The following is a 56121-nucleotide window of genomic DNA, read 5'->3' as shown; positions in this document are numbered from 1 at the left end:
TGCCGAAGAACGCGCAGAAGCGGCTCGACGAGTCGATGGCTCCCGCCCAGCGGTGCGTGAATCGGAGACCCTCCAACTGTGGGAAGGTCGTGAAGAAGTGGGAGGCGAGCTTGCGGTGGCTCTCGATGCGGTCCTCGTACTCCGCACGCACCTTGCCGCCGAAGTGGTAGATCGCGTCGTAGCCGCCGAACAGGATGCGGTTGTCCCCGGTGAGCCGGTAGTAGTGGAACTGGTTGGCGCTGTCGGCCAGACCCTGACGATTCGACCATCCGATGGATGCCAGCTGCGCGGTCGAGAGCGGCTCGGTCATCAGCACGTAGTCGTACACCGGAACGGTCATCAGCCGGTTGCGCTTGAGGAGCGAGGGGAAGACGTTGGTGCCGAGGGCGACGGCGTCCGCGACCACACGGCCGTCCGGAGTGACCAGGGTGATCGGACCGGACCCGTCGCCCTCGATCGCGCGGACGATGCTGTGCTCGTGGATCTCGACGCCGAGGTCGGCGGCCACGCGTGCCAGCTCGACGCCGAGCTTGGCGGGGTGCACCATGGCGCAGCCGTCGCGATCCCAGTCTCCGGCGAGGAAGGTCTCCGAGTGCACCTCGGCCTGCACGGCTTCGCGGTCGAGGAAGCCGGGCTCTTCGCGATACCAGTCCACCTGGTGCGGCTCGACGGCGACCGCCAGCTGACCCGTGCGCTCGAACTCCGCATCCATGCCGTACCGCTCGACCGTCTCACCGATCCCATCGAGGTTCGCGTGGCCCAGCTCCTCGAGCCGATCGATCTCCTCCGGCCATCGGTTGACGCCGTTCTCATGGCCGTGGGTGAGGCTCGACTCGCAGAATCCGCCGTTGCGCCCGGAGGCGGCCCAGACGATGCGCGAGGCTTCGAGCAGGACGACACGACGTTCGGGGTCGCGTTCCTTGGCGCGCACCGCGGTCCACAGTCCGGCGTACCCTCCGCCGACGATGGCGAGGTTGGCACGGACAGTGCCGTTCAACGGCGGGTGCGTCGGCCGCTCGACGTCGTCGAGCCAGAACACCCGCAGGGCGGTGTCCCGGAGCGAGGCGTCGATGACGCTCGCTGAAGGTCGCTGGCGTTCGAAGACGGTGGTGCCCATCGTTCTCTCCGTTCCTCGGAGGCTCGCGTCAGCGCGTGCCCCAGTTGTAGAGGTCCTTGTACAGGCCGGCGTAGAGCAGGCTCTCGGTGTGCGTGATGCCGGGGATCGTGCGGATGCGGGTGGCGATGAGTTCGATGAGGTGCTCGTCGTTCTCGCACACCGCCTCGACGAGGATGTCGAAGGTGCCGAGCGTCACGACCACGTAGGCCAGCTCAGGGATCGTTGTGAGCTCCTGCGCGATCTCGCGCGGGTTGCCGGAGACTCGGATGCCGATCATCGACATGCGGTGGAAGCCGAGCTGCATCGGATCGGTGACCGCCACGATCTGGATGATGCCCGCCTCGGTCATCCGCTGCACACGCTGACGAGCGGCGGCTTCGCTCAGCCCGACCTCCCGCGCGATCTCGGCGTAGGGGCGGCGGCCGTCCTCCTGCAGCAGTTCGACGATGCGCTTCGAGATGTCATCAAGGGCAGGCTGGGACGGCTTCGTGCTCATGTGTCGATATTGTCAGTCGATGTGTGATCCCGCAACTGATTCAGTCGAGTCTACGGGAGGTATCTTCAGATTCCGCAGGGATGTCGATACCATGACCCCATGTCGACTCATCTTCTGAAGGATTCAGCGCCGTTGCAGAACTTCATCGGCGGACAGTACGTGCCCGCACACGGCGCCGGTCGGATGCCGCTTCTGGATCCTGTCACGGAAGACGCGTACGGCGAGCTCCCGGTGTCGGACGTCACCGACGTCGATGCCGCCTACGCAGCTGCGGCTGCGGCCTTCCCGATCTGGCGCGACACCACGCCAGGGGAGCGGCAGCTGGCGCTCTTCCGCATCGCCGACGAGATGGAGTCGCGCGCAGACGAGTTCGCCGACCTCGAGTCGCAGGACACCGGCAAGCCGCGCGCGAGCCTGGTCTCGGACGAGATCATGCAGTCGATCGACCAGCTGCGCTTCTTCGCGGGTGCCGCCCGCAGCCTCGAGGGCAGGGCCGCGGGGGAGTACCTCGCCGGACACACCTCGTTCGTGCGTCGCGAGCCGGTCGGTGTGATCGGCCAGGTGACCCCGTGGAACTACCCGCTGAACATGGCGGTGTGGAAGACCGCGCCCGCGCTCGCCGCCGGCAACACGGTCGTGCTGAAGCCCGCCGAGTCGACACCGCTCACGACGCTGCTTCTCGCCGAGATCGTCGCGCTGCACACGCCGGTGGGCACCCTCAACGTGGTGCTCGGCGACCGCGACACCGGTGTCGCCCTGGTGGACCACCCCACGCCGCAGATGGTCGCGATCACGGGTTCGGTGCGGGCGGGCATGGCCGTCGCACGCTCGGCGGCGAACGACGTCAAGCGGGTGCATCTCGAACTCGGCGGCAAGGCTCCGGCGATCGTGTTCGCCGACGCCTCGATCGAGAAGGCCGTCGAGGGCATCACCACCGGCGCCTTCTTCAACGGCGGACAGGACTGCACCGCCGCCACCAGGGTGCTGGTGCACGCCTCACTCCACGATGAACTGGTCGCCGCGCTGGTCGCGAGGGCGCAGACGCACGCCCGCACCGGGGGGCCGCGCGAGGAGGGTGTGCTCTACGGGCCGCTGAGCAGCGCGGCCCAGCTCGCACAGGTGCAGGGCTTCATCGACCGCCTCCCCGCGCACGCGACGATCGAGACCGGTGGACGCCGCCAGGGAGATCGCGGCTACTTCTGGGAGCCCACCATCATCTCCGGTGTGCATCAGGACGACGAGGTCGTGCAGGGTGAGATCTTCGGACCCGTTCTCACGGTGCAGTCGTTCACCGAGGACGCCGAGGCCCTGGGGATGGCCAACGACGTGCCCTATGCGCTCGCCGCCTCGGTGTGGACGACCGATCATGCTCGAGCGATGCGCTTCTCGCGCGACCTCGACTTCGGGTGCGTATGGATCAACACGCACATCCCGTTCGTGTCGGACATGCCCCACGGCGGATTCAAGCACTCCGGCTACGGCAAGGACCTCTCGCAGTACGGCTTCGACGACTACACGCGCATCAAGCACGTGATGAGTGCGCTCGACTGAAGGGGCCGGCGAGGGGCCCCGGGCGCTCAGGGGGCGAGCTGCTTCACGCGACGGTGCTCACGCAGGGTGAGCTGGGGGCGCTCCTCGATCTTGACCGCGCCGTCCTCGTCCCAGCCGTGGCGTGCGTAGAACGCATCCGCGCGATCGTTCCCATCGAGCACCCACAGGTACGCGCGTGCGTACCCGGCCTCGGCGATCCGCTGCTCCGCCGCCTCGAGCAGGGCGTGGCCCGCACCCGTCGACCAGGCGGCGGGGTCTGCGTAGATGCCGTAGACCTCGCCGTCGGCGAGCCCGTCGGGGTCGCGGCCGGAGCCCAGCGATGCCCAGCCGACCAGGCGGTCGCCCCGCACGGCGACGAGGGTGCCGAGGCCCGTGGGCAGCGGCTCCGCGATGATGCGCCGCCAACTCTCGGCTCGCTCCTCGACGGACAGTCCGTCGAGGACGGACTGATCGATGAGTCCACGGTAGGCCGCCTGCCAGGAGCGGACGTGCACGCCGGCGATGCTGTCGGCATCTTCGGCGCGGGCGTCGCGGATCACCAGCGGAGTCATCCATCCAGCCTAGGGGGATCGCCGTGGCCGGAGGGGGGTGGACGCTGCGGGTCAGCTCACGTTCTTCTTGAGCCAGGGCAGGGGATCCACGGCGACGGTGTTGATGTGGACCTCGAAGTGCAGGCACGACCCGAAGACGTAGCCGGTCGATCCGACGTCTCCGATGTACTGGCCTTCGTCGACGCAGTCGCCGACCTCGACAGCCCGGCTTCCGTAGGTCATATGCGAGTAGACGGTGCTCACGGCCTGTCCGTCGACGATGCTCTCGATCTGGATCGTCACGCCGTAGCCCTGGTAGCTCTCCGTCGATCGGGAGACGCAGCCCTTCATGGCGGCGTTGATCGGAGTGCCGACCGGCGCGGCGAAGTCCTGTCCGAGGTGCGATCGACCCGGTCGTGAGGCGCCGAACCCGTCGGTGAAGGAATATGTTCCGTCGGCCATCGGCATCACGATGCGTCCGGCGAGGGGGATGTCCAGCGCGCTTCCCAGCGGCATGCCTGCGGCGATCGCGGCGGCCGCGGCACGGGAGCGCGTCTCCTTGATCTCCTCGGGCGTCGTCGCCGAGAAGTTGCCGCGCGGGGCGATCTCCGCCCGGATCTCGTTCTTCGATGTGTAGGACTGGGACATTCCGTCGGCAAGAGTCGAGACGGGGGCGCTGGCAGCAGCCGCGGGGCCGCTGGTGGGGTTCAATGCAGGAAGCGCGGCTCCGGTGATCAGGACCCCGATCGCCAGGGTGGCGCCGAGCGCCTTGGACTTCGCCCACGTGCGCTTCTCGCGGCGGACCCGGGTCTGAGGAGTCGACGCCGCGCGAGGAGCCATGTGTCGGGGGCGCAGGCGAGGATCCCAGGAACGGGGGCCCTGTGTTGCCTGGGGCTGGGGGTCCGTGGTCTGGGGCTGTGTTGCCTGGGACTGCGTTGTCTGGGGTGCCGCGGTCTGGGGTGCCGCGGTCTGGGGTGCCGTCGTCTGGGGCTGCGTTGCGCGCGGTGCCGTCGCTGGGGTCGGCTTCGTCTGAGACCGTGCCTGAGTCTGCGTCGCCTGCGAGTGGAGGGCTGTCTCGTCCTGGGTCGAGTCCGCGGCTGCGGTCGCTGTGTGAGCTGCCGCGGCTCTGCGGCGTGCGCGCGAGGACCTGAGTGACGGGGCGACAGGCGCGACGTCTGCGTCGAGCGCGAGGTCGGCTGCGGGTGCGGGGTCTGCTTCGGGTGCGGGGCGGGCTTCGGGTGCGAGGCGGGCTTCGGGCACGAGGGCTTCGGCGGACGAAGAGGTCGCGTCGGCGAGGGGGAGCGTGTCGGCGGCGTTCGACGGAAGGGGGGAGTGCGCGTCTGCGGTCGCCTGGCGTCGACGATGACGACGGAGAAGCGGTCGAGTCGGATCGGGGACTTCTGTCGGAGCTTCCGAGGCTTCGTGAGCGCGCTCGGGGGGCAGGGAATTCGTGACGGGATCCTTCCGGGAGGCAGATGTACGCGGCGGTCGATCCCCCCGGATGCCACCGTTACCGATCTGTAATTTAATTCGTGAACTCGCGAGCGTCAAATCGAGATCGGACACGTCGGCATCGATGTGGCCTTCGCCGTGCTCTGTCGTCCATCGATATCCGCGGAGAGCGTGACGCCAGGGGGTGTGTCGATTCTGCATCCGGTGCGGAGTGCTCGGGGTGCCCTGGCTTCTCGGTGCGCGGCAGCTGTGGAGTACTCCCAGTCCACCGGCTTCGTGGAGTGTTGGAGGCCTCTATCTGTGTTCTGGAATACTGCTCTGAACTGGGCTTATCCCGGGATGAATGTCGGTGGCCCCGAGTTGACTTCGGGTATGAACACTCCTGTGGATGCGCTCATCCAAGTCGTCGCCGACCTGGATGCGGTGCTGCGTTCCGAGGCGGTGGTGGGTTTGAGTGACGCATCGAAGATGGAGCTGCTGCGAATGGCGGGCGAAGCGCAGCGGCGCGTGGAGGCCGTGGTGGTGGAGGTTGTCGCATCGGTGGAGTCACGCCCAGCGGGTTCGGGCGACCTCGCGTTCTGCGGCCTCTTCGGGTGCCGAACGGTCGGCGAGCTTCTGCAGCGGGTGCTGCGGGTGGATGCGACGGGTGCCACCCGGGTCGTGAAGGCCGCGAGGGCGGTGCGGCGGGAGGTCGATCTGACGTCGGGCGGCTGGCTGCCGTCACGGTGGCCGGCATTGCGCGCGTCCCTCCTCGACGGGACGGTGGGGGTCGACGGGGTTCTCGCGGCGATCGGTCCGATCGAACGGGCCGGCGCCAGGGTGGGGACGGCGGACAGGTTGCGGGCCGATGCGGAGTTGGCGGCGTATGCGCGCGGGCTTCCGGTTGCCGAGCAGCGCGCGGATGACCACGGCGGTGCGGAGTCGGGGGTCGACGACGACACCGCTCCTCCGGCGACTCCGGAAGACCTGCGGGTGCTGGCGCAGGTGATGATGCAGTATCTCGATCCGGATGGTGCCGAGCCTGCGGACGAGATCGCCATGCGGGCGCGGGGGATCGTCCTCGGTCGGGCCAAGGACGGGGTGATCCCGATCCGGGGTGGGCTGCTCCCCGAGGTCGCAGGACAGCTGCGACGCCTCTTCGACGCGTACCTGAACCCGAAGGTCGACGGCCCGCCGCAACCTGGTGTCGCTTTCCGGCCCTCCGACACGGCGCGCACCTCTTCGCCGGAGGTCGAGGGGGCGGATGATGGCTTCCTGCCATCCGAGGACCCGGTGCGGACGATCGACCCCCGGACGCGCGCGCAGAAGCAGCACGACACGCTCGCCGCCGTGCTCTCCATCGCTGCACGTCACGATGACACGCCCCGCCTGGGAGGTGCCGCACCGACGCTGGTCGTCACCGTCACCGCCGAGGACTACGCCACCGGTTCCGGATGGGCTCGCATCGAAGGGATCGACACCCCCGTGTCCACCGGAGTCGCCGCGCACACCGCGTGCGGGGGCGGCGTGCAGCGGGTCCTGTTCGACCCGGCTGGGCGCATCATCGGAATCCACGCCTCCGACCGCATCTTCAACGCCCATCAACGTCGGGCGATCACTCTCCGCGACCGTGAATGCCTCATCCCCGGCTGCCATGTGCCCGCGGCCTGGTGCGAGATCCATCACGTGGACGAGCACGCCCGCGGTGGAGCGACTCATACCGACAACGGCGTCGCGCTGTGCTGGCACCACCACCGAACCCTCCCCACCAGTGGATGGGAGATCCGGATGCGACATGGCACCCCTTCCGTCCGCGGCCCTGCCTGGTGGGATCCGAGCCGGCGATGGCGAACACCACGACCGACCAGCGCTGCTCGTTCCGGACCGACGGTTCGACGCAAGGAGCTGCTGCGGACATGAAACCCGGTGGCAGCGGAACCTTTGGTGATGGTGGCAGTGGAGGTGGAGGTGGAGGTGGAGGTGGAGGTGGAGGTGGTGGAGGAGGAGATGTGCCTGTGCCTGTGCCTGTGCCTGTGCCTGTGCCTGTGCCTCTGCCGGCGCCGGTGCCTGGTTCTGCGCGCATGCGGTCCGACGGAATCGGTCCGGGGTGTCGACTGGTGCGACACGATGTGGCATGCTTGCGGGCACTGCGCCCGGCACAGCCAGTGGTGCACGACGCGACGAAGAGAGGCGACCCCGCAACCCCTATGTCCAGACCACTCGCGGGACCGCAGGGCCTGCTCCGCACGCTCAACGGCCGCGCGATCCTCGAAGCTCTCGCGCGCAGCGGTCCGCAGACCCGTTCGGACCTGATGTCGACCACCGGACTCTCACGGACGGCGGTGACCCAGGTGCTGCGGATGCTCGAGAATGCCGGTGCCGTCGCCCCCGCGGGCATCGACCGTGACACGAGGGGTCCTGCTGCAGGACGCGTCGCCCTGCACCCCCGGCTCGGTTTCGCCGCGGCGGTGCACGTCGATCATCACGCCGCCCACGTCGTGCTGGTCGACGCGACCGGCACTGTGCAGGCGGAGGAACACGGGCCCTTCGCCGAAACGGATGACCGCGTGGCCCACATCGTCGGGCTCGTGGAACGCTGCCGGCGCTCGGTGAATGCGGCGAAAGCGGCCGTGCACCTGGCGGTGGTCGGAGTCCCCGGCATCGTCACGGCGGACGGAGGCATCCGAGACGACTTCGGCCCCGACGGCGGCCTCTTCCGCTCGGCTCTTTCCACGGCCCTGGACTGCCCCGTCCGCGTCGAGAACGACGTCAACCTCGCAGCCCTCGCCGAGCTCACGGGCGGTGAAGGCGGCACGCTCGCGAGCTTCGCGCTGCTGCTGCTCGACGACGGGCTCGGTGCAGGCATCGTCATCGACGGGGAACTCCACCGCGGGTTCTCCGGCGTCGCAGGCGAAGTCATGTACTTGCCGCAGACGCCCATCCCGATCGGTGCGCCCCTCGCCGGCGACGCGGTGGTCGGAGACCTGGCTCTCGGCGTCGGACGAGACCCCGATGCGTCGCTCGACGACCATCTGGAAGCAGCCGAGCGCGGAGACGAGGCGGCTGTCCAGATCGTGTCAGAGCTCGCCCGCCGCATCGTCCTCGTCGCGGGCACCGTGGGGCTGGTGCTCGACCCCGAGGCGTTCATCCTCAGCGGCAAGGCCGCACACCCGGCCCTCGTCGCCGCGATCGAGCGCATCGCCGCCGAGTACGAGGCGCAGCTTCCGCTCCGGTTCCTGGTCTCGTCGTTCGGCACCGAGGCTCCGCTCATCGGTGCGGTCGACCAAGCCGCGGCAGCGCTCCGCAGCGACCTCTTCAGCCGCATCCTCACGCCCGCACCCAAGGGTGGCCGCTGAACGACCACCCTGACTCGACCGCCGAAGCCCACTCACCGGCACCACGCCACGCCTCCGAGCAACGCCGCTCGACCACCGACAGGATCATCCGATGACCGCACCCTCCGAACTCGCCGACCGCCTCGGACTCGCGCCCGGCACGCGGGCCATCATCCTCAATGCGGATGACTTCGGCATGTGCCATGCCGCGAACACCGCCATCGTCGACCTGCTCACGTCCTCGCGCATCGACTCGAGCACCGTGATGGTCCCGTGCTCCTGGTCGCCCGAAGCGCTCGCCTTCGCCGCCTCCCGTCCGGATCTCGACGTCGGTGTGCATCTCGTGCTCACGAGCGAATGGGCGCGCTACCGGTGGCGTCCGCTCACCGGCTCGGACACGAGCCTCGTCGACGCTGCGGGTTTCTTCCCGACCGATGTGCTCTCCGTCGAGCAGAACGCCTCAGACGAGGATGTCGCCGCCGAACTCTCCGCTCAACTGCAGACCGCGCTCGATGCCGGCGTGGATGTGACGCACCTCGACAACCACATGGGGTCGGTCTACGGGCTCGTGACGGGACGGGACTTCCTGCAGCCGGTCTTCGAACTCGCCGCACGGCACGGCCTGCCCTTCCGGCTGCCCCGCAGCATGGACGGCGTGGGCGAGAACCCCGCCCTGCAGGCTCAGCTCGATCGCGCCGCAGCGGCCGCCGACGCGTCCGGCGTCGAGATCATCGATCGCCTCTGGTCGCATCCGTTCGAACTCCTGCGCGAAGGCGCACCCGACGAGGAGACGTATGAGGAGGTGCGAGCCGGTTTCATCGCGCTGCTGCGGGCGGTGCCGGCCGGAGTCACCGAGATCTACCTGCATCCGATGGTCGACGACGACGAGCTCCGCGCGGCCGTCGACTTCAGCGCGAGGAAGCGCGGCTATGAGCTGCGTCTGCTGAGCGACCCGGTCGTGCTGCAGGCCATCGAGGATGAGGCGCTCGTGCGCATCGGCTGGCGCGACCTGCGAGACCTCCAGAGGGGCAGCGCCCGGTGACCTCTCTGCGCGAACGCGTACGGGACCGACGACTGGATGCGGCGCCCACCAGAGTGCAGACGATCGCCTTCGGCGCATCCGGCTTCCCGACGCAACTGATGGCGCAGACCTTCTCGGCCTTCGTCGTCTACTTCTACGTCTCGCACCTCGCGGTCCCGGCGACGGGCGTGGCGATCGCCATGATCGCCCACGGGGTGCTGAACGCCGTGCTGAACCCCGTCGTCGGCACGATCTCCGACCGGCTGCGCACGCCCTGGGGTCGGCGCATCCCGTGGATCGGCCTGGGCATCGTGCCACTCGTCGTCGCCTTCGCGCTGGTCTGGATGCCGCCGGAGCTCCCGGTCACCGGCCTCATCGTCTGGTTCCTCGTCGTCGTGGCCGTCTACGACGTGGCCTTCGTGGTGGTCGTGCTGAACATCTCGGCGCTGTTCCCTGAGATCTTCCGCACCACCGAGGAGCGGGCCCGCGGCAACGTGCCGCGACAGATCTTCGCGATCCTCGGCATGGTGCTCGGCACGGCCGGCGCTCCCGCCCTGTACGGCGCCATCGGCTGGCCGGGAATGGCCATGGTGCTCGGGGCCGTCTGTCTCGTGCTGCTCGTGTGGTCGTTCCTCGGAGGCATGATCGAGCGCCGGACGCCGCAGACATCAGCGGAGTCGTCATCGCCCGACAACCCGGCGGAGGCCATGCGCTGGCGTGATCAGCTGACCTACACCTTCCGTAACCGTGCCTTCGTCCCGTACGTCCTCGGCTCGCTGTTCGTGCAGACGTCGATCGCCGTGATCCTCGCCGCCGTCCCCTTCTACGTACGCTACTCGCTGCACGCGCCGGAGGGAGAGGGCAGTCTGCTGCTCGGGGCGATCTTCGTGACAGCGATCCCCTCGATCGTGTTGTGGAGCGCGGTCGTCCGCCGCACCTCGCCGCGCACGGCCATGCTGTGGAGCGTCGCGGTGTTCGGGACGGCCGTTCTCGGCTATCTCGCCCCCTCGACCGTGCTCGGCGCTGCGCTGGTCGGCGTGGCCGTCGGTGTGGGTGTCGGGGGTCTGCTGCAGCTGCTCGAGGTCATGCTCGCGCAGATCATCGACGATGACGCGACCCGCACCGGGCACCGTCGAGAAGGCGCCTACTTCGGGGTGAACGGATTCGTGGTCCGTGGCTCGGTCGTGCTGCAGGCGATCGTCGCCGCAGTGGTGCTGAACGCTGCCGGGTTCGATGCCACTCTCGGCGACGCACAGCCGGACAGTGTCGACGGAGGCATCCGGCTGATGCTCGCGGTGATCCCGCTCGGGTTCACGGCCGTCGCCTGGCTGTGCTTCTGGGCATACCCGATCCGCGCCCGCGACGTCTGATCGTCAGGGGCGAGCTGCCTGTCGGGCCTCCCAGCCCGTGCGCACCATCTCCTCCACCGAGTACCGCATGGTCCAGTCGAGGTCGCGTGCGGCGAGCTCGCCCGTCGCCACGATGCGGTCGGGGTCTCCGGGGCGCCGGGGGCCGACTTCGGGCGTGAAGTCGATTCCGGTCACGCGGGCGACGGCATCCATGATCTGCTTCACGCTGAGGCCGTCGCCGGAGCCGAGGTTGTATGCCGCTTCGAGGGGCTGGCCGGACGTGAGGCGCTGGGCCGCCGCGACGTGGGCGGCCGCGATGTCGCCGACGTGCACGTAGTCGCGTACGTTCGTCCCGTCTTCCGTGTCGTAGTCGTCGCCGTTGATGCGCGGGGTCTTCCCCGCGATCAGCGCCTCGAACACGATGGGGAACAGGTTGTGCGGGCTGACGTCGTAGACCGTCGGATCGGCGGATCCCACCACGTTGAAGTACCGCAGCGAGGTGTGCCGCAGCGGGCGCTCCGAGTCCGCCGTCGCGATCGCCTGGTCGCGCAGCAGCCACTCGCCGATGAGCTTGGATTCCCCGTAGGGGCTGGCAGGCTTCTTGGCGGTGTCCTCGACGACGAGGGCGACGTCTGGGGTGCCGTACACCGCGGCGGACGAGGAGAAAACGATGTTCGCGACACCGGCGGACTCCATGGCCTCGAGGATCACGCGTGTGCCGTCGACGTTCTGCGCATAGGTGTGCAGGGGGCGCTGCACCGAGACGCCGGCGTACTTGAAGCCGGCGACGTGGATCACCCCTTCGGCGTCATGCTCGCGCAGCGTGCTCTCGACGAGCTCGCGGTCGAGGATGCTGCCCTGCACGAACTCCACGCCTTCGGGCACGAAAGACGGGACACCGCTGGAGAGGTCGTCGAGCACGACAGGCGTGAGCCCCGCGTTCGCAAGCGCACGCACGACGTGGGAGCCGATGTAGCCGGCCCCGCCGGTCACGATCCAGGACATTGCTTCCTCTCCTGCCGCGGATTCGTCGCGGCCCGATGGATCATTCTGTCATGCGTCGCGCCGAGGACCGGCTGAGGGGAGGACCGCGAACAGCAGGGGTTCCACGAACCCGTGCGCCGCGAAGGAATCCCTCACGGCCTCCGAAACCGAGGCGACATCGGACGCTTCGACCAGAGCGATCGCCGCACCGCCGAAACCGCCGCCCGTCATCCGCGCCCCCAGGGCGCCGGCGGCCAGGGCGGTGTCGACGGCCGTGTCGAGCTCGGGGGTCGAGATCTCGAAGTCGTCCCGCATCGATGCGTGCGAGGCGACCAGGAAGTCGCCGATCGCTCGCACGCCCTGCTCGCGCAGCACCCGCACCGTGTCGAGCACCCGCTGGTTCTCGGTCACGATGTGGCGCACGCGGCGGAAGGTCACGTCGTCCATCAGACCCTGCGCCCGCGGCAGGTCGTCCACCGTGACGTCGCGCAGTGCCGGCACACCCAGGAGCGAGGCGCCGAGCTCGCAGGAAGCGCGCCTCTCGCGATAGCCGCCGGTGGAGTGGGCGTGCTTCACGCGCGTGTCGATCACGAGGATCGCGAGGCCCGTCTCGGCGACGGCGAGTGGGACGAGTTCGGCGTCCAACGAGCGGCAGTCGAGGAAGATCGCGGTGTCGGGCCGACCGAGCATCGACGCCATCTGGTCCATGATGCCGGTCGGCGCGCCCACCGCTTCGTTCTCGGCACGGCGCCCGATGCGGGCGAGGTGCGTGCCGTCGAAGCCGGTGTTCCACAGGTCGTTCAGCGCGGAAGCCGTCGCGCCCTCGATCGCGGCGGACGAGGAGAGTCCCGCCCCGACGGGCACGTCGGACGCGATGGTGAGGTCGAATCCTCCGAAGGGCCCGCTCTCCGTCGCGGCCTGTCGCATCGCCCAGGCGACTCCGAGGGGGTACGCGGCCCATTCGGGGACGGCAGGGTGGGCGCCCGCGGGGGTGGGGAAGAGCCGATCCAGATCGTCCAGGTCGACCTCGACCGGCTCCTCGGCGAAGGTGGAGGCGACTCGGACCCGGTCGTCGTCGCGCAGGCCGACGGCGGCCACCGTGCGCTGCGGGATGGCGAACGGCAGCACGAACCCGTCGTTGTAGTCGGTGTGCTCGCCGATGAGGTTCACGCGTCCGGGTGCCGACCAGAATCCGTCCGGCTCGCGGCCGGTGAGGCGCGCGAACAGGGATCCGGCGTCATCGTGTGCGGCGTCGTCGTGTGCGGCGTCGTCGTGTGCGGCGGTCATGCGGAGGCTCCCGGATCGGTCTGGTCGTCTGCTGTGCGCTCGATGGCCTCGCGGAGTCGCGCGGCTCCGACCTCCGGCGGCACCTCTGCCGCCCACGCCCACATCGCGGCCTCCGAGCCGGCGAGGAACTTCAGCTTGTCGGCGGCACGGCGCGGGCTCGTCAGCTGCAGGTGCAGGCGCACGGTGTCGCGGCCCACGTGCACCGGTGCCTGATGCCAGGCGGCGATGTACGGGGTGGGGGAGTCGTAGAGGGCGTCGACGCCGCGCAGCAGACGCAGGTACAGGGGTGCGAGTTCGTCCCGCTCGGCCGCCGAGGTCTCGGCGAAATCCGCCACGTGACGGTGCGGCATCAGGTGCACCTCGAGCGGCCAGCGCGCGGCGAACGGCACGAACGCCGTCCAGTGCTCGCCCCGGAACACGACGCGCTCGGACGCCTGCTCGGAATCCAGGATGCGCTGGAAGAGGTCGGGCGCCGTGCGGTCGATCGACTCCAGCACGCGAGCGGTGCGCGGGGTCACGTACGGGTAGGCGTAGATCTGGCCGTGCGGGTGGGGCAGCGTCACGCCGATCGCCTCGCCGCGGTTCTCGAACGGGAAGATCTGCTCGATGCCGGGCAGCCGGGAGAGCGCGGCCGTGCGGTCGGCCCACGCCTCGATCACGGTGCGCGCGCGGGTGACCGACTGCGTGCCGAAGGAGCCTGCGTGCTCGGGGCTGAAGCAGACGACCTCGCAGCGTCCGACCGAGGTGCGCGTGCGACCGAGGCCCAGGGTGACGAGGTCGTCGAGACCGCGGGGAGCATTCGCAGCCTGCGGTGCGGTGCCCACCGCCTCGGCGAGAGCAGGACCGAATGCGGGGGAGCGGTTCTCGAACACCGCGACGTCGTAGCGGGACGGCACCTCCGACGGATTGCTCGGCGTCTGCGGGGCCAGGGGGTCGGCATCCGAACCCGGCATCATCACGCGGTTCTGCCGGTTCGCGGCCACCGTGATCCAGTCGCCGGTGAGCACGTCGAGGCGCATGGTCGCGGTGTCGGGTCGAGGGTCGAGGGTGCGGGCATCCACGGAGCGCTCCGGTCCGAGTGTCGTCCCCGGGTCGTCGTAGTAGATCAGATCGCGGCCGTCGGCGAGGGTGGTGGCGCGTTTGACGACGCCGGCGCCGAGGGTCTCGGTGCGCGTCTCCGGAAGCTCGGGCGTGTTCACGTAAACATGGTAGGCGCAGCCCCGTGATAACGTCAACACGAGCGAGTCGCGCATCCACCGTGCGCGGGACGGAGGCGGCGGGTGCGAGCACGCGGGAGTGGCGGAGAAGGCGTCGACGTGCCCGGTTCCGACCGCGGGCGTTCGTCCTCCCGCCGGGTGTCGATGGCCATGGTCGCCGAGCGTGCCGGTGTCTCGGGTCAGACGGTCTCCCGTGTCGTCAACGGCAGCCCCCGCGTGGACCCCGATACCAGAGCGCGTGTCGAGACCGCGATGGTCGAGCTCGGATACCGCCCGCACCGCGCGGCCCGCGCCCTGCGCACCGGGCGTTCGCAGACCATCGGACTCGTCGTCACCACGCTCTCGACGGTCGGCAACTCCCGCATGCTCCAGGCGACGGCGGAGGCGGCGGCGGAGCGCGGATACGCCCTCACGCTGGTGACTGCCGCCCGGGGCATCGGTGAGGCGTTCGACCGGCTCGCCGAGCAAGAGGTGGACGGCGCGATCGTCCTGAACGAGGCGTCGGCCCTGGTCTCCGACACCGAGCGCCCGAGCGGGCTCAGGCTCGTGGTCGTCGACGCCCCGACCGAGGCCGGCTTCGCCTCGGTGCACAGCGATCATGCCGGTGGCGCAGCGGCGGCCACGGAACGGCTCCTGGAGCTCGGGCACTCCACGGTCCATCACCTCGCCGGTCCCGCCGACTCCTTCGCCGCCATGGAGCGGGAACGGGGCTGGCGCGAGACCCTCGCCGCTGCCGGCATCGATGCTCCGCCCGTCGTCCGGGGTGACTGGAGCGCCGATTCGGGCCACCGGGCGGCAGCTGCACTGACGGCGGCCACCGCGGTCTTCTCCGCCAACGACCAGATGGCGCTGGGCTTGCTGCGCGCGCTCTCCGACGCGGGGCGCCGGGTGCCGGAGGATGTCAGCGTGATCGGCTTCGACGACGTGCCGGATGCGGCGAACTACCGCCCTCCACTGACCACCATCCGGCAGGACTTCACGGCCCTCGCCCAGTGCGCGGTCTCGTCGTTGATCGACGCCATCGAAGGGGTGTCGAAGGCTCGCGCCGCCTCGGTCGTCGGAACCGAGCTCGTCGAGCGCGCCAGCACGACATCGCGCTGACCGTCACACCCTCCTGATGCGCCTGTTGCAGTTCGCCTCGATGTCGTGCCATGATGCCGGAAAGCGTTTTCCCATCTGGTGGCCGACCAGCAGGTCCGACCACCGGGGAAGCGCACCGACGGCCTCCTGCGACAGAAACGGAACACCATGGCACAGGCGAACACCCGCGAGATCGGGATCATCATGAACGGCGTCTCCGGGCGCATGGGCTACCGGCAGCATCTGGTGCGCTCGATCCTCGCGATCCGCGAGGAGGGCGGCATCGAACTCGCCGACGGCTCCCGCATCACGGTGAAGCCGATCCTGGTCGGACGCAACGAGGCCAAGCTGGCCGAGCTGGCGGCGAAGCACGGCATCGACGACTACACGACCGATCTCGACGCGGCGCTCGCCGACCCGCAGTGGGAGATCTACGCCGACTTCCTCGTGACCAAGGCCCGCGCCTCCGCGATCCGCAAGGCCATCGCCGCAGGGAAGGCGATCTACACGGAGAAGCCCACTGCGGAGTCGCTCGAGGAGGCACTCGAGCTCGCGCGCCTGGCGGACGAGGCGGGCGTCAAGACCGGCGTCGTGCACGACAAGCTGTATCTCCCCGGTCTGCAGAAGCTCAAGCGCCTGATCGACTCCGGATTCTTCGGCCGCATCCTCTCCGTCCGCGGCGAGTTCGGGTACTGGGTGTTCGAGGGCGACTGGCAGCCCGCGCAGCGTCCGAGCTGGAACTACCGCACCGAGGACGGCGGCGGCATCATCACCGACATGTTCCCGCACTGGAACTACGTGCTGGAGAACCTCTTCGGAGAGGTCAAGAGCGTGTACGCGCAGGCCGCCGTGCACATCGCCGACCGCTGGGACGAGAAGGGCGAGCACTACACCGCCACTGCGGAGGACGCTGCGTACGGGATCTTCGAGATCGAGGGCGGCGTGATCGCCGAGATCAACTCCTCCTGGACCGTGCGCGTGAACCGCGACGAGCTCGTCGAGTTCCAGGTCGACGGCACCCACGGATCCGCCGTGGTCGGACTGTTCGGCGCGAAGATCCAGCCGCGCAACGCCACCCCGAAGCCCGTGTGGAACCCCGACCTCGAGGACACGCGCGACTACGACGCCGACTGGCAGGACGTGCCGACCAACGACGTCTTCCTCAACGGTTTCCGCCAGCAGTGGCAGGAGTATCTGGTCTCCTACGTCGAGGGCACCGAATACCCGTTCGACTTGCTCGCCGGTGCACGGGGTGTGCAGTTCGCCGAGGCGGGACTGACCTCCAGCGCCGAGGGTCGCAAGATCGCCCTGTCGCCGCTGACCCTGGGCTGAGGCGCGCATGAGCACTCTGCGCCTCCTCCGCCCCAGCGGTGAGACGTTCGCCGCCGCCCTCAATGACTCGGGCGCATACGCCCGCCCGACGACGCCGCTGCAGAGTCGTGTCGCCTACGCCGCTGCACACGTCGTGCCGAAGGTGCATGCCGACAACACCCCGGGACAGCCCGCCGACATCGACTGGGATTCCACCCTCGCCTTCCGCCGCAACGTGTACTCCTGGGGTCTCGGCGTCGCCGACGCGATGGACACGGCGCAACGGAACATGGGTCTCGATGCCGCAGCCACCCGTGAGCTGATCGCCCGCAGCGCTCAGGTCGCGCGCGAGGAGGGCGGTTCGGTCGTCGTCGGCGTCAACACCGACCACATCGCCGAGACGCACATCCCCCTCGAACAGGTGATCACGGCCTACACCGAGCAGCTGCACTTCACCGAGGAGGAGGGCGCCGGACCCGTGCTGATGGCCTCGCGCCACCTCGCCCGTGTCGCCGCCGACGCCGCCGATTACCGTCGCGTGTATCGGGAGGTGCTCTCGCGCGCGACGACCCCCGTGGTGCTGCACTGGCTGGGTACGGCTTTCGACCCCGAGCTCGCCGGCTACTTCGGTGCGGAGGATTGGCAGACGGCGTCCGAGGTGCTGCTGCAGATCATCGCCGAGAGCCCTGGCAAGGTCGCGGGTGTCAAGATGAGCCTGCTGAACGCCGACTCCGAGATCGCGGTGCGCTCGCGCCTCCCCGAGGGGGTCAGGATGTTCACCGGCGATGACTTCAACTACGTGGACCTGATCGGCGGCGCTGCGGACCGTGCCCACTCCGACGCGCTGCTGGGAGCCTTCGCCGCGATCACCCCTGTCGCGTCCGCGGCGATCCAGGCGTTGGATGCGGGTGACGCTGCGGAGTACCGGCGGGTCCTCGGTCCGACCGAGGCACTGAGCAGGCAGGTGTTCGCGGCGCCCACCTTCTACTACAAGACGGGTGTGGCGTTCCTCTCCTGGTTGAACGGGCACCAGCCCGCGTTCCAGATGGTCGGCGGGCTGCATTCCGCGCGCAACCTGCCGCATCTGAGCCGCATCGTCGAGCTCGCGAACGACTCGCTCGCGCTCGAACAGCCCGACCTCGCCCGCGAGCGGTGGCACAGCATGTTGCGTGTGAACGGAGTGGACGCATGACCCGCGAAGCGCAGACTCCGGATCCGCGACTGTCGATCAATCAGGCGACCATCAAGCACGCCGACCTCGCGACGGCGCTGCGGGTCACGGCCGCCGCCGGCGTACGGTCGATCGGACTCTGGCGTGAGCCCGTGAACGACGTCGGGCTCGACGTCGCGGCGCGGATGCTCCGAGACTCGGGGCTCCGGTTCTCGACGCACTGCCGAGGCGGATTCTTCACGCTGCCGGACGGCCCGGAGAGGCGCGCGGCGCTCGACGACAACCGCCGTGCGATCGAGGAGACGGCGACGCTCGCGGCCGCGGGAGCCGCGGGATCCACCGCTGTGCTGGTGCTCGTCGCCGGGGGGCTGCCCGCGGGATCGCGCGACCTGATCGGAGCGCGCGAGCGCGTGCGCGATGCCATCGGCGTGCTGGCCCCCGAGGCGAAGGCGGCGGGTGTGACGCTCGCGATCGAGCCGCTGCACCCGATGTACGCCTCCGATCGCGCCGTCGTCTCGACGCTCGGTCAGGCGCTCGACATCGCGGGCGACTTCGAGCCCGATGTGGTGGGCGCGGCCGTCGACACGTTCCACATCTGGTGGGATCCGCAGGTGCTCGAGCAGATCGCGCGCGCCGGCCGGGAGGGACGCATCGCCACGTACCAGGTGTGCGACTGGAAGACGCCCCTCGCGGACGATGTGCTGCTCTCACGGCACTACACCGGCGACGGGGTGATCGACTTCGCCTCGCTCACGCGCGCCGTGATCGCGACCGGATACGACCGTGACATCGAGGTCGAGATCTTCAACGTCGACATCTGGGCGGACGCTCCGGATCACGTCGTACGGCGGACTGCCGAGACGTTCGCCGAAGCCGTCTCCCCGTACCTGAGGTGAGGATGTCCGGTCGCCGGCGCCGCGTCGTCCCTCGCGGTGATGCTGAGGCGGGACCGTGGCAAGTAGGATCTGGGTCATGACCAAGCCCGCAACGTCCGCGGAGCGGCCAGCGCGGTCTCCGCGTCATGTGCGAGGGCCCGCCCCCACCCTGCACGACGTCGCACGCGAGGCGGGGGTCTCGCTCGCGACCGCATCGCGCGTGCTGAACGGCTCCAAGCGGAAGGTCGCCGAGTCGTTCCGGGAACGGGTGGAGTCCGCGGCCGGGAAGCTGGGGTACACCGCCAACGTCTCGGCCCAGTCGATCGCGAAGGGCACGTCGCCGGTCATCGCCCTGCTCGTCGCCGACATCGCCGACCCCTATTTCGGACAGATCGCGTCAGGCGTCGCCAGGGGAGCGGACGAGGAGGGGCTGGTCGTGACGATCGCGATCACCGAGAGGGACCAGGCGCGGGAGGCGCGGATCGTGCGCGCTCTGCGCGGGCAGCGGCCCCGAGGCCTGATCCTGGCCGCCTCTCGCACACAGGAGGCCACAGAGGCCGAGACCGCGCACGAGCTCGCGGAGTTCGTGAGGCAGGGCGGCCGCGTCGTGGCGTTCGGACCAGACGGCGAGGGAGAGCGTCACATCGAGATCGACAACCGCTCCGGTGCGGAGGCGTTGGGTCGTCTGATGGCAGATCGCGGATACCGCCGTGCCATCGTTCTCGGCGCGGCGGACGGGGTGCGCACATCGGATGATCGTCTCGTCGGCTTCCGCGCGGGTTTCGAGCAGGCGGGTGGCGTCGTCGAGAGCGTGCATCGTGGCGACTTCCGCCGGGAGTCCGGGGCTGCCGGGATGAGGGCGGCCCTCGACCGCGGAGTGGAGGCCGGCACCCTCGTGTTCGCGATCAGCGACGTGGTGGCGCTCGGGGCGATGTCCGCGATCCGTGACGCGGGGCGCGAGATCGGCACCGACATCGCGGTCTGCGGTTTCGACGATGTCCCCGCGAGCAGCGATGTCTCCCCGGCACTGACGACGGTGCGCGTGCCGTTGAGCGACGTCGGGTACCAGGCCTTCCGCGCGACGGTCGACGTCGAGTGGGTGCAGGCCCCGTTGCCGCTCGAGGTCATCGTGCGTGCCAGCACTCCGATGGTCGGCTCGTGACCAGGGTCGTGCTGGCCCCCGACAGCTTCAAGGGCACGGTCGCCGCGGTGGAGGCGGCCGTCGCGCTCGCGGAGGGCTGGGCATCGGTCGAACCCGAGGCTGAGTTCGTGCATCGACCGATGGCAGACGGTGGTGAGGGGACCGTTGCGGCCTTCGAAGCGGCGGTGCCAGGCGCGGTGCGGATGCCCCTCGCGGTCGACGGGCCTGCCGGGGTGCGGGTCGACACCTTCTGGCTGCTGCTGCCGCCGACGGTCGACGCCCCCGACGGCACAGGTGTGATCGACCTCGCCTCGACCTCGGGCATCGAGCTGCTGCAGGAGCTGCGTCCCTGGGATGCGGATACGACCGGCCTCGGTCAGGCCCTGGCCGCAGCCATCGATCATGGTGTCTCACGCCTCGTCGTCGGCATCGGCTCCAGCGCGTCCACCGATGGAGGCACCGGGATGCTCTCGGCCCTCGGCGCGCGGTTCCTCGATGCCACCGGCGTTCCGGTCGCTCGCGGCGCGCGTGGCCTCGCAGACATCGCGTCCGTCGATCTCACCGGGCTGCGCGCCGCACCCGACGTGCGGGTGCTCACCGACGTCACGAATCCGCTCACCGGCCCGCGCGGTGCGGCCGCGGTGTTCGGCCCCCAGAAGGGGCTGCGATCGGTCGACGACATCGCCATCGTCGACGACGGCCTCGGCCGGCTCGCCGAACTGCTCGCCATCGATCCCGCAGGGCCAGGCTACGGCGCGGCCGGCGGAACCGGAGCAGCCCTCGTCGCGTGGGGTGGCGAGCTCGCTCCCGGTGCCGCGGAGGTGGCCGAGCTCATCGGTCTCGCCGATGCGCTCTCCGATGCCGACGCGATCATCACGGGGGAGGGGTCGTACGACGGCCAGTCCGGAGACGGCAAGGTGCCGTCATTCCTCGCGAACCTCGCGGCCGAGGCCGGAGCCGTGGCGATGCTGGCGGCAGGGCGGGTCACCGCAGACGCCGACACCTCGTCGTTCGCCGATGTCGCGTCTCTCACCGCGCTGGCCGGTTCGTCGGAGGCGGCGCTGGCCGAACCCGTCCGCTGGTTGCGCGCCGCCGGCGCCGTTCTGGCTCGCACCGCCGCAGCTCGCACCGCCTCAGCTCGCACCGCATCTGCCGGCGAACCGTCCTGACCGCCGGCGCGAGACCGACGGTCCGCAGCCGTCAGTCGCCGAGCGCGGCGGAGACCACGGCGCGTGCTTCGGCCTGCACCTCGGCGAGGTGCTCAGGACCGCGCAGGCTCTCCGCATAGAGCTTGTAGACGTCTTCGGTGCCCGAAGGGCGAGCGGCGAACCAGGCGTGCTCGGTCTGCACCTTGAGGCCGCCGATCGCCGCACCGTTGCCAGGGGCGTGCGACAGCTTCGCCGTGATGTCCTCGCCGGCGAGCGCGGTCGCCGTCACCGCCTCGGGAGCGAGCTTGCCGAGGGTCGCCTTCTGCTCCGGGGTCGCCGGAGCGTCGACGCGCTGATACGCCGATGCGCCGAAGGCGGTCTCCAGCTCGTGGTACCGCTCCGAGGGGGTCTTCCCGGTGACGGCGATGATCTCGGCGGCCAGCAGGCACAGCAGGATGCCGTCCTTGTCCGTGGACCAGACCGAGCCGTCCTTGCGGAGGAACGAGGCACCGGCCGACTCCTCCCCGCCGAACGCGACCGAGCCGTCGAGCAGCCCGGGGACGAACCACTTGAATCCGACCGGAACCTCCAGCAGGCGCCGTCCGAGCGACTCGGCGACGCGGTCGATGATCATGGACGAGACCAGCGTCTTGCCGATCGCGGCGTCGCGGGGCCACCCCTCACGGTGCGAGAACAGGTAGTCGATGGCGACCGCGAGGTAGTGGTTCGGGTTCATCAGTCCGGCGTCCGGGGTCACGATCCCGTGCCGGTCGGCGTCGGCGTCGTTCCCGGTGAGGACGTCGTAGGAGCCCTTCTTCGCGACCAGGGATGCCATCGCCGAAGGAGACGACGGATCCATCCGGATCTTCTCGTCCCAGTCGAGCGTCATGAAGCGCCATGTCGGGTCGACCTCGGGGTTCACGACGGTGAGGTCGAGGTCGTGCATCTCGGTGATCAGCGACCAGTACTCGACGGAGGCTCCGCCCAGCGGGTCGGCGCCGATGCTGACGCCGGCGCTGCGGATCGCATCGATGTCGATGATCGACGGCAGATCGCGCACGTAGGCGTCACGGAAGTCGTAGCCGGTGAGGGAATCCCAGTCGATGTCGGCGAAGCGCTCCAGCTTCACGCCCTCGAGCCCCGCGGCGATCAGGGTGTTCGCCCGGTCGGCGATCCAGCTTGTCGCGTCGGTGTCGGCGGGCCCGCCGTGCGGAGGGTTGTACTTGAAGCCGCCGTCGCGCGGAGGGTTGTGCGAGGGGGTGACGACGATGCCGTCGGCGCGACCGGGGTCGTCTGCCGCCTTGCCGCGGTTGTAGGTGAGGATCGCGTGGCTGAGGGCCGGAGTCGGCACCCACGAGTCGCGGGAGTCGACGCGCACGTCGATGCCGTTCGCGAGCAGCACCTCGATCGCGCTGCGCTCGGCGGGGAGCGACAGCGCGTGCGTGTCGCGTCCGAGGAACAGCGGACCGGTGATCCCCTGCGCGTCGCGGTAGTCGACGATCGCCTGCGTCGTGGCGAGGATGTGGTTCTCGTTGAAGCTGTTCGACAGCGACGATCCGCGATGGCCGCTGGTGCCGAACACGACGCGCTCTGCGGCCACCTCCGGGTTCGGCGTGCGGTCGTAGTAGGCGGCGATCAGTTCGTCGACGTCGATCAGGTCACTTTCCTCCGCGGGGAGGCCGGCACGGCTCGTCATCCTCTCAGTCTGCCCCCTGTTCGGCGTGATCGCATCCGGAAGAGGCCCTCTTCCTCTCCCGCCTCGCCGTTCTCGTCGCGATATGACAGCCAGAACCGCCGACGAAGGTGGAATATTGCGACGGGAGGGGAAGTCACGCGGGGGAGCGGCGCCGTCACCGAGGGATAAGGTGAAACCCGTGACTGAACGCCGCACCTACAGCTATCTCGGCCCCGCCGGCACCTTCACGGAGGCGGCGCTCGATCAGGTGGCCGAGGCCCGCGGGCAGGACTGGCGCCCCGTGCACAATGTGGGCGAGGCCCTCGCCGACGTGCTCGAGGGGCGCAGCGACGCCGCGATGATCGCGATCGAGAACTCGATCGAGGGAGGGGTGTCCACCACGCAGGACGCTCTGGCGACCCTCCCCGGTCTGCGCATCATCGGCGAGTACCTGGTGCGGGTGAACTTCGTGCTGGTCGCCCCGCGCGGCACGACGCTCGACCAGGTCGAGGTCATCGCGGCGCATCCCGTCGCCTACGCGCAGTGCCACGGCTGGCTCGGCGCGCACCTGCCGTCGCACTCGCACGTGCCGGCCTCGAGCAACGTCGCCTCCGCGATCGGCGTCCTCGACGGAACGCTGCCCGCTCAGGCCGCCATCGCGGCTCCCGGCATCGTGAACCACTACGACGTCGATGTGTTGGCGGAAGGCATCGGCGACAACGCGCAGGCGGTGACCCGTTTCGTGCTGGTCACCCGCACCACCCGTTCGCCGGAACCGACCGGCGCGGACAAGACGTCCCTGATCGTCGAGCTTCCGCACGACCACCCCGGATCGCTCCTGGAGATGCTCGAGCAGTTCTCCACCCGCGGCATCAACCTGTCGCTCATCGAGTCGCGGCCCATCGGCGATGAGCTGGGTCGCTACCGGTTCGTGATCGACGCCGACGGCCACATCGAGCACGAGCGCATGGCCGATGCGCTGCTCGGCATCCGCCGGTTCAGTCCCCGCGTCGTGTTCCTCGGGTCGTACCCGCGGGCGGACCGTCAGATCGTGCAGTACCCTGACCGCTACTCGGACGACGTGTTCGTCGAGGCGCGTGATTGGCTCCGCGGGATCCTCTCCGGCGAACCGGAGTCCTGACTCTCCCGGTCCGTCAGGCCGTCGAGCCGCTCAGTGCTCCTGGAAGCGCGGCCAGTCGCTCCCCGGCGTCATGTGCGAATGCAGCGCACCCTTCGCCGAGGCGAGGCTCGGGTAGGTGCCCGTCGTCGCGTCGGCCCCGACCATCGTGACCGTGTAGCCGTCCTCGTCGTGGCGGATGCTGCCCACAACGCCGTTGCGTCCGTAGGCCACCCAGAGTGCGAGTGTCTTCGTGGTGCTCATCGTCGAACCCCTCTCTCTGCCGCCGAGGCTACGCCTGCCCGCGGGGGAAGGCCAGGGCTTGACAAGCGGCCATCACTGTCGGCTCAGAGCGCAGCGGCGATGAGCTCCAGAGTCTGCGCTCGTCCGGTCGTGGCGTCCTTCGGCTCGGCGTCGTAGGCACCGGCGACCGGTGAGAGCATGACCTCGTCGACGCCGTGGCGCTCGGCGAAGGCACGCACCTCGGCCGCGACGCTCTCACCCGTGCCGACGAACCAGCGAGAGCGGGCGGCCTGCACGACCTCGTCGGTCGCCGGGTCGGTGACGGCGGACATCGCTTGCTCGACGGTCTCGAGAGCGGCGAGGGGTTGATTGAGCCGCAGGCGCGCCATCATCCGCAGCTGCGGCAGCGCGCGAGCCTCCGCCTCGTCCTGGGTCGGCGCCGCCACCGCGTTCACGGTGAGGAACGTGCGCGGCTCAGGGTGCTCTTCGCTGGGGCGGTACCCGGTGCGGTAGAGATCGAGCGCGCGTTCGAGACCCTGCCCCGAGAAGTGGTTGGCGAAGACGTAGGGCAGCCCGTGGGATGCGGCGAGCTGGGCCGAGTAGTCGCTCGATCCGAGCAGCCAGACCTCGGGGGTTCCGGTGGCGGCCGGAGTGGCGCGCACCGTGTACTCCCCGCCAGAGGTGAAGCGCAGGGCGGCTCCCTCGCCGGAGAGGAGTGCGGCGATGTCCTGCACATGGCGCGGGAACTGCTCCACGTCGCTCGTCGTTCCCGAACCGCGGAGCAGCTGGGTGATGACCGGGTCGCTTCCCGGAGCGCGCCCGAGGCCGAGGTCGATGCGGCCGGGCGCGATCGCCTCGAGTGCCGCGAACTGCTCCGCGACGATGAGCGGCGCGTGGTTGGGCAGCATCACGCCGCCCGAACCGAGCCGCACGCGCGAGGTGCGGGTGGCTGCGGCCGCGATCAGCACCGGGGGAGTGGTCGACGCGACCGACGGCATGTTGTGGTGCTCGGCGAACCAGTAGCGGCGATAGCCGAGGCGGTCGGCGACCTCCGCGAGAGCGAGCGAGGCGGCGACGGCCTCTGCGCTGGTCTGGCCGGTGCGAACCGGGACGAGGTCGAGGACGGAGAGAGCTGTATCGGGCATCCTCGGTTGCAACGCGTCCGCAGGCGCCGTCATTCCCCGTCTTGCCCGGTTCGCCCGGCGGTGTTCAGGGCCCAACGGGGTGGGGGCGACAGTCACGCCGCCCCCACCGTTCGTCAGGCGTTGATCGCCTCGCGTTGATCAGTGGACTCCACCGTGATCTTGCGCGGCTTGGCACGCTCGCTCACCGGGATGATGACGGACAGCACACCGCTCTCGTACGAGGCGCTGATGCCGTCGAGGTCGACACCCTCGCCGAGCGAGAACTGCCGCAGGAAGGAGCCGGATCCGCGTTCACGGGCGAGCCAGCGCACACCGTCACGGGTGTCGGGGGTGCGCTGTGCGCGGATCGTGAGCTGACCGCCGTCGAGATCGACGTCGATCGAGCCGGGGTCGGCCCCGGGAAGGTCGGCGTGGAGCACATACCGGTCTCCGTCGCGGAAGAGGTCCACCGGCATCGGCCGGGGAGCGCGAACGGAGTCCAGCACGCTCGCGGCGAAGCGATCGAGCTGGCTGAAGGGGTCGAAGGTCAGTGCCATGAGGTTCTCCTTTCGTGCTGCCCTGAGGGCGAATCGGTGGTGCAGGAGATCTGCACCATTGCTATAGATTTTTTATACGACAACTCGTGTTAGATTTGCAACTCCGAATCCCGCCGACCTCAGGGGGTGACCGCATGCCGCATCGTGACAGCCGGACGCCGCTCTACGGCATAGCCGTCGCAGCGCAGCTGGTCGAGCTCCCCGAGGCGACGCTCCGCCTGTTCGAGAGCAAGGGCTTGCTCACCCCCGCCCGCAGCGAAGGCGGGACCCGCCGCTACAGCGATGACGACATCGAACGGCTGCGGCGAGCGGCCTCACTGCGCGAAGACGGCGTGAACATCGCCGGGATCGCTCGGATGCTCGACCTGCAGGATGCGAACGACGACCTGCAGGTGCGCAACGAGCAGCTCCGCGAAGCTCTCGATGCTCAGCGCGGGAGAGGCCGCCGCTCCGCCGACTGATCGATGGTGCGACGCGGCCGACCGTCCATCGAGCCCGACCACTACCGTTGAGGCATGGAAGCAGGCATCTTCTACGTCCTCGTCGGCTCGGTCGCCGTCGCCGCCTTCGCGCGGTGGCGTGGATGGCCTGCACCTCTGCTCGTGACGGTGGTCGCGCTCGCCGCGTCGTTCCTCCCGTTCGTGCCCGATCTCGACATCGACGGGCATGTGCTCCTGAGTCTCGTGCTGCCGCCGCTGCTGTACTCGGCCGCCCTCGATGTCTCCTTCGTCGGGTTCAAGCGCAGCCTGCCGCAGATCCGCCGTCTCGGGATCTGGCTCGTGCTGCTCACGGCCCTCGCTGTCGGGTTCGTCGCCTGGTGGATCCTGCCCTCGCTCACGCTTCCCGGCGCACTGCTGCTGGGCGCGATCGTCGCTCCTCCCGACGCGGTGTCCGCCGCGGCGATCGGTCGTCGGCTCGGACTGCCTCGACGCATCATGACCGTGTTGTCGGGCGAGAGTCTCATCAACGACGCGACCTCGCTCACCCTGTACCGGGTGTTCGCGGCGATCCTCGCCGGGGCGACGGTCTCGGTGTGGGGCGGTGTCTTGCAGTTCCTGCTGGCTGTCGGCGTCGGTGTCGCCGTCGGACTCGTCTTCGGGATCGTCCTGCACCAGCTGCGCATGCGCATCAGCGATCCGGTCGTCATCGGCACCTTCGGACTGCTCGCTCCGTTCGGTGCGTACGCGATCGCCGAGCATCTGCTCGGATCGGGAGTCCTCGCCGTCGTGGCGATGGGGCTCTACGTCGGTTACAACTCGCCGCGCACCGACTACACGACGCGCCAACAGGAGAAGCCGCTGTGGCTCTCGGCCGACCTGTTGCTGGAGAGCTTCGTGTTCGCCTACATCGGGCTGCAGTTCCCTCGCGTGCTCAGCGACCTCGGCAGCGAGTCCGTCGGACAGATCCTGCTGCTCTCCGGCGCGGTGCTGCTCGTGGTGATCATCGTGCGGCCCCTCTACATCTACCCGACCAGTGCGTGGTCGAACTTCCAGGACCGCAAGCGTCTCGAGCGCTGGGATCGCGGTGTGGAATCCGGGGAGTTCGAGAAACGTCACCGCAGGTCGCGTCGCTGGGGGAACTACACGGCGGACGAACTGCGCAGCCACATCGTCCGGGAGCAGATGGCGGGACTCACCCTCACGTGGAAGGACAGCGCCGTCATCTCCTGGGCGGGCATGCGCGGGGTGGTGACGCTGGCGATCGCGGTGGCGGCGGCCGACCTCGCGACCCTCGACACCGAGGCGTCGCACGCGATCGTCGTCGTCGCGTTCATCGTCACGGTGGGCACCCTGCTGCTGCAGGGGCTCACGCTGCCCATGCTGATCCGTGGTCTCGGCATCGAGCGCGACGCGGATGAGGCGGAGGACGAGGCGGCTCTTGCGGAAGTGCGGGAGAAGAGCCGCGAGGCCGGCAAGGCCTATCTCGCCGAGAAGCGCGTGGAGTGGGAGGCGAAGTACGGCGAGGTCGATCTGAGCGTGTTCGACGCGTTCACGAAGCGTATGACCCGGGTGGAGAAGGACACCGACGAGGCGCAGAAGGTCGAGGACGCCGTGACCCGGCCCTCCTATGACGACCTCGTCGCGCTGTCCAGAGGGTGGTTGCAGGTGCGCCGCGACATCCTCCTCGCCGAGCGCGACGCCGGCAATCTCGACGAAGAGGTGATGCGGGAGCTCATCGCCGCGATGGATGCCGAGGAGCTCGCGCTCGACACGCGCGGTGCCACCCGTCAACAGAGCCGCGCCTGACGATCCCTCCCGCTCCCCCCCTCCTCCCCTCCCCTCCCGCTCCCCATCCCCCCTCCTCACCTCCGCCGAGACCCATCGTCGTCGCCCCGACCCATCGTCTGAGACGTCTGCGACTGTGGGTCTCGACGACGCGCGTGGGTCTCGGCGGAGGAGAGACGGGGAGGGAGGAGGGGGAGAGGGAGAGAGGGGGAGAGAGGGAGAGAGGGGGAGGGGGTCAGCGTGCGCTGACCGGCTCCTTGTCGGCGGACGCGTCCGCCTCGGGAGCGTCGTCGTCGCCGGAGTCATCGGCGAAGGGGAGGCCCTCGCGCGGAGCGTTGTAGAGCTCCTCGTTCAGGATGCCCTCGCGCTTGGCGACGATGGTCGGGATCAGCGCCTGACCCGCGACGTTGACCGCGGTGCGGCCCATGTCGAGGATCGGGTCGATCGCGAGCAGCAGCCCGACGCCCTCGAGCGGCAGGCCGAGCGTCGACAGCGTCAGCGTGAGCATCACGACCGCGCCGGTGGTTCCGGCGGTGGCGGCGGAACCGACGACCGAGACGATCACGATCAGCAGGTACTGCACGAAGTTCAGCTCGATGCCGAAGAACTGTGCCACGAAGATCGCGGCGATGGCCGGGTAGATCGCGGCGCAGCCGTCCATCTTCGTGGTCGCGCCCAGCGGCACGGCGAACGAGGCGTAGGAGCGGGGCACTCCGAGGTTGCGCTCGGTCACGCGCTCGGTGAGGGGCAGCGTGCCGATCGAGGAACGGCTGACGAAGGCCAGCTGCACCGCGGGCCACACGCCGGAGAAGTACTGCTTGATCGACAGGCCGTGCGTCTTGACCAGGACGGGGTAGACGACGAACAGCACGAGCGCGAGGCCGATGTACACCGCGGCGGCGAACCAGCCGAGTGAGGCCAGCTTCTCCCAGCCGTACTTGATCACTGCAGAGCCGATGAGGCCGAACGTGCCGAGCGGGGCGATGCGGATGATCCACCACAGCACGCGCTGGATGACCTTGAGCAGCGACTCGGTGAACACGAGGAACGGCTCTGCCTTCTTGCCGGCCTTGAGCGCGGCGATGCCGACGACGGCCGCGACCACGATGACCTGCAGGATGTTGAAGCCGACGCTGGAGCTGAAGGTGCCTTCGACGGCACCGGGGTTGGTGCTGACCGTGAGCCCGAGGAAGTTCTGCGGGATGAGACCCAGCAGGAAGTTCCACCAGGTGCCGACCGTGTACGGGTCGCCGGTCTCGAGGCCCTCACCGGCGCGGTTGCCCGGCTGGATCACGAGGCCGAGGACGATGCCGATGATCACGGCGACGAACGCGGTGATCGCGAACCACAGGATCGTCTGCCCTGCCAGGCGTGCAGCGTTCTGCACGCGGCGCAGGTTCGAGATGCTGGCGACGATGGCCGTGAAGATCAGCGGGACGACGGCGGCGCGCAGCAGCGTCACGTACGAGCTGCCGATCGTGTCGAGGGTCGCCGACAGGCCGTTCGGGTTCTCGGCGGTGGCGCCGAGCTGGCGGCCGATCAGACCGGCGGCGACGCCGAGGACGAGGGCGGCGAGGATCTGGAAGCCGAACGACGTCAGCAGCTTCCGGACCGGTCCGCGGGTGTCTGGCGCCTTCTGGGCGCGTGCGGTGGTGCTCATGGGGTGGGGACTCCAGGATCGCGGCGCGCCGAGTGCGCGCCATGAGGCCCAACGCTATGACTCCCTGAGAATTCCCTGGGTGGATATGACGAAGGATGACGCTCCCGAGCTCAGCGGGGGAGTGAGTTCAGCGGGGGAGGGGGCTCAGCGGGGAGCGAGCACCAGCAGCTCGCCCACTTCGCAGTCGAGCGCTTCGCAGATCGCGCGAAGGGTGGAGTAGCGGATGGCGCGGGCGCGGTCGTTCTTCAGGACCGACAGGTTCACGATGCTCACCCCGACCGCGGCGCTCAGCTCGGTGAGGGTCATCCCGCGATCGGCGAGCAGCTCATCGAGTCGGCAGTGGATGCCGGTGAACTCGTCGTCGCTCTCTGCCGGGGTCACACCAGTCCCTCCGTTTCCTTCTCGAGCGCGAGCTTCTCGTTCTGCAGGCGGATGCCGCGGCGGAACGCGACGGCGATCAGGCCCACGGTCACGCCGGTCGCGAAGATCGGGGCGACGCTCCAGAACTCGATCGGATGCGCAGGCTCTCCCTCACCGAGGCCGAGTGCTGAGGTGACGCCGTTGCGGCCCATGGTCTCGAACATGACGATCAGGATCGGCGCCACGACTAGGGTCCAGCCGATCACATCGAACGCGCGGGCGTTGCCGCGCACGAAGAAACGTCCGCGCAGGAAGTTCCAGGCGACCAGCGTGACCGACCCGATCACCAGCAGGGCCGCGAGCGCCCACAGGGTGATGGCGGCGATGATCGCCCCGACCGACACCGCGTTCACACCGGTGGCGAAGACCATCGCATCCTGCGCTATCCCCTCGACGGAGATCGCGCCGGAGTCGGTGGTCGCCGAGATCGGCTGCTCGTCGATCGGGATCGACCACGCGATCCCGGAGTCGCGGAAGGTGCCGGCGACGCGAAGGATCGTGGCGAACGCCACTGCGACCAGACCCGCGGCGGCGTAGAGGATCACGGCGATCGCGTCCGCCGTCTCGGAGCGGGTGGGTGCGGTGGTGCCCGCGGTGGTGCCTGCGGTGGTCTTCATCAGACGAGTCCTTCCGTGTCGCGCTGCAGCCGCTGGCCGATCTCGAACGCGCCGGCGACGACCACGAGCGCGAAGCCCCACCCGAACGGGGCGAGGTCGATCGACATCTCGAACGCCGGAACGCCACCGGAGACGAGGTTCAGCTCGGAGGTGATCTCGCTGAACGCATTCGCGCGCACCGCCTGGCTCATCAGGCCGCCCGCCATGACGGCGAGCGCGGCGACGGCGATGCCCCAGGTCGCCGCGCTGCCGAAGGGGCGACCGATCAAGAGCCGGATGCACAGCCAGGCGACCGCGAGGCACAGCACGATCGGGCCCAGGACCGCGAGCGCATCGGCGATGGCGAGCAGGAGGCGGGGAGACAGGCTGAGGCCGGAGGCGGTGAGCGTGACGGTGTCGTACTGTGCATCGGAGATGTTCGAGGACGCCGCGAGCACTGCGGGCGCCTCGGCCGTGCTCAGCGGCATCGACGGGATGGTGACGGACTCGCCCGTCATCAGGACGGCGGTGCGGACGCCTGCGCCGATCAGATCGACGACCGCGATGGCTCCCGCGGCTCCGGCTATGACACCCAGCACGGTCTTCTCCACCAGGCTCGCCGCTCTGGTCGCGGTCGGTACATCGGTCATGGCGCCTCCTTCTCCGTGGCCCGGTTCGGACCCGTTGTTATCGACTTTCGTTAACATAACGACAGTCGATAACCCCGTCAACCTCCGGTATGCCCACGGCGAACACGGGCATACGTGCCGTTCGCGGTGGTTACTCTCGATGTACAGGCGCAGAGAACGCCATAGGTGTCAGCGCTTCGCCCCGTGCGAATAAGGAGTCACAGCATGTTCGAGAGATTCACGGACCGAGCCCGTCGAGTGGTCGTCCTCGCCCAAGAAGAGGCGAAGATGCTCAACCACAACTACATCGGAACCGAGCACATCCTGCTCGGTCTCATCCACGAGGGTGAAGGTGTCGCTGCCAAGGCGCTCGAGTCGCTCGGCATCTCCCTCGACGCCGTGCGCGAGCAGGTGCAGGACATCATCGGCCAGGGTCAGCAGCAGCCGACCGGCCACATCCCGTTCACCCCGCGCGCCAAGAAGGTTCTCGAGCTCAGCCTCCGCGAGGCCCTCCAGCTCGGCCACAACTACATCGGCACCGAGCACATCCTGCTCGGCCTCATCCGCGAGGGCGAGGGCGTCGCCGCCCAGGTGCTCGTCAAGCTCGGCGCCGACCTCAACAAGGTGCGCCAGCAGGTCATCCAGCTGCTCTCCGGCGCTCCCGGTCGCGAGCCGGCGTCCGTCGGTGCGCAGACCAACGACTCGCAGGCGGGCGCTCAGGGCGGCTCGGCCGTGCTCGACCAGTTCGGTCGCAACCTCACCCAGGCCGCACGCGACAACAAGCTCGACCCGGTGATCGGGCGCGAGAAGGAGGCGGAGCGGGTCATGCAGATCCTCTCCCGCCGTTCCAAGAACAACCCCGTCCTGATCGGCGAGCCGGGCGTCGGCAAGACCGCCGTCGTCGAGGGGCTGGCCCAGGCGATCGTCAAGGGCGATGTGCCCGAGACGCTGAAGGACAAGCAGCTCTACTCGCTCGACCTCGGCTCGCTCATCGCCGGTTCCCGCTACCGCGGTGACTTCGAGGAGCGTCTGAAGAAGGTCACCAAGGAGATCCGCACGCGCGGCGACATCATCGTCTTCATCGACGAGATCCACACCCTCGTGGGTGCGGGCGCCGCCGAGGGTGCGATCGACGCGGCCAGCATCCTGAAGCCTCTCCTCGCCCGCGGCGAGCTGCAGACGATCGGTGCCACCACGCTCGACGAGTACCGCAAGCACTTCGAGAAGGACGCCGCGCTCGAGCGCCGCTTCCAGCCGGTGCAGGTGAACGAGCCGACGCTGCCGCACGCGATCAACATCCTCAAGGGTCTGCGCGACCGCTACGAGGCGCACCACAAGGTGCAGATCACCGACGGCGCGATCGTGGCCGCGGCGAACCTCGCCGACCGCTACGTCTCGGACCGCTTCCTCCCGGACAAGGCCATCGACCTGATCGACGAGGCCGGCGCACGTCTGCGTCTGTCGATCCTGTCCAGCCCGCCCGAGCTGCGTGAGTTCGACGAGAAGATCGCCGCCGTGCGCGAGCAGAAGGAAGTCGCCTCCGAGGAGCAGGACTTCGAGAAGGCCGCCTCCCTGCGCGACGAGGAGAAGAGCCTCCTCGCGGAGCGTCTGCGCCTCGAGAAGCAGTGGCGTGCGGGCGACGTCGCGACCCAGGCGGTCGTCGACGAGGGCCTGATCGCCGAGGTGCTCGCCCAGGCGACGGGCATCCCCGTGTTCAAGCTGACCGAGGAGGAGTCCAGCCGACTCGTCTTCATGGAGAAGGCGCTGCACCAGCGCGTCATCGGTCAGGAGGAGGCCATCGCCGCCCTCTCCAAGACCATCCGTCGTCAGCGTGCCGGCCTCAAGGACCCGAAGCGTCCCTCCGGCTCGTTCATCTTCGCCGGCCCCACGGGTGTCGGAAAGACCGAGCTGGCCAAGGCTCTCGCCGAGTTCCTGTTCGACGACGAAGCTGCGCTGATCTCCCTCGACATGAGCGAGTTCGGTGAGAAGCACACCGTGTCGCGTCTGTTCGGTGCCCCTCCCGGATTCGTCGGATTCGAAGAGGGTGGCCAGCTCACCGAGAAGGTGCGGCGCAAGCCGTTCAGCGTGGTCCTCTTCGACGAGATCGAGAAGGCGCACCCGGACATCTTCAACTCGCTGCTTCAGATCCTGGAAGAGGGTCGTCTCACCGACGGTCAGGGTCGGATCGTGGACTTCAAGAACACGGTCATCATCATGACCACCAACCTCGGTGCGCGCGACATCGCCGGCGGACCCGTCGGCTTCCAGATCGAGGGCAACGACTCGACCAGCTACGACCGGATGAAGGGCAAGGTGAACGAAGAGCTCAAGCGGCACTTCAAGCCCGAGTTCCTCAACCGTGTCGACGACATCATCGTGTTCCCGCAGCTGTCGAAGGAAGAGCTGGTGCAGATCGTCGATCTGTTCACCAAGCGCCTCGGTGAGCGTCTGCTGGACCGCGACATGACGATCGAGCTGTCGCAGGCCGCCAAGGAGCGTCTGATCGAGATCGGCTTCGACCCGGCCCTGGGCGCCCGACCGCTGCGTCGCGCGATGCAGCACGAGGTCGAGGACCGTCTGTCGGAGAAGATCCTGCATGGTGAGCTCAACTCCGGAGACCACGTGAAGGTCGACGCGAAGGACGGGCAGTTCCTGTTCGAGCACGGCCCGCGCGATGGCGGTCCCGTCGCGGTCGGTGTGAACACCGGCGGCGGCGCGATCTCCGGCACCCCCGACCTGGCGGTCGCCAGCGGGGAGTGACCTCCCGGAACCACGAGAAGGGGCGGATGCTGCGGCATCCGCCCCTTCTTGCGTCCCCGCCTCTTGTGTCCCCGCCTCGTGTGTCCCCGCCTCGTGCGAAAACCCAGACCATGCCGCGGCGCCTCGGCGCGTCCAGGCCGGACACGCCTCGAGGGCATCGGATGGTCTGGGTTTTGGCATACCGACCCCGGCTGAGGGACATGCCCAGGGGTGGGTTCTAGGCTTGTGGTGTGAGCGAGTACATCGTCCGTCCGGCGCGCAGCGCCGACATCGTCGGCATCCGTGACCTGCTGCAGCCGCTCGTCGAACAGCGCATCCTGCTCGGCAAAGACCTGGCGGTGCTGTACGGCGCGGTGCAGGAGTTCGTCGTCGCAGAGGCTGATGGCGTGCTGATCGGATGCGGTGCGCTGCACGTGTTCTGGGAAGACCTCGGCGAGGTGCGCACTCTGCTCGTGCGCGACGACTGGCTGCACCACGGTGTCGGGCGCGCAATCGTCGACCGTCTGGAGGAGAACGCCAAGACGCTCGGCCTGACCCGCCTGTTCTGCCTCACGTTCGAGGTCGACTTCTTCGGGCGGCGCGGTTACACCCCGATCGGCGAGCAGGTGGTCGACTCGGACGTGTACTCGCAGCTGTTGCGCAGCGGTGACGCGGGTGTGGAGGAGTTCCTCGACCTCGCCCACGTCAAGCCGAACACGCTCGGCAACACGCGCATGCTCAAGGTGCTCTGACCACGCACGTTCGTCCGCGTGTGCCGTGGGGCCTCCCAGGCTGAGCGCGGCGGATCGCTTAGCCTGGAGTCATGCCCCGTCGCTCTGCCGCCGTCTACCGTCGTCGGCGACTGGTCGTCATCCTCGGTCTCATCCTGGCCGTCGCCGCGATCGGCATCGGCGCCTGGTTGCTGATCGCCCGCCCGTGGGCCTCGGCCGACACGTCATCGACGCCGACGTCCACCCCCTCCACGTCGCCGTCACCGTCCGCGGGCGCGACGACCGAGGGGCAGTCGCCCTCTCCCGATCCCTCCTCCGAGCAGACGCCGGCGATCGTCGCCTGCGAGGCGGCGGACATCGAGGTCGCCGCCGTGACCGACGCCGAGAGCTATGCGCCCGGCGTTCTGCCGAAGCTCTCGATCTCGCTGACCAACAAAGGCACGAAGGACTGCACGCTCGACGTCGGTTCCGCCACCCAGGCGTTCACGATCTCCAGCGGCTCGGACGAATGGTGGCGTTCGACCGACTGCCAGGAGAACCCGAGCAGCATGATCGCCACGCTCACGGCGGGTACCACGGTCACGAGCAAGGACCCCGTCACCTGGGATCGCACCCGGTCGAGTGTCGAGACCTGTGCCCAGGAGAATCGACAGCGAGCGCCTGGGGGCGGAGCCTCGTACCACGTCGAGGTATCCATCGGCGGTTTCACGAGCCCCTCGAGCGCGCAGATCCTGCTCTACTGAACGACGTCGCACCGACGACCGATCGCTGCGCAGCTCCGTCCCGCTGAGTTCGAAGCGATCTCAGTCGGCGCCTTCGAAATCCGTCGTCGCTCGACGGGTATCGCACGAAATGGAGCGATGTCGCCTGCCTTCGCCGCACGATGCTGACATCCCCCACTCTTTGGGATACCATAGAAGCGACTCTCCGCATCTGCGGCAACAAGCCATCCCCAGTGGCGTCGAACTACAGCGTCCCCAGCGCTTCGACATCGCCGCACGAGAGTCCGAGGGCCCTCTCGAGTACCCCAGTCCCCAATGTGGGACTCGAGAGGGCCCCAATCGTCTCCGCTGTCGGATCGGCACTCTGCGCCCGGCGCTCTGCATAAGCTGGATGCATGGCAGCGAAGAAGGCGAAGTCCGGAAAGAACAAGCCGGCACCCGAGGATTTCCGTTCGGACGCTCTGGCGCAGGCTCTGGAGAAGCAGGATGTCGCTGCGGTCGCGCTCGCCCTCCGGCACGGCACCACGATCGTCCCGCTCATCAAGCCCGGCGCGCGGGACAACCCTCTCGACAGCGGCGAGGTGTGGACGTATCGCGACCCGAACACCGGTGACCTCGCCCTGCTGCTCTTCAGCGACGCGAAGAACAAGCCTGCCAACCTGCCTCCAGGAGTGGGCATCTACAGCGCGGACTGGCTGCGGAAGTTCCTCGCGGCGCACCCGATCACGACGGTGTTCCTCGATATCGCCGGGCCGCACCCGATGCAGGCCGATCCCGCTGAGCTGCTCAAGGCGCTCGACGCCTGACACGCGACGTCAGACACACGGCGTCAGACCCTCCATGCCTGACCTTCGACGTCAAAACCGCGACGCGGAAGCGCGGGCGGTCAGAACGGGGGGATGTCGCGGTCGGATCGGCGTGAGGTGTTGCGCGCGCGCACATCGCTCAGCGCGGCTCGGAGCGTCTTCGAACGATCGTCGACCACCTGCTCATAGCCGAGGCGCGCGGCCTCGGAGCGTCGCTGGGCCGCCTGCGTGACCGGCCTGATCTCCCCGGCGAGGCTCAGCTCGCCCACCGCCGCGACCGTGCGCGGAACCGAGATCTGCTGGATGGAACCCGCCACGGCGATGGCGATCGCGAGGTCGGCCGCGGGTTCGGTGAAGCGCACACCGCCGACCGTGGACACGTAGACGTCGAGGCTGCCGGTCGCGATGCCGGCTCTCTTCTCGAGGATGGCCAGCACCATGGCGACCCGCGAGGAGTCGACGCCGTGCACGATGCGGCGCGGGTTCGGCGCGTTGCTCGGCACCGTGAGCGCCTGCACCTCGACGGGAAGGGCGCGTCGACCCTCGAGCGAGATCGCCACGCACGTGCCTGGCTCGGTCGCCCCCTGCGAGAGGAAGAGCCCTGAGGGGTCTGGCACCTCGGCGATGCCGTCGCCGGTCATCTCGAAGCAGCCCACCTCGTCGGTCGGACCGAAGCGGTTCTTGAGCGCGCGGACGAAGCGCAGCGAGGTCTGACGGTCGCCCTCGAAGTGACACACCACGTCGACGAGGTGCTCGAGCACACGGGGCCCGGCGACCTGACCGTCTTTTGTCACGTGGCCGACGATGATGATCGGCAGGTCGCGATCCTTGGCGATGCGGATCAGTGTGGCAGCCACCTCTCGCACCTGGCTGGGCTGCCCGGCGGCGCCGTCGATCAGGGACGACGAGACGGTCTGCACCGAGTCGACGATCACGAGCTGCGGCTTGACCTCGTCGATGTGGCCGAGGATGGTCGCCAGATCGGTCTCGCTCGCGAGATACAGCTCGTCGTGCAGCGCGCCAGTGCGCTCGGCACGCAGGCGCACCTGACCGGGGGATTCCTCGGCGCTCGCGTAGAGCACACGGCGTCCGCCGCGAGCCGCCTGCGCTGCCACCTCCAGCAGAAGCGTGGACTTGCCGACGCCGGGTTCACCGCTGAGCAGGATCGCCGCCCCCGGCACGATGCCGCCGCCGAGGACACGGTCGAACTCGCCGACGCCGCTCGAGCGACGAGGTGCATCCTGCGTCGTGATCTGCGTGATGGGCCGGGCGGCACGGTCGGCCGTCGGCGCGACCGGCCCCACCCGACGGAGGATGCCGGTCTGCGCTGCCTGCTCCTGCACCGTTCCCCACTGCTGGCACTCGCCGCAGCGTCCGACCCACTTGGCGGTGGTCCACCCGCATTCCGTGCACACGTACGCAGGAGGAGCGGGTTTCCGGGTGGCCATGCCCCCAGGCTATCGCCGGCATCAGACATCCCTATCGGCCAGGTGTTTATTCACGGCCCATCCTCTCGGCAAACTCGCAGTGTCGCGGGATACTGGGTTCATGGCCAACGGCGGGCCCGTCTGCGGGCCGATCTCGAGCTACTCCCGGGTGCAGATCCTGCACTTGCTCTTCGAAGCGGGAAGTTCGCAGACCCGGGGCGAGCTCTCCATCACCCAGCTGTGCGAAGCCACAGGGCTGCACCCCAACACGATCCGCGAGCACCTGCAGCGCCTGATCGAGGGCGGCTACGTGATCCCGACGATCGAGCACCGCACGACGCGGGGCCGACCGCGCACGCTGTACAGCGCGGCGACCGGAGCGCCAGGGGCCTCCAGTCCCGTTGCCCGAGACAAGGCGAAGGCGGCCGCCCGCCGTGGCGACCTGATGCGGAGCATGCTCCCCGACGCGGCGTCCGGACTCGGTCGCGAAGCCACCTATCAGCTCGATGCGCTCGTCGAGCACCTGGAGGAGAGCGGCTTCGAGCCCGTGCTCGACGACCGCAGTCTCACGGTCGACCTCAGCCCGTGCCCGCACGCCGCCGGACGGTCGGAAGACCGCCCGATGCTGTGCCGCGTGCACCTGGAACTCATGCAAGGCGTCCTGAACGAGGCAGGCGGACCACTCGAAGCCGAGTGCGTGCGCGACGCTGTCCTCCCGTCGGACTGCACCGTGCAGCTGCGCGACACCACCGCGCCGCTGGTCGAGGGAACGCTGCGTCACAGCACGAAGCAGCGGCACCACAGAACAGGAGTCGTGCATGGAATGGCTTGATCCGCTCGCTCTGGCCCGATGGCAATTCGGCCTGACGACCGTCTACCACTACCTCTTCGTGCCGCTCACGATCGGCATGGCGCTGGTCGCGGCGATCTTCCAGACCGCGTGGGTGCGCACCGGCAAGGTGCAGTACCTGCACCTGACCCGCTTCTTCGGGAAGATCTTCCTGATCAACTTCGCCATGGGCGTCGTCACCGGCATCGTGCAGGAGTTCCAGTTCGGCATGAACTGGTCCGACTACTCCCGCTTCGTCGGTGACGTGTTCGGCGCCCCGCTCGCCTTCGAGGGCCTGCTGGCCTTCTTCTTCGAGGCGACCTTCATCGGCCTCTGGATCTTCGGCTGGGACAAGCTCCCGCAGAAGCTGCACCTCGCCACGATCTGGTGCGTCTCGATCGGCAGCATCCTGTCGGCGTACTTCATCATCGCCGCCAACGCCTTCATGCAGAACCCCGTCGGGTACACGTTCAACGAGGCGACCAACCGCGCCGAGCTGACCGACTTCTGGGCGCTGCTGACCAACCCCGTCGCGCTCGCCGCGTTCCCGCACACGATCTTCGGTGCGTTCATGTTCGCCGCCGGTGTCGTGATCTCGGTCTCGGCCTGGCACCTCTCGCGCGGCCAGCACTTCGACACCATGCGCATCTCGCTCAAGTTCGGGCTGTGGGCCATGATCGTCTCGACCGCGGGCGTCGTGCTCACGGGCGACCAGCTGGGCCTCGCGATGTACGCTGCGCAGCCCATGAAGATGGCGGCGGCCGAGGCCACGTTCAACACGGTCTGCGGTCCCGATGCCTCGTTCAGCATCTTCACGCTCGGCACCCCGGACGGCAGCTCCGAGCTGTTCTCCATCCGCGTGCCGTATCTGCTGTCGCTGCTGTCGACACACACCCTCGACGCGTGTGTGCACGGCATCAACGATCTGAACGCCGAGTACGCGCAGACCTACGCCGCCACCGGTCTGACCGACTTCGCCCCGGTGCTGTGGATCACGTACTGGGCCTTCCGCTGGATGATCGGCCTGGGCATCGCCGCGGCGCTCGTCGCCGTCGCTGGCCTGTGGGTCACCCGCAAGGGCGCCAAGAAGCCGGTCGCACCGTGGATGTGGAAGGTCGCCATCTGGTCGTTCCCGCTCGCGCTGGCCGCCAACATCATGGGCTGGGTCTTCACCGAGATGGGCAGACAGCCCTGGATCGTGTTCGGGCTGATGACGACGCAGGACGGTGTCTCGCCGGGCGTCAGCGGGCTCGAGGTGCTGATATCGCTCATCGCGTTCACCGCGATCTATGCGGCGCTCGCCGTCGTGGAGATCCGCCTCATCATCCGGGCCGCCCAGAAGGGGCCCGACACCGAAGAGAAGCCGCATGACGAGACGGCCCAGCTGCCGTCGGTCGTCTACTGAGAGGGAGGAGCATCATGGATCTCGCAACACTCTGGTTCTTCATCGTCGCCTTCTTCTTCGTCGGCTACTTCGTCCTGGACGGCTTCGATTTCGGAGTCGGCATGTCCCTGCCGTTCCTCGGCAAGAACGACGTCTCGCGCCGACAGGTCATCAACACGATCGGCCCGGTCTGGGATCTCAACGAGACCTGGGTCATCGTGGCCGGCGCCGTGCTGTTCGCGTCGTTCCCCGAGTGGTACGCCACGCTGTTCAGCGGCTTCTACCTGCCGCTGCTGCTGATCCTGCTCGCGCTGATCCTGCGCGGTGTCTCGTTCGAGTACCGGCACCAGCGCGACAGCGCGAAGTGGAAGGCCGGCTTCGACCGGATGATCGTGATCGGCTCGGTCGTTCCCGCGCTGCTGTGGGGTGTGGCGTTCGGCAACATCGTGCAGGGCGTCGCGATCGACGAGAACCACATCTTCGTCGGCGGCTTCTTCTCCCTGCTGAACCCCTACGCACTGCTGGTGGGCGTCACCACGCTGCTGCTCTTCTTCCTGCACGGGGTGCTGTTCGTGGCACTCAAGACCGATGGTCAGGTGCATGAGGATGCGCAGAAGCTCGCGAAGAAGGCCGCCATCCCGACGATCCTCGTCGCAGCCGCGACGGTGATCTGGACGGTCGCGATCGCGATGGGCCGCGAGGCTCCGCTGCTCTGGCTGGTCATCGCAGCCGGTGCGCTCGCGGCGGTCAGCCTGATCGCGGCGGTCGGCTTCTCGCTCGTCCGTCGCGACGGGTGGGCGTTCTTCGCCGGCATGCTCACGGTCATGTTCGCCGTGGTCATGCTGTTCTCCGCCCTGTTCCCGTACGTGATGCCGTCGACGATCGACCCGGCCTACAGCCTCACGATCGCCAACGCCTCGAGCACCCCGTACACGCTGCAGATCATGAGCTGGACGGCCCTGATCGCGATGCCGCTCGTGCTCGCGTACCAGGCGTGGACCTACTGGGTGTTCCGCAAGCGCGTCACCCGGAAATCCATCGAGGGGGCTCCGGCGCACGCGTGAAACCCGTCGATCCGAGACTGCTGCGATACGCGGGTGCCGCGAGGGGTTTCCTCGCGGCATCCGCGTTGATCGGCGTCGTCCAGACGGCGGTCACGATCGCCTTCGCGTGGCTGCTGACCGACGCGATCACGGGGGCGCTCGCGGGGCGTGACGTCACCTCGTCGCTGCTCTGGCTGCTGCTCACGGCTCTGCTGCGCGGCCTGCTCATCGCGGCCTCGGATGCCGCGGGCACACGGGCCGCCGCCAAGACGGGGATGCAGCTGCGCACGGCGCTCGTGGCTGCGGTCGGGAGGCTCGGGCCAGGGTGGCTCGCGCAGCGCAATCAGACGGCGCTCGCGGTCACGGCCGGTCACGGGCTCGAAGCTCTCGACGCCTACTTCGCCCGGTACATCCCGCAGCTCGTGCTGACCGTGATCGCGACGCCGGTGCTCGTCGCGGTCATGTGGTGGCAGGACTGGCCGAGCGGACTCACCGCAGTGATCACGCTGCCGCTGATCCCGTTGTTCCTCATCCTGATCGGCATGGCGACCCGCACCGTGCAGACCCGGCAGTGGCAGACGCTGCAGCGCCTCGCGGCACGCTTCGCCGACACGGTGCAGGGGCTGTCGACGCTGCGACTGTTCGGACGCGACCGGCGTGCGGCCGACCGCATCGAGGTCACCGCCGACGAGTACCGCCGCGAGACCATGAAGGTGCTGCGGTTCTCGTTCCTGTCCGGCTTCGCGATGGAGCTGCTGGCCTCGATCGCGGTGGCCCTGATCGCGGTGTCGGTCGGCTTCCGGCTGCTGTCGGGCGATCTGACCCTCGAGGTGGGGCTGTTCGTGCTGCTGCTCGCTCCCGAGGCGTTCTTGCCCATCCGGCAGGTGGGGGTGCAGTTCCACGCGGCGGCCGAGGGGGTCGCGGCGACGGAGGACGTGTTCGAGGTGCTCGATGCGGCGGGGGAGCGCGCGCGGATGCAGGAGCTTTCGACGGATGTCGGAGGAATCGCCGCCGAAACCCCCGGCATCCGTGAATCGGTCATGCATGTGGACACCACCGTGGAACCGGCGAACGGCGGAAACCTCGTGGTCGAGGGTCTGCGGGTTCGCGACCTGCCGCCCGTGTCGTTCGCAGCCGGGCCGGGGACCATCACCGTCATCGAGGGGCCGAGCGGGTCGGGGAAGTCGTCGCTGCTGGCGGCACTCCGAGGCGCGGTCGAGTTCGAGGGGACGGCGTTCTACGGCGGCGCGGACGTGCGGGGGATCGCGCCGTCGGTGTGGCTCGCCTGGGCCGGACAGGCACCTGGACTGACGCGCGGGACCGTGGCGGCGAACGTCACCCTCGGTGATCCTGTGCCGGACGCAGGTCGGGTGCGCGCTGCGCTCGACGACGCCTGCGCCGAGGGGATCGACCCCGCGCTGGAGCTCGGCGTGCAGGGGGCGGGACTGTCGGGCGGGCAGGCGCAGCGGGTGGCCGTCGCCCGCGCCCTGTATCGCCAGGCAACGGCGTCCGGACGGGTGCTCGCACTCGATGAGCCGTCGAGTGCGCTCGACCCCGAGACCGAGGACCGGCTGTGGCGATCGTTGCGCGAGAAGGCGGATGCCGGGGCGACGATCCTCCTCGTCTCCCACCGTCGGACCGCGCGCGAGATCGCGGATCAGATCGTGGCGCTGGGGGTGAACGCATGACTGCACCCCGCACAACCGATGCCGCGCATTCCCGCGGTCACCGGGTCGGCGCCATCCTGCGACTCGCGCAGCCGCCACTCGGCCGCTTCGTACCGGGACTGATCTGGGGTCTGCTCTCGGCCGCCGCCGCCGTGAGTCTGCTCGCGGTCAGCGGGTGGCTGATCGTGAGCGCCTCGATCGTCGATTCGCTGGTGCCGCTGTCGATCGCCGTCGTCGGTGTGCGCTTCTTCGCCGTCTCGCGCGCGGTCACCCGCTATCTGGAGCGCCTGAGCGGACACGATGCCGCGCTGCGTCAGCTCGCCTCGACTCGTGCCGACATGGTGCGCCGGCTGATCCCTCTGTCGCCGGCGGGACTCGGCTCGACGGACCGCGGGCAGGTGCTCGCAGCTCTCGTGGACGACGTCGAGAACCTGCAGAACCTGCCGCTGCGAGTGGTGCAGCCGCTCGGTGTGGCGGCGCTCGTCGCGGTCGGAGCGGTGGGCTTCCTCGCGTTCGTCTCGCCCCCGGCCGCCCTCGCTCTCGCGGTCTGCCTCCTGGCCGCCGCGGCTGCAGCGATCGGACTCGGTTGGGCGTTCGGCTCGCACGCCGAAGCACGGGTCTCGGAGCGTCGGGCAGAGCTCTCCGCAGCTCTCGTCGACTACCTCGGGAGCCTCGACGTGCTCATCGCCTACGGGGCGGAGCAACAGGCGCGGGCGCGGATCACCGCCGCCGATGCGGCTCTGCGACGCGTGGTCGACCGTGCCTCCCTCGCTCAGGCCGTCGCGGCGGGTGTCGTGTCCGCCGTGGCCGGGGCGGCATCGGTCTGGGCGCTCGCCGTGGCGGCTCCGGGCCTTGCGGACGGCTCGATCGACGGTCCGTGGCTGGCCGTGGCGGTGCTCGTGCCGATGGTGGTCTTCGAGGTGTTCGGAGCGGTGCCGATCGCTGCGGCGTCCTGGCGGAGCGTACGCGCGAGCGCCGGGCGCATCGTCGACGTGCTCCCGGAGCGGATGCCGGAGGAGTTGCGTTCCGACGAGGGGGATGACGTGGAGTTCGCGCGCACTCCCGAGCTGCATCTGCGCGGCGTCAGGGCGACCTGGCCCGGCGGCACGCCCGCGCTGAAGGGAGTCGACCTCGACCTCCGCGCCGGTGAGCGCGTGCTGGTCGCGGGACCGAGTGGGGCGGGCAAGAGCTCGCTCGCGGCGACCCTGGTCGGCTTCCTGCGCGTGGAGGGCGAGTATCTGGTGGGTGGTCGCGACGCCGCAGAGCTCTCGGGCCCGGCGCTGCGACGCGTGATCGGACTGTGCGAGCAGAGTCCTCGGCTGTTCGACGAGGACATCCGCCAGAATCTGCTCTTTGCGCGCGACTCCGCCTCGGACGAGGAACTGCTGGCGATGCTCGACCGGGTCGGGCTCCGTGACTGGGTGCGGGAGCGCGGGGGCCTCGATGCGAGGGTGGGTGACCGCGGCGCGCTGGTGTCCGGCGGTCAGGCGCAGCGGATCTCGCTCGCCAGGGCGCTGCTGCGCGGCTTCCCCGTGCTGGTGCTCGACGAGCCGACGGCGGGCGTCGATCCTGAGGCATCGGATGCCCTGCTGCGCGATCTGCTGCTGGCCGCGGGGGAGCAGTCGGTGCTGCTGATCTCGCACGTGGCGCCGCCAGCGGGGACGGTCGACCGCGTGGTGCGGATCCACGACGGCCGCACGGTCTGACACCGTTGGCTCCGTGCGGGGAGACCCGCCGGCCGACGTCTCAGACGTTCATGTCCACGGGCGGTTCCATCACGATGCCCTGTGCTTCGAACGCGCGACGGCGCTCTTCGATGCGGCGATGCAGCTCGATCTGGGCGGCGTCGACGAACCGGGGATCGAGGTCGACGGTCTTCGGGTGCGGGTCGCCGTGATTGGCGGCGATGTACGCGTCGAGCTCGGGGCCGCTGGTCCACGAGGTGATGAGGGCGTACCGCGGTGCCGTGCCGCGGTGCCAGACCGCGTGCCAGAAGCGCTGCGTGTCGACGATGATGCGGGAGCCGGCGCGCAGCGGCAGGCGGATCTCGGTCGCGGGGTCGAAGCGGTCGGAGCGCAGGATCAGCATCGACTCGGTGTCGTCGGAGAGGTTGAAGAACCCGCGCACGACCCAGCCGGTGCCCTCTTCGTTGAGGCGGTTGTTGTCGTCCTGGTGCAGGTTGTAGATCGCGTCGGCGTACTCGTTGGGCTGCAGCTCGATCACGCGGCACCGGCCGATGCCCGCGCCCGGTTCCTGGGCCCGGCGCTGCAGCGTCGGGGCGATCGCGACCTGCGAGTCGACCCAGACGCCGTCCTTGTCGGTGCGCGGCGGGGTGTGGTTCCAGAAGCCGTTGCAGTCGACGTCGCCGGCATAGCTGGTGAGCGGGGCGAAGCGCGTGATGCCGGAGGAGCGCCAACCGACGTACTCGAGGCCCAGCCATTCAGCGGGATCGGTGGCGGAGGTGTGGTCGTCGAGCACGACGTAGCCGGTGTCGGCCAGTGCCTCGGACGTGATGAAGCCCATGATGGAACCTTCCCGTCATCGCTGCCCCCACAGGCGGCGGGTTGTAAGGCCATCCTAACTCGATCGCCCCCGTCCTGGCGGATCCGCCGCTGGGGAAAACGCCGCCGACCCGCCGATATTCTGGGGGCATGACTCAGCCGCAGGGTGCCCTCCTCGTGGGCAGCGTGAACTACGACGACGCCGAGACCACGATCCGCACCGCCGCGGAGACGCTCGGCACTCGACTCCGCCGCATCCCGGACGGTGAGGTCGGCAAGCGGTTCCACTGGATCATGTTCCAGCCCGACGTGATCGCCAAGGCCGACGGCATCGAGCGCATCGGCGACGAGCCCATCCCGTTCCCCGCCGGCATCGACGCCCGCGGTCTGCGCATCGGTGAAGGAGTGGATGCCTCGAGCATCGAGCTGCCTCCCCTCGGATATGCCGCCGCCGCGATCGAGTCGTACGCCGTATTCACCGGTCTGCGTGCCGAGGGCGCGGTTCCTGCCGGTGTGCGGTTCCAGGTGTCGCTGCCGACGCCCCTCGCCGTGATCTCGTCGTTCTTCCACGGCGACGACCGGGCGGCGATCGAACCCGTCTACACCGCCGCGATCCTGCGCGACCTCGACGACATCCTGGCCGCCATCCCGCACGAAGACCTCGCGGTGCAGTGGGACGTAGCCAGCGAGATGGGCATCATCGAGCGCGCGGCCGGTTACGGGGCCGTCATGGAGGCGTGGTGGCCCGGCGACCCGTTCGACGGTCTCGTCTCGCGCCTGTCCGCACTCGTCGAAGCGGTGCCGGTCGACGTCGAGGTGGGTGTGCACCTCTGTTACGGCGACGCAGGGGAGAAGCACTTCTTCGAGCCGCGGAATGCCGCCAATCTCGTCCGGTATGCGAACGCCGTCGTCGCCGCATCCGCCCGTCCGCTCACCTGGCTGCACCTGCCGGTGCCGATCGACCACGACGACGAGCCGTATTTCGCCCCGCTCGCAGACCTCGCCCCGATCGACGAGCTCTACCTCGGGCTCGTGCACCGCGAGGACGGCGCGGAAGGTGCCGCACGGCGCATCGCGGCCGCCGCCCCCTTCGCCCCCGTCTTCGGCGTCGCGACCGAGTGCGGCATCGGCCGAGCGCCCGCCGGTTCGACCGAGGGCATCCTGCGCACGCACTCCGAGGTCTCCACCGCCTGGTGACGCGCGGCTCTCGATTCGCGTGCGGGCCCCGGGTCGCGTAAGCTATTCCGCGGTGACGTGTCCGAGCGGCCGAAGGTGCAACTCTCGAAAAGTTGTGTAGGGTAACCCCCTACCGTGGGTTCAAATCCCACCGTCACCGCCATGGAAACCCCCGAGAAATCGGGGGTTTTTCCGTGTTCGGACGGAGGGGTGATGCATCCGTGGTGCCCGTGTCCCGCGATCCCCAGCGTGCCGCGCCCACGACACTTTCGCGGGGATACCCACTGCACCCGATTTTGCCCGGCACGCTGCCAGACTCCGTCAGTGTCAATACTCCGACGCACGGCTGATCGGATCTTGACCTCAAAACTCTCCGCGAAGATGGATTGAGGCGTCGTCTGGACGAACAGATGGCGTCCCCCTCGCCCCTGATCGTGGTGGGGCCCATCCGCGACGGGCGGCAGTGTCCGGGTGCTGCCCCTGAGTATCGGCACGCTTGTCGTCCCTAATGGTATCGCCGCGACCATGATGGCCAACCGGCGTGCGGGACGCCGCTGACGGGCTGCAGCCGTCGACGACGACGAATGCGGTGCCGTCCTCGTGGATCCATTCACGCACGATCCGAAGCGAGTGCTTCTTGAGCTCGTTGCGGAATACCGAGACATCGTCCGGAGTGAACGCCCGCGCACGCTCTGATGTGCGCACCTGGAAGAGGGCGCCAGCGTAGATGTTGATCCGGCCGGAGACTTCTGAGAAGTGGACGCCAGAGGGGAGCGTGTGCCCCTCTGACTTGTCCGCTGTCACCGTACGCTCCGTCGCCATGAACGATGGCTCTGATCTCCCTGCGTGGCACCGCCCCCGGATGGTTATCGAGCAGAGAGTGGCGGCGCGGCAGTACGGGGCGACGCTCGAGAGAGGGGTTGCGTTTTCGGGGCGTACCGTAAGAAGCCGAACATGGCGGTTTGTTACGACTCTGAAACCTCTTCGGGAGCCTGAGGCTTGCGCTGAAAAATCAATTAAGTTTAGGTCTCGTAAATAGTTTATAGATGCTAAAGTAGCGGCATGACGAGCTGGAATGAAGCGACACTCAAGCGTCGGCAGCGTTGGTTCCCGTGGCTGGCTCTCGCCGCGGCCGTGACGATGGCGGCCGGGTACATAGTTCTCGACCTGGAGCTCCTTGCGGCACCGCTCGCTGTCGGAATTCCGTTCGCGATACTCGTCGCGCTCACGCTGGCGACGCTCGGCACGTCGGTCGCCCCGCGCAACGCGAAGGTCTTCCTGGTGGCGGCAGTGGTCGGAGTCATCGTTCTCCGAACGCTCATCGGCGCGTTGTCCACATTGTTCGCGTCGGGCCTCATCGTCACGGTGATCGGGGCTGTTCTCTCGGTGTCGCCTCTTGTGGTGCTCGCCGCCTACTACTTCCGCCGTCTGCGATGACGAGCCACCCGCGACTCCATCTCGACCCACGAGTGCACTCCCCGGTGAGGTTCTCGTTGCTCTCGCTCCTGCGATCCGTTGACGAAACGGATTTCGGCACTGCACGGGAAGTGCTGGGCGTCAGCGACTCGACGCTATCGCAGGCGGTCGCTGCGCTGGAGGAGGCGGGTTTCGTCCGGTCTGTCCGGCGGAGGGGGCTCGGCTCTGCGCGCGTATGGCTTGCGGTCACAGAGGACGGCGAGCGGCAGTTGCGACGACACATGGAAACCCTCCACCAGATTTCAGGTTTGTAAAACGATTCTCTAAAACCGTTGCCACGGTTTGTATTTTTCGTTAGCCTGCAAGTGCCGGACGACGAGTTGTCGATGTGTAGATCCAACCCAGCATGGGGCGACGGCCGGTGACGAGACAACGTTCCCCGCGCGCGTCAACAGGAGACACTGATGAATGCAGAAAGGGTGACCAGCGACGTTCTGGTTACGATCGCGCCGCCGGGGCGGTGGTCGAAGATCCGCACAGACCACGCGGTGCCGAAGATGGCCACACCGGTGTTCTTTGCTGCCGGTCTTGTCGCATGCGACCTCATCACACGCGCAATCGCTGCGCAGAAGGGCTGAACGATGAGCGGCGATTTTGCACAGTTGCTGATGGAAACTTCTCACTCGGCGCGTGCGCCGATGCGCGACCGTTCGACGATCCGTGTCGAGACGGCCGATCCCACCACGTGCACCCCGGGCGTGGCCTTCTGGTTCGGGGCGACATTGGTGGCCGCAGCCTATGACCTCGGCCGACAAGGAGGTTGAGTTCAGTGACCACCGCAGTGAGGAAAGGAATCCGTTCTCCCATGACCATTCATGACTCGACGCTGTCGCGTGTCTCAGACCCCGGCGACCGCAGCCGTATCGCACCGGATCTCAGTGACGATCCGATTCTCGGTTTCCCCGCAGCGGCCGGAGCTGTGCTCGGCGCATATGGGGCAATCACGATCCTCCTCGATGCCTACGAGCGTGGGCAGCAGGCTGCAGGCTGATCCCGCTGACAGTTCCCCGGGCGTAGAAGTCGGCAGTGCCGACGACGCTCGGGGAACTGACGCAACAGAACAGAAAGAGTCTTGTGCTGAAGGTAGGAAGATCATCGCGTGCTCGAGGGCCCGCGGACGGCGGCAGATCGAGTGCGCGCAGGTTGTCGTCGCTCGTCCTGAGTGAACGGCTCAGTGCGGTCACTTCTCTGTCGTCTTCGGCGGAGTACTTGTACAACTCTGCCCGAAATCATCGAGATCTAGGTGAGGTGGAACAGCTCAAGCCCGATTCGCCTGAGGCTTCAACGCGCGAGGCAGGCGTCCTGCGCGTGCTTGCGCGGCGGAAGGTGCGGGTCGTCGCATACACCTTGCGTGCAGCCGCGAGCCTCGCATTGATGCTCCTTCCCGGACGACTCGGCCGCACACGGGGAATCGCGGGCGTTGTGTCCGCAGGAATCGGGGCCGCGTACGCGCCCTTGCAGCGATTCGGGTCGGACGGCGCGGATCAGGCGACTGTCATCGCCCAGGCCTCAAACGCCGTCGCGAGGTTCGGTGGGGACGACGTCAAGCAGTACGCGCTTGTTTTCCAAGCCGCTCAAGTAACCATGTCGTACGGAGTCGCGGGCTGGGCCAAGGTTCTCGGCGAGCCGTGGAGAGACGGCACGGCTGTGCGCGACATCCTCCGGACCAAGTCGTATGGTCACAAGGGCTTTTGGTGCTTTCTTCGCGATCATCCACTAATCGCGAAGGCCCTCACGTGGGGAGTAGTCGTGTGGGAAGCGATCTTCCCCGTCGTTCTCTTCCTGCCGCACCTGGCGGCCAAGGGTATGGCTGCGATCGGACTGCTGTTTCATGTGGGAAACGGCCCGGCGATGGGGCTGTGGCGGTTCATCTTCGCTTTCGCTTCTCTCCACCCCGCGCTGCACCGCGTGATCGACCGTGATGTTCCGATTTCAGTCGTCAGGCGAGTCACCGTGCTATCGGGGGTCATGCTCGCCGGGGCCTGGGTGCGGTCCGCCATCCAAGGGCGGCGTCGTGCTCGGTATGTGCGTCGACTGTATGCGGAACTCGATCAGGTTGCGACCCGCCGCGGAGCCCATATCCCCGTCGAGATCTCCGTCGGGAACGACAACGCGCCGGTAGCGATTCTCGAAGGCGGTCTGCTCGCCATGAGCGAGCAGTTCCATTGGGTGGCAGCTGCCCTCGCCAGCCGAGGATGGACGGTACTTCGCACGACGCGCGCCGACTACGTCAGCTCGTCTGTTCGCGACGCGGCGTCGGCCTCTCTGGATTCGAAAGCGGAAGACCTTGCAGACGTAGTCGCTCATGTGGCGGCCCGCTGGCCGGGTAGGCGGATATGTCTCGTCGGGCACAGCCTCGGCGGCGAGATCGCACGCAGAGCCGGCTTGCAGACCGACGCGACCGATGTCGTGCTTCTGGATCCGACGCACCCCAACCAATTCGTGGATTCGCAGGTGCAGTCCGGCAGTCGTACGCGCTTCACGGAGCAGATCAAGTTGTTTCAACTGATCCTCAACCTCGGCTTCGGCTCCTTCATGACGCGCCCGGAAGCTATGGCATCTTTGCCTGCCGACGTGGCGCGGGATGCGATGTCGAAGTACAGCGACGCGCACCTCTGGAATGCAGGCGCCCGCGAGTGGAAAGAGGTCGTCGATCAGTTCTCCAGCCGACAGCATGTGCCCGCCTCAGAGCGCCCGACCCTCGTAATCTCGGCAGGGCGAACAGTTGAGGCTGACGCGGTTCTCCGAAAGCTGCACTCTGAGCTTGCCTCCGATCGTCATGAGGTAGTCGACGACGTCACGCACGAGTCTCTTCTCTCCAACCAGACACACGCGCAACGATGCGCGGAAATCGTCATCGACTGGATGGAGTCGCGCAATGGCGCCTAAGAGTCTTACGCGTTGGTGGCCGACGCTCGCGCTCGCGGGGCTTTGCTATCATCTGGCGGCTACCATGCTGGGGCAGTTTCCGTCTGATTCGTTCCAGAAGGTGCGAGCGCGGGATACGTTCTCTCTCATACCTACCTGGCGCTTCTTTGCGCCTACGCCCGCACGCTCCGACTATCACCTTTATGTTCGAGGCGTTGCGGAAGATGGCGAACTCACTGAATGGTTTGACGCTCATCCTGTCGCGCCGCGCCGTGCATTCCACATATTTTGGGCGCCGAATCATCGTATTGAGAAGGGGCTGTTCGACGTGATGTCGGCGCTTATGCGCGTCTTCCCGTACGTCGACGGAGAGTCGGTGCACGAGTTGCATGCATATCGCGTGATCGAAGACCACGTGTCGCATTATTGTTCTTCGCATGAGATGACGAGGAGATGCTCTGGATATCAGTTCGCGATATTGGCAAGCGGAGGGCATGATGACACTGTTCGTCCCAGTGTCATCTTCTCTTCTCGACTCATCCCGGCAACTCGTGACTCCATCGAAGTGTGAGGTTGGCAACCGTGTATGACGAAGCATACGCAAGCGTTTACGATACGATCTTTCCCCCTGATGCGGCGGTTGTTCATGGAGTCGTCCAGACGCTGACAGCTTTTGCGGCAGCGCCAGGCGCAGCGATTCTTGAATACGGTGCCGGTACGGGAAGAATTGCTATACCAATGTCGGATTCTTTTGCGGTGACCGCCGTCGAGCCATCCCCTCACATGAGGGACAGGCTCGTGCAGAAGCGGAGCCGTACCGGCGGGCCGACCGTCGTCGCCGGGGATATGCTTACTCGGCTGGAGATTGGACCACAGGCGCTCGTCTATTGCGTTCTCGGGACTTTCGCATGCATCACCGATCATGATGAACAGGAGAGAGCGTTGCAGAAGATGAGTGCGCACGTGGAGCCTGGTGGGCGGCTCGTCGTCGAGTCTTTCAATCCGCGTGCGCTTGCAGACCACCTCGGTTCGGAGCCCATCAAGATCGCTCAAGCCCTCGACGAGGACGGCACTCTCCTGAATTCGACGTACAGGCGTGGCGAAGACGGGAAGCTCGTCGCCGAGCATTCCTGGACTGCCCCCGGAAAGCCTGACGTCTACTTTTCTGAGGAAGTGCTCCCGGTGTCTGCGGAGCAGGTCGCACAATGGGCCGGGAACGCCGGTCTCGAGCTCGAGCACTGTTGGGGCGATTGGGATCGTACGCCGCATGATGCAATCCGCGACGGGCTGTACGTGCTTGTGCTTCGACGGCCTGAATAACGGCAATCACGAACGTTGAGAGTATGCGGGGTGTCCGTTTTCGGGTCTCCTTGCCGAGGTGACGGACCCGTATTCTCAGACCTCTGACATGGAGATGGATACCATCTCGAAGCGTTCGCGTACTTGACGTTACTCTCGAGTACATGGGTCCAGACAGTAGCGACTTGCCCTGGCTCGTCTACGGCCCGGGCGCTCTCGGACGTGAGATCTCCGAGCTCGCCACCAGGCTCGGCCTGAGTGTGATTCTCGGGGGGAGATCAGAGGCCGCCACACGATATGCGGCACAGCGGATCAGGGTGCCCTGGCGTTCCGGCTCGGTGGTCCTCCGACCCGAGACCTTGTTGACTGGGGTTGCAGGCGTGATCAACACCGCTGGTCCGTACAGCAGCACGGCTGTCCCGCTCATGGACGCATGCCTCCGTGCGGGTGTGCATTACGTGGACCTTGCGAACGACGCAGCGACGCATGTCGCTGCGTGGGACCGGAGTGAGGAGGCTGCTTCGCAGGGCATGGCGATCGTCTGCGGGGCGGGTGTCGGCACGTGGCTGACGGAACGGCTGGTAGCGCAAGTCGCGTCCTTGTGCGAAAGTCCGTCGTCCGTGACCGTCTACCGGACGCCGAGCAACGGGAACGTGAAGTCGCGAGGTGTTCACGCGAGTGAGCGCGAGATCTTGGCCTCGCGTCCGATTGTGGTGCGGGCAGGTGAACGGACCGCCTTGACTTTTGCACATCGTGTGGTTGCGACACCTGCTCCCCGACATGGGAAATCGGCCGTTGTGATCGGTTCGGGCGAGGTGATAGCCCTCCAACAGGCCACGGGTTTGAGTGAGATCACCTCTGCCGCCGTTGTTCCGAATAGTGCGCTGACGGTCACCGTCGGTCTTGCGCTTCGTATTGCTCAGGCACGTACGTCTGCGGCTGCTCAGCGCTTGACCTGGACGAATGCGCGCTTCGATCCGGAACGTCAATCGCAGGCGGATGGCCCGCGGCAAAGGCAGCCGAGTCGAGTTCTTGTGCAGGTGATGGGTTCGCACGAACAAGTCGCATCCGGCGAGCTCACCTATGTCTCAGGAACCACGATTTCGTCCCACTCGGCAATCGCTGTCCGGCAGGCGATCGTCGATCAGACGCTCATCGGCACGCACACGGCGTATCAAGTGCTCGGAGATCGGTGCCTCGATCATGCACCGGAACCGGCGATACGACTGCACGCCGGGAGTCTGAGGGAGCTCAGCGTGCGTTGAAGCCGGCCAAGTACTCGTCGGTGACAAGCGAACGCAGGACGAAGGATTCGACGGAGGCGAGCGCGTCCGGCAGCTGGGTCCAGGAGTCGTTGACGAACGAGCTCACCTGGGCGCCGGTGAACATGTAGACGATGGCCTGCGAAGCGGTGGCTATGTTCACGTCTTTGCGGAGTGCGCCTTCGCCGTTCGCGCGGTGGAGGAAGCTGCTGATCGCGTCTAGCCACGTCGGATCCGGGAGACGTGCGACATCCGGAAAAACAGTGCTTGCCTGCGTGACAAGCCGGATCCCCGCCTGTGCGATCGGGTCAGAGCGGAGTGCTTCGCCGAGCGTGCGTGAGAGAGCGAGGATGCCAGCGATCCCATCGATGTCAGACGTCGCAAGGTGATCTCGGAGTGCGACGAACTGTTCGTCCTGGCGCCGGATGAGTGCTTCAGCGATCTCTCTCTTGCCATCGGGAAAATGGAAGTAGAAAGCCCCTTGGGTGACTGAGGACTCCGCCAGAATGTCCGCAACGCGCGCCGACTCGAAGTGGAGGCGTGCGAAGACGCGCGCCGCTCCCAGCAACAGCGCTTCGCGGGTTGCGATGGCGCGATCTTGCTTCGGCATGCGTGAACCCGGCTGGGGCATGGTTACGGACCACCTCACGTGAGACGACAGGCTCGTCAGCGTTTTGCTAACTCTCAAGTATGCCGGGAGTCACGCTTGATAGCCGAACCCGGCCTCTGCTCGCGCTCCGTAGCCCAGCTCCGCTCGAAGGCGGAGATCATGGATAGTGACATCGCCCGAACGGATGGTCCGATCGCGAGTGAGGGTCGTTCGGGATTGAAACCTCGGCGTACTGGGGTGTGGGGCACGCGAGAGGTCCAGCCAACGCAGCCACAGGTTCGGCACGACACTCCGGTCGACACCTTTGGATGCATACACCAGTACCTGGCTCAGCTGCCCGAGCAAGGCGAGTTCCTCGATGCTGCTCAGCGGTGTGGCTGGCGTGACGACATGGTTGACCGCGAGTGGGCCCAGGGGGAGTTCGAGGCTCTCGACGACGCTGCTGATCGAGCTGGCGACGGAATCGAGTGGACCCAACTCGCGGGAAAGTGCGCCGGAGGACGTGTCTTGCTCTTCGAGCTCCACCGAGACACGAAAACCGCCTACGCGGGCCTGGACGTGCCAGGTTCGATCGGATGCCGGCGCTATGGGATCGACCACAAGCGACACCGTCAGTCCGCGAGTGGTCGTCGTGGTCGCAGCGGGTGCACGAACTCGAACACGGGATAGTCGTGCTCCTTGCAGAAGACCGTCCATCCCGCTGGCAGAGAGCGCACGGCTGGTGAGAGCAACCGCGTCAAGCCCGCTGAGGTGGACAGCCCGCACCCGCCCGGAGGCATCGAGCGACCAACGCGGTGGATACGTGGCGGATCCGCGAGCCTCGATGTACTGCATTGGGCCTTCGGATGTCGTGGACACCACCGTGGCCGTGTGTTGCACGGTGCGGAATCCCGAGCCGAAGTATCGCGATGTCGCCGGGCCGAGGATCTGCTCCATGTCCTGGCCGGAAATCTGACGGACGTCTTTGCTTATCCCCGCCTTGTTTGTCACCGTTTCACCTCGCGTCGATCTGCGTTGGCAGCAGGGCCGGTCATAGACTCTCGATCCGAGGCTCACGTTACCGCAAGAAGCCACGGCGGTATGTTTAATGCATTTCTGTTGGCGAATGCACCGCTGATTCCTGTGGGTCGTGAGAGGTGCGCTAAGCGAAGTGGTCACGCAGTGCAGTTCGGGCAGCACCGAATCCGCTCATGCCGTGCACGCCAGGGCCCGGTGCTGTAGCGGCGGAGCAGAGATAGATGTGCCGTGCTGCTCGCCACGGTGTCGGGCTCATGTTCGGTCTCGCAAGGATCTGACGGGTTGTGATGGCTCCCGAGGCGAAATCCCCGGCGACCATGGTCGGGTTGCGATCGGCGATGTCTCGAGCAGTCGTGGCACGTGAGGTCACCAGCAGGTCGCGCACGCCCGGGGCATGCTTCTCGATCGAACTGACCACGACGTCGGTTTGGGGTTCAGGCGACCCTGCGGGGACATGCGAGTATGCCCACACGCTGTGGAGGCCGCCCGGTGCACGCGTGGGGTCGAATCGCGATGGCTGCGATAGCACGATGGCGGGACTGGCGGAGTGCCTGCCTGCGGCGACCAGCTGTTCCGCCTCTCGGATATCGGCCGCTGTTCCACCTAGATGCACCGTGCCCGCGTCTGAAAGTCTTGGGTCGCTCCAGGGGATGGGTCCGGACAAGATCAGATCCACCTTGCTCACCGCGTCTCCAGGGCGAACGCGGCGGAGCGCTTTGACATAGCGACTGTTGACCTGGTTCTGTGCGATCGTGAGGAGATCGCGTGCCGATGTGTCGAAGAGATATGCGCGTGCTCGCGGGAGCTCTTGCATGGAGCAGACCTTGACCGAGCGATGAATTGCCACCCCGAGCCGTTCCAGTTCGTTCGATAGGGCGCGGGTGATGGCGGCGGATCCGCCCAGCGGAATCGGCCAACCTACCGAATGCGCCAGAGCTGCCAGGACGACCCCGACGGCCGATGTGCCGAGTTGGGGCTGGCGACCGACCGAGTGGCCGACCACGCCCGCAAGCAGAGCTTGTCCGCCCGGAGTCCTCAAGCCCGCACCCCGGTATGCCGAGACTGCCGCCTTTGCAAGACGCATCCCCACAAGGGGGTGAAGAGCAAGGGTCGGTGGGGGAGAAAGGACCGCGTCAGCGATCTGCAGGTGGTCGTCGACAAGGCCGGCCATCAGCGCTCGCCACGAGCGGCCGTCTCGTCCCAGATCATCTGCAGTCTGCTCCAGCGAGCGCCAGGCGATCGCGGCGCGGTCGGCGAGGGGGTGAGCGAAGGAG

The 56121-nt window shown here is 68.0% G+C and carries 52 protein-coding genes and 1 tRNA gene (2 of these 53 only partly in view); 33 read left to right on the top strand and 20 right to left on the bottom strand.

The window, feature by feature from the left end; translation table 11 throughout:
• Both ABRP18_RS15515 and ABRP18_RS15510 read right to left on the bottom strand, forming a co-directional pair.
• A protein-coding gene (locus tag ABRP18_RS15515; RefSeq protein WP_349884980.1) for an FAD-dependent oxidoreductase crosses the window boundary here: on the bottom strand, window positions 1-1117 show its 5' portion. 287 nt of this gene lie to the left of the window's left edge; 1117 of the gene's 1404 nt are visible here — the first part of the coding sequence; the start codon lies at window positions 1115-1117; its stop codon lies beyond the left edge, outside the window.
• Window positions 1118-1145: 28 nt separating this feature from the next.
• Window positions 1146-1613, bottom strand: coding sequence for an Lrp/AsnC family transcriptional regulator (locus ABRP18_RS15510; RefSeq protein WP_046747577.1), 468 nt, complete (start codon window positions 1611-1613; stop codon window positions 1146-1148).
• A 99-nt stretch (window positions 1614-1712) separates the two neighbouring features.
• Between ABRP18_RS15510 and ABRP18_RS15505 the strand changes: the two genes are divergently transcribed.
• Entirely contained in the window at window positions 1713-3164 is a 1452-nt protein-coding gene (locus tag ABRP18_RS15505) for a gamma-aminobutyraldehyde dehydrogenase (protein ID WP_349884979.1), read from the top strand.
• Window positions 3165-3190: 26 nt separating this feature from the next.
• On the opposite strand, the gene ABRP18_RS15500 is transcribed toward ABRP18_RS15505, so the two are convergent.
• Window positions 3191-3715: a GNAT family N-acetyltransferase gene (locus ABRP18_RS15500; protein WP_349884978.1), complete on the bottom strand. Its 525-nt coding sequence runs from the start codon at window positions 3713-3715 to the stop codon at window positions 3191-3193.
• A 51-nt stretch (window positions 3716-3766) separates the two neighbouring features.
• Window positions 3767-4534, bottom strand: coding sequence for a M23 family metallopeptidase (locus ABRP18_RS15495; RefSeq protein ID WP_046747580.1), 768 nt, complete (start codon window positions 4532-4534; stop codon window positions 3767-3769).
• A gap of 984 nt (window positions 4535-5518) precedes the next feature.
• Here ABRP18_RS15495 and ABRP18_RS15490 point away from each other — a divergent pair.
• The 4 genes from ABRP18_RS15490 (at window position 5519) to ABRP18_RS15475 (ending at window position 10851) form a co-directional block, all read left to right on the top strand.
• Window positions 5519-7045, top strand: coding sequence for an HNH endonuclease signature motif containing protein (locus tag ABRP18_RS15490; protein ID WP_193761280.1), 1527 nt, complete (start codon window positions 5519-5521; stop codon window positions 7043-7045).
• 287 nt (window positions 7046-7332) lie between these two features.
• Entirely contained in the window at window positions 7333-8481 is a 1149-nt protein-coding gene (locus tag ABRP18_RS15485; protein WP_061015520.1) for an ROK family transcriptional regulator, read from the top strand.
• A 91-nt stretch (window positions 8482-8572) separates the two neighbouring features.
• A complete protein-coding gene (locus tag ABRP18_RS15480) occupies window positions 8573-9502 on the top strand; it encodes a polysaccharide deacetylase family protein (RefSeq protein ID WP_058632961.1) in 930 nt (309 codons plus the stop codon).
• Window positions 9499-10851, top strand: coding sequence for an MFS transporter (locus ABRP18_RS15475; protein WP_349884977.1), 1353 nt, complete (start codon window positions 9499-9501; stop codon window positions 10849-10851). The genes ABRP18_RS15480 and ABRP18_RS15475 overlap by 4 nt, the downstream gene beginning before the upstream one ends.
• A gap of 3 nt (window positions 10852-10854) precedes the next feature.
• Here ABRP18_RS15475 and galE read toward each other — a convergent pair whose 3' ends face one another.
• The 3 genes from galE to galT are packed head-to-tail and all read right to left on the bottom strand — an operon-like array spanning window position 10855 to window position 14300.
• Entirely contained in the window at window positions 10855-11835 is a 981-nt protein-coding gene (galE, locus tag ABRP18_RS15470; protein WP_349884976.1) for a UDP-glucose 4-epimerase GalE, read from the bottom strand.
• A 48-nt stretch (window positions 11836-11883) separates the two neighbouring features.
• Window positions 11884-13101, bottom strand: a complete 1218-nt coding sequence (gene galK / locus ABRP18_RS15465) for a galactokinase (protein WP_349884975.1) — start codon at window positions 13099-13101, stop codon at window positions 11884-11886.
• Window positions 13098-14300 carry a galactose-1-phosphate uridylyltransferase gene (galT, locus tag ABRP18_RS15460; RefSeq protein ID WP_349884974.1) on the bottom strand — a complete coding sequence of 401 codons (1203 nt, stop codon included), beginning with the start codon at window positions 14298-14300 and terminating at the stop codon, window positions 13098-13100. The genes galK and galT overlap by 4 nt, the downstream gene beginning before the upstream one ends.
• Window positions 14301-14462: 162 nt before the next feature.
• Here galT and ABRP18_RS15455 point away from each other — a divergent pair, with 162 nt between their 5' ends.
• The 6 genes from ABRP18_RS15455 to ABRP18_RS15430 all read left to right on the top strand — a co-directional run bounded on the left by ABRP18_RS15455 (window position 14463) and on the right by ABRP18_RS15430 (window position 21065).
• Complete coding sequence (locus tag ABRP18_RS15455) at window positions 14463-15419, top strand: LacI family DNA-binding transcriptional regulator (RefSeq protein WP_141368834.1); 957 nt, start codon at window positions 14463-14465, stop codon at window positions 15417-15419.
• A gap of 147 nt (window positions 15420-15566) precedes the next feature.
• A complete protein-coding gene (locus ABRP18_RS15450) occupies window positions 15567-16730 on the top strand; it encodes a Gfo/Idh/MocA family protein (RefSeq protein WP_046747686.1) in 1164 nt (387 codons plus the stop codon).
• 7 nt (window positions 16731-16737) lie between these two features.
• Window positions 16738-17901: a dihydrodipicolinate synthase family protein gene (locus ABRP18_RS15445; RefSeq protein WP_349884973.1), complete on the top strand. Its 1164-nt coding sequence runs from the start codon at window positions 16738-16740 to the stop codon at window positions 17899-17901.
• A complete protein-coding gene (locus ABRP18_RS15440) occupies window positions 17898-18776 on the top strand; it encodes a sugar phosphate isomerase/epimerase family protein (protein WP_349884972.1) in 879 nt (292 codons plus the stop codon). Before ABRP18_RS15445 ends, ABRP18_RS15440 begins: the two co-directional genes overlap by 4 nt.
• A 76-nt stretch (window positions 18777-18852) precedes the next feature.
• Window positions 18853-19917 (top strand): LacI family DNA-binding transcriptional regulator, encoded by a 1065-nt coding sequence (locus tag ABRP18_RS15435; RefSeq protein WP_349884971.1) that lies wholly within the window; start codon window positions 18853-18855, stop codon window positions 19915-19917.
• The gene (locus tag ABRP18_RS15430; RefSeq protein ID WP_349884970.1) at window positions 19914-21065 is read left to right on the top strand and encodes a glycerate kinase; all 1152 of its coding nucleotides are present in this window, start codon (window positions 19914-19916) and stop codon (window positions 21063-21065) included. Before ABRP18_RS15435 ends, ABRP18_RS15430 begins: the two co-directional genes overlap by 4 nt.
• Before the next feature lie 31 nt (window positions 21066-21096).
• On the opposite strand, the gene pgm is transcribed toward ABRP18_RS15430, so the two are convergent.
• Window positions 21097-22740 (bottom strand): phosphoglucomutase (alpha-D-glucose-1,6-bisphosphate-dependent), encoded by a 1644-nt coding sequence (gene pgm / locus ABRP18_RS15425; RefSeq protein WP_349884969.1) that lies wholly within the window; start codon window positions 22738-22740, stop codon window positions 21097-21099.
• A 169-nt stretch (window positions 22741-22909) separates the two neighbouring features.
• Between pgm and pheA the strand changes: the two genes are divergently transcribed.
• The gene (gene pheA, locus ABRP18_RS15420) at window positions 22910-23860 is read left to right on the top strand and encodes a prephenate dehydratase (protein WP_045264466.1); all 951 of its coding nucleotides are present in this window, start codon (window positions 22910-22912) and stop codon (window positions 23858-23860) included.
• A 30-nt stretch (window positions 23861-23890) separates the two neighbouring features.
• Here the strand turns inward: pheA and ABRP18_RS15415 are convergent, their stop codons facing one another.
• The 3 genes from ABRP18_RS15415 to ABRP18_RS15405 form a co-directional block, all read right to left on the bottom strand.
• Window positions 23891-24100: a hypothetical protein gene (locus ABRP18_RS15415; RefSeq protein WP_045264467.1), complete on the bottom strand. Its 210-nt coding sequence runs from the start codon at window positions 24098-24100 to the stop codon at window positions 23891-23893.
• A gap of 83 nt (window positions 24101-24183) precedes the next feature.
• Entirely contained in the window at window positions 24184-25224 is a 1041-nt protein-coding gene (locus ABRP18_RS15410; protein WP_349884968.1) for an LLM class flavin-dependent oxidoreductase, read from the bottom strand.
• Window positions 25225-25337: 113 nt separating this feature from the next.
• Window positions 25338-25760, bottom strand: coding sequence for an Hsp20/alpha crystallin family protein (locus ABRP18_RS15405; RefSeq protein ID WP_058632973.1), 423 nt, complete (start codon window positions 25758-25760; stop codon window positions 25338-25340).
• Window positions 25761-25894: 134 nt separating this feature from the next.
• Here ABRP18_RS15405 and ABRP18_RS15400 point away from each other — a divergent pair, with 134 nt between their 5' ends.
• Together ABRP18_RS15400 and ABRP18_RS15395 are read left to right on the top strand one after the other, a co-directional pair.
• The gene (locus ABRP18_RS15400; RefSeq protein ID WP_046747595.1) at window positions 25895-26221 is read left to right on the top strand and encodes a MerR family transcriptional regulator; all 327 of its coding nucleotides are present in this window, start codon (window positions 25895-25897) and stop codon (window positions 26219-26221) included.
• A gap of 54 nt (window positions 26222-26275) precedes the next feature.
• Window positions 26276-28006 carry a sodium:proton antiporter gene (locus ABRP18_RS15395; RefSeq protein ID WP_349884967.1) on the top strand — a complete coding sequence of 577 codons (1731 nt, stop codon included), beginning with the start codon at window positions 26276-26278 and terminating at the stop codon, window positions 28004-28006.
• Between the two features lie 214 nt (window positions 28007-28220).
• Here ABRP18_RS15395 and ABRP18_RS15390 read toward each other — a convergent pair whose 3' ends face one another.
• The 4 genes from ABRP18_RS15390 to ABRP18_RS15375 form a co-directional block, all read right to left on the bottom strand.
• Window positions 28221-29645: a dicarboxylate/amino acid:cation symporter gene (locus ABRP18_RS15390; protein ID WP_174799748.1), complete on the bottom strand. Its 1425-nt coding sequence runs from the start codon at window positions 29643-29645 to the stop codon at window positions 28221-28223.
• Between the two features lie 144 nt (window positions 29646-29789).
• A complete protein-coding gene (locus ABRP18_RS15385) occupies window positions 29790-30026 on the bottom strand; it encodes a helix-turn-helix transcriptional regulator (protein WP_046747597.1) in 237 nt (78 codons plus the stop codon).
• Entirely contained in the window at window positions 30023-30682 is a 660-nt protein-coding gene (locus tag ABRP18_RS15380; RefSeq protein ID WP_349884966.1) for a hypothetical protein, read from the bottom strand. Before ABRP18_RS15380 ends, ABRP18_RS15385 begins: the two co-directional genes overlap by 4 nt.
• On the bottom strand, window positions 30682-31311 hold the full coding sequence (locus tag ABRP18_RS15375) for a hypothetical protein (RefSeq protein WP_058630740.1): 630 nt from the start codon (window positions 31309-31311) through the stop codon (window positions 30682-30684). The genes ABRP18_RS15380 and ABRP18_RS15375 overlap by 1 nt, the downstream gene beginning before the upstream one ends.
• 204 nt (window positions 31312-31515) lie before the next feature.
• Between ABRP18_RS15375 and ABRP18_RS15370 the strand changes: the two genes are divergently transcribed.
• From ABRP18_RS15370 to ABRP18_RS15355, 4 genes are all read left to right on the top strand, one after another.
• Entirely contained in the window at window positions 31516-34050 is a 2535-nt protein-coding gene (locus ABRP18_RS15370) for an ATP-dependent Clp protease ATP-binding subunit (RefSeq protein WP_046747599.1), read from the top strand.
• A gap of 230 nt (window positions 34051-34280) precedes the next feature.
• On the top strand, window positions 34281-34781 hold the full coding sequence (locus tag ABRP18_RS15365; protein WP_046747600.1) for an amino-acid N-acetyltransferase: 501 nt from the start codon (window positions 34281-34283) through the stop codon (window positions 34779-34781).
• Window positions 34782-34852: 71 nt separating this feature from the next.
• Window positions 34853-35503 (top strand): hypothetical protein, encoded by a 651-nt coding sequence (locus tag ABRP18_RS15360; protein WP_046747601.1) that lies wholly within the window; start codon window positions 34853-34855, stop codon window positions 35501-35503.
• Window positions 35504-35877: 374 nt separating this feature from the next.
• A complete protein-coding gene (locus ABRP18_RS15355) occupies window positions 35878-36288 on the top strand; it encodes a hypothetical protein (protein WP_046747602.1) in 411 nt (136 codons plus the stop codon).
• Window positions 36289-36368: 80 nt separating this feature from the next.
• Here the strand turns inward: ABRP18_RS15355 and radA are convergent, their stop codons facing one another.
• Entirely contained in the window at window positions 36369-37736 is a 1368-nt protein-coding gene (gene radA / locus ABRP18_RS15350) for a DNA repair protein RadA (RefSeq protein ID WP_058630739.1), read from the bottom strand.
• A 100-nt stretch (window positions 37737-37836) separates the two neighbouring features.
• Between radA and ABRP18_RS15345 the strand changes: the two genes are divergently transcribed.
• From ABRP18_RS15345 to cydC, 5 genes are read left to right on the top strand one after another with little or no spacing between them, the layout of a single operon-like run.
• Window positions 37837-38547, top strand: coding sequence for a metalloregulator ArsR/SmtB family transcription factor (locus ABRP18_RS15345; protein WP_029259881.1), 711 nt, complete (start codon window positions 37837-37839; stop codon window positions 38545-38547).
• Entirely contained in the window at window positions 38534-39949 is a 1416-nt protein-coding gene (locus ABRP18_RS15340; protein ID WP_029259882.1) for a cytochrome ubiquinol oxidase subunit I, read from the top strand. The genes ABRP18_RS15345 and ABRP18_RS15340 overlap by 14 nt, the downstream gene beginning before the upstream one ends.
• A gap of 14 nt (window positions 39950-39963) precedes the next feature.
• The gene (cydB, locus tag ABRP18_RS15335) at window positions 39964-40992 is read left to right on the top strand and encodes a cytochrome d ubiquinol oxidase subunit II (protein WP_029259883.1); all 1029 of its coding nucleotides are present in this window, start codon (window positions 39964-39966) and stop codon (window positions 40990-40992) included.
• Window positions 40989-42659 (top strand): thiol reductant ABC exporter subunit CydD, encoded by a 1671-nt coding sequence (gene cydD, locus ABRP18_RS15330; protein WP_349884965.1) that lies wholly within the window; start codon window positions 40989-40991, stop codon window positions 42657-42659. The genes cydB and cydD overlap by 4 nt, the downstream gene beginning before the upstream one ends.
• Window positions 42656-44344, top strand: a complete 1689-nt coding sequence (gene cydC, locus ABRP18_RS15325) for a thiol reductant ABC exporter subunit CydC (protein WP_349884964.1) — start codon at window positions 42656-42658, stop codon at window positions 44342-44344. The genes cydD and cydC overlap by 4 nt, the downstream gene beginning before the upstream one ends.
• Window positions 44345-44384: 40 nt before the next feature.
• Here the strand turns inward: cydC and ABRP18_RS15320 are convergent, their stop codons facing one another.
• Window positions 44385-45161, bottom strand: a complete 777-nt coding sequence (locus tag ABRP18_RS15320) for a hypothetical protein (RefSeq protein WP_046747607.1) — start codon at window positions 45159-45161, stop codon at window positions 44385-44387.
• A gap of 128 nt (window positions 45162-45289) precedes the next feature.
• On the opposite strand from ABRP18_RS15320, the gene ABRP18_RS15315 reads away from it, so the two are divergent.
• From ABRP18_RS15315 to ABRP18_RS15270, 10 genes are all read left to right on the top strand, one after another.
• A complete protein-coding gene (locus ABRP18_RS15315; protein ID WP_349884963.1) occupies window positions 45290-46336 on the top strand; it encodes a hypothetical protein in 1047 nt (348 codons plus the stop codon).
• 51 nt (window positions 46337-46387) lie between these two features.
• Window positions 46388-46478: transfer RNA gene (locus ABRP18_RS15310), tRNA-Ser, on the top strand.
• A gap of 899 nt (window positions 46479-47377) precedes the next feature.
• Window positions 47378-47752, top strand: a complete 375-nt coding sequence (locus ABRP18_RS15305) for a hypothetical protein (protein ID WP_349884962.1) — start codon at window positions 47378-47380, stop codon at window positions 47750-47752.
• On the top strand, window positions 47749-48045 hold the full coding sequence (locus ABRP18_RS15300; protein ID WP_349884961.1) for a transcriptional regulator: 297 nt from the start codon (window positions 47749-47751) through the stop codon (window positions 48043-48045). Before ABRP18_RS15305 ends, ABRP18_RS15300 begins: the two co-directional genes overlap by 4 nt.
• Window positions 48046-48195: 150 nt before the next feature.
• Window positions 48196-48369 carry a hypothetical protein gene (locus ABRP18_RS15295; RefSeq protein WP_349884960.1) on the top strand — a complete coding sequence of 58 codons (174 nt, stop codon included), beginning with the start codon at window positions 48196-48198 and terminating at the stop codon, window positions 48367-48369.
• A 227-nt stretch (window positions 48370-48596) separates the two neighbouring features.
• On the top strand, window positions 48597-48782 hold the full coding sequence (locus tag ABRP18_RS15290; protein ID WP_349884958.1) for a hypothetical protein: 186 nt from the start codon (window positions 48597-48599) through the stop codon (window positions 48780-48782).
• A gap of 257 nt (window positions 48783-49039) precedes the next feature.
• A complete protein-coding gene (locus ABRP18_RS15285) occupies window positions 49040-50680 on the top strand; it encodes an alpha/beta fold hydrolase (RefSeq protein ID WP_349884957.1) in 1641 nt (546 codons plus the stop codon).
• A complete protein-coding gene (locus ABRP18_RS15280) occupies window positions 50670-51230 on the top strand; it encodes a hypothetical protein (protein WP_349884956.1) in 561 nt (186 codons plus the stop codon). Before ABRP18_RS15285 ends, ABRP18_RS15280 begins: the two co-directional genes overlap by 11 nt.
• An 11-nt stretch (window positions 51231-51241) precedes the next feature.
• Window positions 51242-51979 (top strand): class I SAM-dependent methyltransferase, encoded by a 738-nt coding sequence (locus tag ABRP18_RS15275; protein ID WP_349884955.1) that lies wholly within the window; start codon window positions 51242-51244, stop codon window positions 51977-51979.
• Between the two features lie 143 nt (window positions 51980-52122).
• On the top strand, window positions 52123-53223 hold the full coding sequence (locus ABRP18_RS15270; protein ID WP_349884954.1) for a saccharopine dehydrogenase NADP-binding domain-containing protein: 1101 nt from the start codon (window positions 52123-52125) through the stop codon (window positions 53221-53223).
• Here ABRP18_RS15270 and ABRP18_RS15265 read toward each other — a convergent pair.
• The 3 genes from ABRP18_RS15265 to ABRP18_RS15255 all read right to left on the bottom strand — a co-directional run.
• Window positions 53210-53851, bottom strand: a complete 642-nt coding sequence (locus ABRP18_RS15265; RefSeq protein ID WP_374168947.1) for a TetR family transcriptional regulator — start codon at window positions 53849-53851, stop codon at window positions 53210-53212. The genes ABRP18_RS15270 and ABRP18_RS15265 overlap by 14 nt on opposite strands.
• Before the next feature lie 69 nt (window positions 53852-53920).
• Window positions 53921-54820: an AvrD family protein gene (locus ABRP18_RS15260; protein WP_349884952.1), complete on the bottom strand. Its 900-nt coding sequence runs from the start codon at window positions 54818-54820 to the stop codon at window positions 53921-53923.
• A gap of 151 nt (window positions 54821-54971) precedes the next feature.
• A protein-coding gene (locus tag ABRP18_RS15255) for an NAD(P)/FAD-dependent oxidoreductase (protein WP_349884951.1) crosses the window boundary here: on the bottom strand, window positions 54972-56121 show its 3' portion. The gene runs 254 nt beyond the window's last position; only the last 1150 of its 1404 coding nucleotides appear in the window; its start codon lies off the right edge, out of view; the stop codon is at window positions 54972-54974.

Source organism: Microbacterium sp. WHRI 7836 (assembly GCF_040223885.2).
Classification (GTDB): domain Bacteria; phylum Actinomycetota; class Actinomycetes; order Actinomycetales; family Microbacteriaceae; genus Microbacterium; species Microbacterium oxydans.
The sequence above is the reverse complement of the archived record's forward strand: the minus strand, read 5'-3'. Positions and strand labels throughout refer to the sequence as shown.

Coding starts and splice junctions, on each gene's coding strand:
- ABRP18_RS15360 (WP_046747601.1), top strand. CDS start 34,853: ATGCCCCGTCGCTCTGCCGCCGTCTACCGTCGTCGGCGACTGGTCGTC.
- ABRP18_RS15370 (WP_046747599.1), top strand. CDS start 31,516: ATGTTCGAGAGATTCACGGACCGAGCCCGTCGAGTGGTCGTCCTCGCC.
- ABRP18_RS15480 (WP_058632961.1), top strand. CDS start 8,573: ATGACCGCACCCTCCGAACTCGCCGACCGCCTCGGACTCGCGCCCGGC.
- ABRP18_RS15485 (WP_061015520.1), top strand. CDS start 7,333: ATGTCCAGACCACTCGCGGGACCGCAGGGCCTGCTCCGCACGCTCAAC.
- ABRP18_RS15270 (WP_349884954.1), top strand. CDS start 52,123: ATGGGTCCAGACAGTAGCGACTTGCCCTGGCTCGTCTACGGCCCGGGC.
- ABRP18_RS15445 (WP_349884973.1), top strand. CDS start 16,738: ATGAGCACTCTGCGCCTCCTCCGCCCCAGCGGTGAGACGTTCGCCGCC.
- ABRP18_RS15315 (WP_349884963.1), top strand. CDS start 45,290: ATGACTCAGCCGCAGGGTGCCCTCCTCGTGGGCAGCGTGAACTACGAC.
- ABRP18_RS15500 (WP_349884978.1), bottom strand. CDS start 3,715: ATGACTCCGCTGGTGATCCGCGACGCCCGCGCCGAAGATGCCGACAGC.
- cydB (WP_029259883.1), top strand. CDS start 39,964: ATGGATCTCGCAACACTCTGGTTCTTCATCGTCGCCTTCTTCTTCGTC.
- radA (WP_058630739.1), bottom strand. CDS start 37,736: ATGGCCACCCGGAAACCCGCTCCTCCTGCGTACGTGTGCACGGAATGC.
- galE (WP_349884976.1), bottom strand. CDS start 11,835: ATGTCCTGGATCGTGACCGGCGGGGCCGGCTACATCGGCTCCCACGTC.
- ABRP18_RS15290 (WP_349884958.1), top strand. CDS start 48,597: ATGACCATTCATGACTCGACGCTGTCGCGTGTCTCAGACCCCGGCGAC.
- ABRP18_RS15395 (WP_349884967.1), top strand. CDS start 26,276: ATGGAAGCAGGCATCTTCTACGTCCTCGTCGGCTCGGTCGCCGTCGCC.
- ABRP18_RS15280 (WP_349884956.1), top strand. CDS start 50,670: ATGGCGCCTAAGAGTCTTACGCGTTGGTGGCCGACGCTCGCGCTCGCG.
- pgm (WP_349884969.1), bottom strand. CDS start 22,740: ATGACGAGCCGTGCCGGCCTCCCCGCGGAGGAAAGTGACCTGATCGAC.
- ABRP18_RS15345 (WP_029259881.1), top strand. CDS start 37,837: ATGGCCAACGGCGGGCCCGTCTGCGGGCCGATCTCGAGCTACTCCCGG.
- cydC (WP_349884964.1), top strand. CDS start 42,656: ATGACTGCACCCCGCACAACCGATGCCGCGCATTCCCGCGGTCACCGG.
- ABRP18_RS15405 (WP_058632973.1), bottom strand. CDS start 25,760: ATGGCACTGACCTTCGACCCCTTCAGCCAGCTCGATCGCTTCGCCGCG.
- ABRP18_RS15495 (WP_046747580.1), bottom strand. CDS start 4,534: ATGGCTCCTCGCGCGGCGTCGACTCCTCAGACCCGGGTCCGCCGCGAG.
- ABRP18_RS15450 (WP_046747686.1), top strand. CDS start 15,567: ATGGCACAGGCGAACACCCGCGAGATCGGGATCATCATGAACGGCGTC.
- ABRP18_RS15510 (WP_046747577.1), bottom strand. CDS start 1,613: ATGAGCACGAAGCCGTCCCAGCCTGCCCTTGATGACATCTCGAAGCGC.
- ABRP18_RS15455 (WP_141368834.1), top strand. CDS start 14,463: ATGGCCATGGTCGCCGAGCGTGCCGGTGTCTCGGGTCAGACGGTCTCC.
- ABRP18_RS15380 (WP_349884966.1), bottom strand. CDS start 30,682: ATGAAGACCACCGCAGGCACCACCGCGGGCACCACCGCACCCACCCGC.
- ABRP18_RS15355 (WP_046747602.1), top strand. CDS start 35,878: ATGGCAGCGAAGAAGGCGAAGTCCGGAAAGAACAAGCCGGCACCCGAG.
- ABRP18_RS15410 (WP_349884968.1), bottom strand. CDS start 25,224: ATGCCCGATACAGCTCTCTCCGTCCTCGACCTCGTCCCGGTTCGCACC.
- galK (WP_349884975.1), bottom strand. CDS start 13,101: ATGACCGCCGCACACGACGACGCCGCACACGACGACGCCGCACACGAT.
- ABRP18_RS15490 (WP_193761280.1), top strand. CDS start 5,519: ATGAACACTCCTGTGGATGCGCTCATCCAAGTCGTCGCCGACCTGGAT.
- ABRP18_RS15375 (WP_058630740.1), bottom strand. CDS start 31,311: ATGACCGATGTACCGACCGCGACCAGAGCGGCGAGCCTGGTGGAGAAG.
- ABRP18_RS15320 (WP_046747607.1), bottom strand. CDS start 45,161: ATGGGCTTCATCACGTCCGAGGCACTGGCCGACACCGGCTACGTCGTG.
- ABRP18_RS15300 (WP_349884961.1), top strand. CDS start 47,749: ATGACGAGCCACCCGCGACTCCATCTCGACCCACGAGTGCACTCCCCG.
- ABRP18_RS15435 (WP_349884971.1), top strand. CDS start 18,853: ATGACCAAGCCCGCAACGTCCGCGGAGCGGCCAGCGCGGTCTCCGCGT.
- ABRP18_RS15305 (WP_349884962.1), top strand. CDS start 47,378: ATGACGAGCTGGAATGAAGCGACACTCAAGCGTCGGCAGCGTTGGTTC.
- ABRP18_RS15415 (WP_045264467.1), bottom strand. CDS start 24,100: ATGAGCACCACGAAGACACTCGCACTCTGGGTGGCCTACGGACGCAAC.
- ABRP18_RS15400 (WP_046747595.1), top strand. CDS start 25,895: ATGCCGCATCGTGACAGCCGGACGCCGCTCTACGGCATAGCCGTCGCA.
- ABRP18_RS15440 (WP_349884972.1), top strand. CDS start 17,898: ATGACCCGCGAAGCGCAGACTCCGGATCCGCGACTGTCGATCAATCAG.
- ABRP18_RS15265 (WP_374168947.1), bottom strand. CDS start 53,851: ATGCCCCAGCCGGGTTCACGCATGCCGAAGCAAGATCGCGCCATCGCA.
- ABRP18_RS15295 (WP_349884960.1), top strand. CDS start 48,196: ATGAATGCAGAAAGGGTGACCAGCGACGTTCTGGTTACGATCGCGCCG.
- ABRP18_RS15505 (WP_349884979.1), top strand. CDS start 1,713: ATGTCGACTCATCTTCTGAAGGATTCAGCGCCGTTGCAGAACTTCATC.
- ABRP18_RS15390 (WP_174799748.1), bottom strand. CDS start 29,645: ATGAGCACCACCGCACGCGCCCAGAAGGCGCCAGACACCCGCGGACCG.
- ABRP18_RS15340 (WP_029259882.1), top strand. CDS start 38,534: ATGGAATGGCTTGATCCGCTCGCTCTGGCCCGATGGCAATTCGGCCTG.